This window comes from Streptomyces sp. NPDC042346 (assembly GCF_055581845.1).
Genome location: NZ_JBVJEH010000014.1, coordinates 219,316 through 276,587, shown reverse-complemented (window position 1 = coordinate 276,587; position 57,272 = coordinate 219,316). Strand labels below are relative to the sequence as shown.

Here is a 57,272-nt window from a genome sequence, read left to right as displayed (position 1 = left end):
CCGGGTAGGGGTGGCCGCAGCAGGTGTTCGACCAGACACCGGGGGAGTGGTACTTGCCCAGCGCCCGGCGCTGGAGCAGCAGCCGGCCGGACTCGTCGAAGAGGAAGACGGAGAAGGCGCGGTGCAGCTGGCCCGGCGCCTGGTGCGCGGCGAGCTTCTCCGCCGTGCCGATGGTCGTCCCGTCCTCGTCGACCAGTTCGAGCATGATCGGCGCCGGGGCTCCGGACGGCTGGACGCCGTTCGACGTGATCTCCGGCGAGATCTGAGCCACTGTGGCTGGTGTGGTCGGCATACCCGTCCTTCGCTTCGGTCCTCGGCCCGGTGGGGCCACCCCAGTCTGCCGTACAAAAGAGGCTTGTCCCCACTTCGTCGGCCGGACGTCGCCGCTCCCACCGCACCGGAGTACACCCGGCGCGGCGGGAGCGGAAGGGGCTCAGGCGGCCGTCAGACCCCGAAAGCCGCCGGATAGACGAGCGTGCCCGACGGGACGGACGCGGAACCGTCCAGGACGAGCGCCATCATGACCTCGTCCGGAACCTCGAAACCTGGCTTGATTCCATATGCGGACGCCCGTACGAACCCGAACCGCGGGTAGTACTCCGCATGCCCCAGGACGAGGACGAGCGGCTCGCCCCGGAGCCGGGCCGCGTCCAGCACCGCCCGGACGACGGCCTGCCCGGCCCCCGTCCGCTGGTGCTCCGGAGCCACCGAGACCGGCGCGAGCGCGGCCGCGGGGGCGCCGTCCACCCGGCAGCGGGTGATCAGGGCGTGCGCCGCGACCGTGCCGTCCGGGGCCTCCGCCACGTACGACAGGCCCGGCAGCCACGCGTCGGCGTCCCGCCGGAGGGCGTCGACCAGATCGGCCTCCGTCTCCGACGGGGTGTCCACCGACCCGAAGGCCGTCGACACGACCCGCCGGATCGCCGGGGCGTCCTCGGCGGTCTCCTCGCGGACGCGCCAGCGCGGATCGGCCGGCCGCAGGACGAAGCCGGCGTAGCCGTAGTCGGTGCCGTGCTCGCGCCGCAGCGCGATCTCGGCGCGCGCCCCGGCCACGGCCTCGGCCATGCCCGGCACGGTGGTGTCCGCCGCCTCGGCGTGCGCGGCGAGCGGGACGTAGTACTCGTCCCAGTCGCTCTCCGGCTGCGGGACGGTTCCGAGGACGTGGTAGCCGGCCCCGACCGCCGCCGCCGCGTTCCCGGCGACGGTACGGAGGGCGTAGTGCTCCTCCCAGAAGGCGCGGGCCTCGGGGCCCGGCTCCTCGGCGGTCCACACGCACTCGGTGAGCACGAGGGTGCCGCCCGGCGCGAGCAGCCTGCGCCACTCGGCCAGCGCCCGGTCGAAGCCGAGGACGAAGACCGAGCTCTCGGCCCAGACCAGGTCGAAGGAGCCGTCGGGGAACGGCAGTGCGCCCATGTCGGCGCGGAGGGTGCGGATCGAGCCGTCGAGCCCGCGCGCGGCGGCGGACTCCCGCAGCTCGGCGAGGAACGGCTCGTGGGTGTCGACGGCGGTCACCTCGGCGCCCGCCTCGGCGGCCAGGAGCAGCGCGGAGCGGCCCGGGCCGCAGCCCAGGTCGAGCACGCGCGGGCGCTCCGGAAGCCGCCCCCCACGCCCCTGGGGGGACCCCCACGCGAGCGCGAGGAGCCGACGGGTGGTGGTGTCGGAGCCGGGGCCCTGCCGCGGAAGACCGTGGTGCAGGGCGAAGAAGGAGTCGTGCAAAGCGTTGTCGGACAACGTGGGAAACCCTTGTGTGAGAGGGCCCCGGCCGACGACGTGACGTACCGGTGGGAGGACCGGGATCAGGTCAGCCGGTGACCCGGAAGCTGAAGCTGGACCGGGCGCTGCCGCACTGGGCAGCCTCCATCGCGACGGTCATCAACCTCAGCTCCTCTCTCCACGGGTGCGTTCGAAAAGGCTAACAGGCCGGGTCCCTCAGAGGCAGAGCTTGGCCTCGTGCTGTGCGTGGCCGGCCGGCTCCAGCTGGAAGGTGCAGTGCTCCACGTCGAAGTGGGAGCCCAGGCACCCCTGGAGGTCGTGCAGCATCTTCTCGTGTCCGACCGAGTCCAGCGCGCCCTGGTCGACCACCACGTGGGCGGAGAGCACCGGCATGCCGGAGGTGATCGTCCAGGCGTGCAGGTCGTGGACGTCCTCGACGCCGGGCAGCGCCAGTATGTGGGCCCGTACCTCGGCCATGTCGACGCCCTTGGGCGCCGCCTCCAGGAGCACGTCCAGGGTCTCGCGCAGCAGCTTGAGCGTCCGGGGCACGATCATCAGGCCGATCACGATCGAGGCGATCGGGTCGGCGTACTGCCAGCCCGTGGCCAGGATGATGCCGGCCGCGATGATCACCGTCACCGAGCCGAGCGCGTCCGCGAGCACCTCCAGATACGCCCCGCGCACGTTGAGGCTGTCCTTCTGTCCCCGTGCGAGCAGGGAGAGGGAGATCATGTTGGCCACGAGGCCGACGACGGCGAAGGCGATCGTCAGGCCGCCCTTGGTCTCGGCGGGCTGTACGAACCGCTGGATCGCCTCGTACAGCACGTAACCGCCGACGACGAGCAGCAGCAGACAGTTGGCGAGCGCCGCCAGGATCTCGGCCCGGGCGAATCCGAAGGTGCGGTTCCCGGACGGCGGCCGGTTGGCGAAGTGGATCGCGAGCAGCGCCATCGCGAGGCCGACGGCGTCCGTCGCCATGTGGGCCGCGTCGGCGATCAGCGCGAGCGAGTCGGCGACCACACCGCCGATGATCTCGATCACCATCACGGAGAGCGTGATGCCGAGCGCGATGCGCAACCGGCTCTTGTACGCGGCCCCCGCGGTGCCCGTGGGGGGCGCTCCGCCGTGGCTGTGCCCGTGGTCGTGTCCAGCCCCCATGAGATGGCCTCCCGATCGCGTCGTTCCGTCTGCCCCAGGTGGCAAGTGAACTACGGGTGGGGGGTATGTGCAACACGGTACTGAACACCGTTGTCATATGCTCTGACCTGCGACGATGCCATCAGGACCGGCCATGGCGGGAAACGCTCGGCAAGGGCTCTCCGGGTGGTCTCCGGCCGGGGGCCGCGGTGCGGGCGGCCGATCGCCCATGATGATCTTCACGGGGGACGGCGCACCCGTGAGGCCACGGGTGGGCCCGGGGGAGTCCTGCCCGCGAAGCCTCGGTGAACTCACGCTCCGTTCATCCGATAGCCTCAGCCGACGTGCCGCCGCCCGGCGCCGGGCCGCACCGCCGCGCCCCGGGCCGCCACGGCCCGCAGGCCCCTCGTCAGCTCCAAGGAGTGAGTTCGTCTGTCGACCGCCATCCTCACCGGCCCGCCGGCACCCGGATCCTCGCTCGACGCTGATCTGCGGTCGCTCGGCTTCGACGTCCGGATCGCCACCGGCGCCGAGGAGACCGGATCCCTGCTGGCAGCAGTCCCGGCGGGCGAGCGCGTCGCGCTCGTCGACCCCCGGTTCGTCGGCCACCTGCACGCCCTGCGCCTCGCGCTCACCGACCCCCGGTTCCCGGCCGCGGCCGCGCCCGGCGCGCTCACCGCGCAGGGCGAGGCCCGCCCCGCGCTCACCCGCGCGCTGACCACCGCGACCGCCGTGACCGTGCCCGCGGGGGCCGCCGGCGCCGACGGCCCCGCCGACGACCTCACCGGCACGGTCGCCGCCGCCCTCGACGCCGACGGCGTCGCCGTGCACCGGCCCCAGCTCGGCACCCTCGTCGCCACCGTGCCCGCCGACGCCGAGGCCCGCCACGAGGCGCGCGCCGCCGTCGCCGCCGTCGACGAGGAGGCCGTACGCCTCCGCTCGGCCGTCAAGGCCCAGGACGGCTTCTTCACCACCTTCTGCGTCAGCCCGTACTCCCGCTACCTCGCCCGCTGGTGCGCGCGCCGCGGCCTGACCCCCAACCAGGTCACCACCGCCTCGCTGCTCACCGCGCTGATCGCGGCCGGCTGCGCCGCCACCGGCGAGCGCGGCGGCTACATCGCCGCCGGCGTCCTCCTCCTCGTCTCCTTCGTCCTCGACTGCACCGACGGGCAGATCGCCCGCTACTCGCTGCAGTACTCGACGCTGGGCGCCTGGCTCGACGCGACCTTCGACCGCGCCAAGGAGTACGCCTTCTACGCGGGCCTCGCCCTCGGCTCCGCCCGCAACGGCGACGACGTCTGGGCCCTCGCCCTCGGCGCCATGGTCCTCATGACCTGCCGGCACATGGTGGACTTCGCGTTCTACGAGGCCACCCACGACGCCACGGCGGGCACGAGCCCCTCCGCCGCCCTCTCCGGCCGCCTCGACAGCGTCGGCTGGACCGTCTGGGTCCGCCGGATCATCATCCTGCCGATCGGCGAGCGCTGGGCGATGATCGCCGTCCTCACCGCCGTCACCACCCCCCGGATCGTCTTCTGGGCGCTGCTCGCCGGCTGCGCCTTCGCCGCCTGCTACACCACCGCGGGCCGCGTCCTGCGCTCCGTGACCCGCAAGGCGAAGCGGACCGACCGGGCCGCCCGGGCGCTCGACGACCTCGCGGACTCCGGCCCGCTGGCCCGGATCGCCGGCCGGATCTTCGGCGGCTTCGGACTCGGGCTGCTCCCCGGCTTCGTCCTCGCGCTGATCGCCACGGGCATCCTGCTCGCCGCGGTCCTCGGCCGCCCCTTCGGGGACCCGCAGACCGTCGTCGCCGCCGCCCTCTCCGTGGTGTTCGCCGGCGTGGCCGTCCGCCGCCCCCTCAAGGGCGCCCTGGACTGGCTCGTCCCCCCGCTCTTCCGCGTCGCCGAGTACACCACCGTCCTCGTCCTCGCCGCCCGCTCCGACGCGGCGCACGCCCTCCCGGCGGCGTTCGGGCTGGTCGCGGCGGTCGCCTACCATCACTACGACACGGTGTACCGCATTCGCGGTGGCACCGGCGCGCCGCCCACGTGGCTGGTGCGCGTCACCGGCGGACACGAGGGGCGCACGCTCCTGGTGGTCGCTCTCGCCGCCCTCCTGGCGGACCGCGGTGACGACTTCACCCTGGCACTGACCGCCCTCGCGGTCGCCGTCGCGCTCGTGGTGCTCGTGGAGTCCATCCGTTTCTGGGTCTCCTCCGGAGCACCCGCCGTTCACGACGAAGGAGAAACAGCATGATCGGCCTCGTACTGGCAGCCGGTGCCGGACGCCGTCTGCGCCCCTACACCGACACCCTGCCGAAGGCCCTCGTGCCTGTCGACGGCGAGACCACGATCCTCGACGGGACGCTGAAGAACTTCGCCGAGATCGGTCTCACCGAGGTCGCGATCGTCGTCGGCTACCGCAAGGAGGCCGTCTACGCCCGCAAGGAGGCCCTGGAGGCGAAGTACGGCCTCACCATCACCCTCGTCGACAACGACAAGGCCGAGGAGTGGAACAACGCCTACTCCCTGTGGTGCGCCCGTGAGGTCCTCAAGCGCGGTGTGATCCTCGCCAACGGCGACACCGTCCACCCGGTCTCCGTCGAGGAGACCCTCCTCGCCGCCCGCGGCAACGGCCAGAAGATCATCCTCGCCCTCGACGCGGTGAAGAGCCTCGCCGACGAGGAGATGAAGGTCATCACCGCCGAGGGCAAGGGCGTCCAGCGCATCACCAAGCTGATGGACCCGGCGACCGCCACCGGCGAGTACATCGGCGTCACGCTCATCGAGGCCGAGGCCGCCGAGGAGCTCGCCGACGCCCTCAAGGCCACCTTCGAGCGCGACCCCGACCTCTACTACGAGGACGGCTACCAGGAGCTCGTCAACCGCGGCTTCACCGTCGACGTGGCCCCCATCGGCGACGTCAAGTGGGTCGAGATCGACAACCACGACGACCTCGCGAAGGGCCGTGAGATCGCGTGCCAGTACTGACCCGGCTGATCCCGTCGCCGGTCGTCGTCGACATCCGCCGAGGAGCGCTGGACGACCTCTCCGCGCTCCTGGCGGACCAGCGGATCTCCAGCAACGGCAAGATCGCCGTCGCCATCAGCAGCGGCTCGGGCCTGAAGCTGCGTGACCAGTTCGTGTCCGAGCTTCCGGGCGCGGACTGGTACCCGGTCTCCGGCGGCACCATCGACGAGGCCGTGAAGCTCGCCGACGCCATGCGCGGCAAGCGGTACGACGCCGTGGTCGCCCTCGGCGGCGGCAAGATCATCGACGTGACGAAGTATGCGGCGGCCCGGGTCGGCCTGCCGCTGGTGGCCATCGCCACCAACCTGTCGCACGACGGGATCTGCTCGCCGGTGTCCACCCTGGACAACGACAACGGGCGCGGCTCCTACGGTGTGCCGACCCCGATCGCGCTGGTCATCGACCTCGACGTGATCCGGGACGCCCCGGTGCGCTTCGTCCGCTCCGGCATCGGCGACGCGATCTCGAACCTCTCCGCCATCGCCGACTGGGAGCTCTCCCACCAGGAGACGGGCGAGCCCGTCGACGGGCTCGCGGCCGCCATGGCCCGCAGCGCCGGCGAGGCCGTGCTCCGCCACCCCGGCGGGGTGGGCGACGACGACTTCCTCGTCACGCTCTCCGAGGGCCTGGTGATGTCCGGCATCGCCATGTCCATCAGCGGTGACACGCGCCCCTCCTCGGGTGCCTGCCACGAGATCAGCCACGCCTTCGACCTGCTCTTCCCGACGCGGGCCGCGAGCCACGGCGAGCAGTGCGGTCTCGGCGCGGCCTTCGCCATGCACCTGCGCGGCGCCCACGAGGGCTCCGCGCTGATGGTCGAGACCCTGCGCCGGCACGGGCTGCCCGTCCTGCCGGAGGAGATGGGCTTCAGCGTGGACGAGTTCGTCCAGGCGGTGTCCTTCGCCCCGCAGACCCGGCCGGGCCGGTTCACCATCCTGGAACACCTCGACCTGTCCGACGACGAGATCAGGGACGCGTACGCCGACTATGCAAAAGCCATCGGTAGCTGAGCTCCGACCGGTCGTCCACCCTCCGGGTGTGAAGGACCGGCGGAGCGGTGAGCACTGGGGCGGCCGCCTGTACATGCGGGAGATCTCCCTGCGGATCACGCGGCGGCTGGTGACCACGAAGGTCACGCCCAACCAGCTGACCTACCTGATGACCGTCTTCGGCGTGCTCGCCGCTCCGGCCCTCCTCGTGCCGGGCATCCCTGGCGCCGTCCTCGGCGTCGTGATGGTCCAGATGTACCTGCTGCTCGACTGCGTCGACGGCGAGGTGGCCCGCTGGAAGAAGCAGTTCTCGCTCAGCGGCGTCTGGCTGGACCGGGTCGGTGCGTACCTCTGCGACGCGGCGGTGCTCGTCGGCTTCGGCCTGCGCGCCGCCGATCCGTGGGGTACGGGCCGGATCGACTGGCTGTGGGCCTTCCTCGGCACCCTCGCCGCCCTCGGCGCGATCCTGATCAAGGCCGAGACCGACCTCGTCGGCGTCGCCCGGCACCAGGGCGGACTCCCGCCGGTCAAGGAGGCGGCCGCCGAGCCGCGTTCCTCCGGCATGGCGCTGGCCCGCAGGGCCGCCGCCGCGCTCAAGTTCCACCGCCTGATCCTGGGGATCGAGGCCTCCTTCCTGATCCTGGCCCTCGCCGTCGCGGACCAGATCAGGGGCGACCTCTTCTTCTCCCGGCTCGGCGTCGCCGTCCTCTGCGGCATCGCCCTGCTCCAGACCGTGCTGCACCTGGTGTCGATCCTGGTCTCCAGCAGGCTGAAGTGAGGCCGGCCGTGAGTTCTCCGCTCAAGGTGGGGGCCGTCGTCATCACGATGGGCAACCGCCCCGACGACCTGCGCGCGCTCATCGACTCGGTCGCCAAGCAGGAGGGCGACCCGGTCGAGGTCGTCGTCGTCGGGCAGGGCACCCCGGTCACCGGGGTGCCCGGCTGGGTCCGTACCGTCGACCTGCCGGAGAACCTCGGCATCCCCGCCGGCCGCAACGTCGGCATCGAGGCCTTCGGGCCCGGCGGCACCGACGTCGACGTCCTGCTCTTCCTCGACGACGACGGTCTGCTCGCCCACACGGACACCGCCGAACTGGTCCGCCAGGCCTTCACGGCGGACCCGCGGCTCGGCATCATCGGCTTCCGCATCGCCGACCCCGAGACCGGGGCCACCCAGCGCCGCCACGTGCCGCGCCTGCGCTCCGCCGACCCGATGCGCTCCTCGCGGGTGACGACCTTCCTCGGCGGCGCCAACGCCGTCCGCACCAAGGTCTTCGCCGAAGTGGGCACCCTCCCGGGGGAGTTCTTCTACGCGCACGAGGAGACCGATCTCGCCTGGCGCGCGCTCGACGCCGACTGGATGATCGACTACCGTTCCGACATGGTGCTGTTGCACCCCACTACAGCGCCTTCCCGCCACGCCTCGTACCACTTCAACGTGGCCCGTAACCGAGTGTGGTTGGCACGTCGCAATCTGCCCGCACCCCTGGTGCCGGTGTATCTCGGCGTCTGGCTGCTGCTCACCCTGGCACGTCGGCCCTCGCTCTCCGCGCTCAAGGCGTGGTTCGGCGGTTTCCGCGAGGGGTGGACGACTCCCTGCGGGCCGCGCCGCCCGATGAGGTGGCGTACGGTGTGGCGCCTGACCCGGCTGGGTCGCCCCCCGGTCGTCTGACATCGTGGTACCCGACGTGCCGCGCATCTTGAACACGAAAGTTTCGACTGTGAGTGACACACACCAGGGCGGGGCGGTCGCGACGAGCGCGCCCCCGTCCGTCGACGAGGGCCTGGCCCCGGCCGAGCTGGCCGCGAAGTACGGTCTCGCGGTCAGCGGCGCCCGGCCCGGGCTGTTCGAGTACGTACGCGAGCTGTGGAGCCGCCGCCACTTCATCCTGGCGTTCTCCTCGGCCAAGCTGACCGCCCAGTACAGCCAGGCCAAGCTGGGCCAGGTGTGGCAGGTGGCGACCCCGCTGCTCAACGCCCTGGTCTACTACCTGATCTTCGGGCTGATCCTGGGCGCCGGGCAGGGGATGTCCAAGGAGGTCTACATCCCCTTCCTGGTCACCGGCATCTTCGTGTTCACCTTCACCCAGAGCTCGGTCATGGCCGGCGTCCGGGCGATCTCGGGCAACCTCGGCCTCGTGCGGGCCCTGCACTTCCCGCGGGCCAGCCTCCCGATCTCCTTCTCGCTCCAGCAGCTCCAGCAGCTGCTGTTCTCGATGATCGTCCTCGTGGCGATCGTGCTGTCCTTCGGCAGCTACCCGACGCCCCGCTGGCTGCTGGTGGTCCCGGCGCTGTTCCTGCACTTCGTGTTCAACGTGGGACTCGCCATGATCGTGGCCAGGATGGGCTCCAAGACGCCCGACCTCGCCCAGCTGATGCCGTTCATCATGCGGACCTGGATGTACGCGTCCGGCGTCATGTTCTCGATCCCGGTGATGCTCGCCGACAAGCCGGCCTGGATCGCCGACATCCTCATGTACAACCCGGCGGCGGTCTACATGGACCTGATCCGCTTCGCCCTCATCGACGGCTACGGCGCGCAGAACCTGCCGGACCACGTCTGGGTGACCGCCCTCGCCTGGGCGGTCATCGTCGGCGCCGGCGGTTTCGTCTACTTCTGGAAGGCCGAGGAGAGGTACGGCCGTGGCTGACCCGAACCCGAGCAACGTCCCCACCGTCATCTGCGACGACGTCCACATCGTCTACCGGGTCAACACCGGTGGCGGAGGCAAGGGCAGCGCCACCGCGGCGCTCAGCCGGATCGTCGGCCGCGGCAAGGCCGAGGTCACCCGCGGCGTCCGCAAGGTCCACGCCGTCCGCGGCGTCACCTTCACCGCCTACCGGGGCGAGGCCATCGGCCTCATCGGCTCCAACGGCTCCGGCAAGTCCACGCTGCTGCGCGCCGTAGCCGGTCTGCTCCCCACCGAGAGCGGCAAGGTCTTCACCGACGGCCAGCCCTCGCTCCTCGGCGTCAACGCGGCCCTCATGAACGACCTGACGGGTGAGCGCAACGTCATCCTGGGCGGCCTCGCCATGGGCATGAGCCGCGAGGAGGTGCGTGAGCGCTACGACGGCATCGTCGACTTCTCCGGCATCAACGAGAAGGGCGACTTCATCAGCCTGCCCATGCGCACGTACTCCTCCGGCATGGGCGCCCGCCTCCGCTTCGCCATCGCGGCGGCCAAGAACCACGACGTCCTCCTCATCGACGAGGCGCTCGCGACGGGTGACCGCAAGTTCCAGATCCGCTCCGAGGAGCGCATCCGCGAGCTGCGCAAGGAGGCCGGCACGGTCTTCCTCGTCAGCCACAGCAACAAGTCCATCCGGGACACCTGCGACCGGGTGCTCTGGCTGGAGAAGGGGCAGCTCCTGATGGACGGCCCCACGGACGAGGTCCTCAAGGCGTACGAGCGGGAGACCGCCCGCTAGAGGCCGATCCGAGCTGTGCGGAACCCCTGCCGATGTCATCCGGTAGGGGTTCTTCCGCCCTCCCGTCGCCCGCCGCCACCCTTGCCGGACGGTGCTTCGCACCGGCCCCTTTCTTCCCCGCGCGTCGTGTTGCCACCTGGAATGTTCATGCGGTCAACATCGGGCAGGATGATCCCCATGGCAGCGATCTCGGGGGGAAAGACCTACCACCACGGCGATCTGCGGAACGCGCTGATCTGCGCCGCCGTCGACCTGGCCACCGGCGGAGGCCCCGAGAGGGTGGTGCTGCGCGAGGCCGCCCGCAGAGTCGGTGTCTCGCCCACCGCCGCCTACCGGCACTTCGACGGACGCGGCGAACTGCTCCGTACCGTCAAGGCCCACGCCCAGTGCCTGCTCGCCGACTCCATGGAGCGGGCCGCCGCCCGCGAGCCCGGCGCCGACGACCCCGCCCTGGCCGCCGAGCGCAGGCTCGTCGCCCTCTGCCGGGGGTACGTCGGCTTCGCCGTGGAGCAGCCCGGCCTCTACCGGGCCGCGTTCTGCGTCGCCCGACCCGCCGAGGCCGACGAGCCGGCCTCCGGGCGGCAGCCGGCCGAGCCCGAGATCCGCGCGTTCACCCTGCTCAGGGAAGCCCTGGAGGGGCTCGCCAAGGCCGGTGGGCCCCGGCCCGGCTTCCGGCCCGCCGCCGGTGCCGCCGCGTGGTCCGCCGTACACGGGCTGTCGCTCCTGCTGCTCGACGGCCCGCTGCGGCGCCTTCCCGCGCAGCGCAGGGACGACGTCGTCGAGTCCACGCTGGCCATGGTGGTCTCCGGCACGCGTGTCCTCTGATCCCGGACCGTCCTCGAACTCCCTTGCTGTGTACGAGGGTTGGCGACCCGTACGGATGAAGTCCCGGATCCCTGCCACCCCGGAACGTCGACGGCCCTCGTACAACGTAAGCTGGACCGGTCTGTTTCGAGGCAAGTAGGGCGATACCCCACGGCCATCGGGTCGCCGGGAGACGGCCCGGCGGGCAGGAGTAGGCGGCGTGTCCGAAATAGGATGGATTGGATCGGCAGTGTAGAACGGGAGTCGTGACGGCCATGACGCAGAATCTCCAGCTCCACGAGGGTGTCGCCGTCCCCCCGTCGGGCAGCGCCCAGTGACGGGAACCCGGCAGGTGCGCCCCGACGCCTCCACGCGCACCACACTCGGCAAGGCCGCGGACGAGAACTTCCCCGTGGCCCCCTTCTTCCTGCCCCGGGCCTGGCGCGACGACCTCATGGCCGTCTACGGGTACGCCCGCCTCGTCGACGACATCGGCGACGGCGACCTCGCCCCCGGCGGCGCCGACGCCCGGCACCTCGGCCTCACCCCCGAGGAGGCGGAGGACCGGATCGCCCTCCTCGACGCCTTCGAGGCCGACCTCCGGCGCGTCTTCGACGGCGCCCCCCGACACCCCCTGCTGCGCGCGCTCCAGCCGACCGTCCGGCGGTGCGGCCTCACCCCCGAGCCCTTCCTCGGGCTGATCGCGGCCAACCGCCAGGACCAGCTGGTCCGGCGCTACGAGACGTACGACGACCTCCTCGCGTACTGCGAGCTCTCCGCGAACCCCGTCGGCCGCCTCGTCCTCGCCATCACGGGCACCGACACCCCGGAGCGGATCCGGCGCTCCGACGAGATCTGCACCGCCCTGCAGATCGTCGAGCACCTCCAGGACGTCGCCGAGGACCTCGGCAACGACCGGATCTACCTGCCCGCCGAGGACCTCAAGCGGTTCCACGTCACCGAGGACGACCTCGCCCGGCCCACCGCGGGCGCCTCCGTGCGCGCCCTGATCGCCTTCGAGGCCGAGCGGGCCCGTGAACTCCTGCACGCGGGCACCCCGCTCGTCGGCAGCGTCCACGGCCGGCTCCGCCTCCTCCTCGCCGGATTCGCCGCCGGGGGCCTCGCGGCGCTCGACGCGGTCGCCGCCGCCGGATTCGACGTCCTGCCCGGTCCGCCGAGGCCCACCAAGCCGAGCCTGATGCGCCAGGCCGGAGCGGTTCTGCTCCAGGCGCGGAGAGAGGGGTGAGCGCCACCGTGGAGGGACAGCTCCAGCCGACCGCACCGGTCCAGGCCGCCTACAGCTACTGCGAGGCGGTCACCGGGCAGCAGGCCCGCAACTTCGCCTACGGGATCCGGCTGCTGCCGACCGAGAAGCGCCAGGCGATGTCCGCGCTGTACGCGTTCTCGCGGCGCGTCGACGACATCGGCGACGGCACGCTCGCGCCCGAGGCCAAGCGGGAGCGGCTCGAAGCCACCCGCGCGCTGCTCGACCGGGTCCGCGCGGGCGAGGTCGACGACGACGACACCGACCCCGTCGCGGTCGCCCTCGCCGACTCGGCCCGCCGCTTCCCGATCCCGCTCGGCGGTCTCGACGAGCTCATCGACGGCGTCCTCATGGACGTCCGAGGCGCGACCTACGAGAGCTGGGACGACCTCAAGGTCTACTGCCGCTGCGTCGCCGGAGCGATCGGCCGGCTCTCGCTCGGCGTCTTCGGCACCCAGCCCGGCGCCCAGGGAGCCGACCGCGCCCCCGAGTACGCCGACACCCTGGGGCTCGCGCTCCAACTGACCAACATCCTCAGGGACGTCCGCGAGGACGCCCTGAACGGGCGCACCTACCTGCCCGCCGACGACCTCGCCAAGTTCGGCTGCGGGGAAGGCTTCGGCAGCGAGACCCCGCCCCCCGGCGCCGACTTCGCCGGGCTCGTCCACTTCGAAGTCCGGCGCGCCCGCGCCCTGTTCGCCGAGGGCTACCGGCTCCTGCCGATGCTCGACCGGCGCAGCGGCGCGTGCGTCGCCGCCATGGCCGGCATCTACCGGCGGCTGCTCGACCGCATCGAGCGCGACCCCGAGGCCGTGCTCCGCGGCCGGGTCTCGCTGCCGGGCCGGGAGAAGGCGTACGTCGCCGTGCGCGGCCTCTCCGGGCTCGACACCCGGCACATCGCCCGACGTACGGTCAGGAGGCGTGCCTGATGCGCCCGTGCGCCCCCGTCCGCCGGGCAACCCGGAACGCCTCCCCGGCGTCCCTGCCTGCGGCACCCCTGCCGACCGACGCGACCCGAACGGAGGCCGTGTGACGACCGAAGGAACCGAGCGGCACCCCCGGCAGCCCCACGCCGTCGTCGTCGGCGGCGGGCTCGCCGGGATCACGGCCGCGCTCCAGCTCGCCGACGCCGGCGTCCGCGTCACCCTGCTCGAAGGCCGGCCCCGCCTCGGCGGCCTCGCCTTCTCCTTCCGCCGCGGCGACCTCACCGTCGACAACGGCCAGCACGTGTACCTGCGCTGCTGCACCGCCTACCGCTGGTTCCTCGACCGGATCGACGGCGCCCGCCTCGCCCCCCTCCAGGACCGCCTCGACGTCCCCGTCCTCGACGTCGCGCACCCCCGCGGCCCCCGGCTCGGCCGGATCCGCCGCGACAACCTCCCCGTACCGCTGCACCTCGCACGCAGCCTCGCCACGTATCCGCACCTCTCGCTCGCCGAGCGGGCCTCCGTCGGCCGGGCCGCGCTCGCCCTGAAGAAGCTCGACCCCGCCGACCCGGCGCTCGACGGCATCGACTTCGCCACCTGGCTCGGCCGCCACGGACAGTCCCCGCGCACCATCGAGGCGCTCTGGGACCTCGTCGGCATCCCGACCCTCAACGCCCCCGCCCCGCAGGCCTCCATGGGGCTCGCCGCGATGGTCTTCAAGACCGGCCTGCTCTCCGAGCCCGGCGCCGCCGACATCGGCTGGGCCCACGTCCCGCTCGGCGAACTCCACGACACCCGGCCCGCGAAGGAGCTCGACGCCCTCGGCGTCCGCACCCTGCTGCGCACCAAGGCCGAGCGGATCTCCCGTACCGACGACGGGCGTTGGGCCGTCGAGGTGCCGGGGGAGACGATCGACGCCGACACCGTCGTCCTCGCCGTACCGCAGCACGAGACGCACGGCCTGCTGCCCGAAGGCGCCCTCGACGATCCCGACCGGCTCCTCGACATCGACACCGCGCCCATCCTCAACCTGCACGTCGTCTACGACCGCAAGGTGCTGAAGCGGCCGTTCTTCACCGCGCTCGGCTCCCCGGTGCAGTGGGTCTTCGACCGCACCGACTCCTCGGGACTGCGGGGCGGCGGCCAGTACCTCGCCGTCTCCCAGTCCGCCGCCCAGGACGAGATCGACGAGCCCGTCGCCGCCCTGCGCGAGCGCTACCTTCCGGAGCTGGAGCGGCTGCTGCCCGCCGCCCGCGGCGCCGGGATCCGCGACTTCTTCGTCACCAGGGAGCGGACGGCCACGTTCGCCCCCTCCCCGGGCGTCGGCCGGCTCCGCCCCGGCGCCCGCACCAGGGTCCCCGGCCTCTACCTGGCCGGATCCTGGACCGCCACCGGCTGGCCCGCGACCATGGAGGGCGCCGTCCGCAGCGGTTTCAGCGCAGCGGGCGCCGCGCTCTCCACCCTCGGCCGCCGTCATGACCATCCGCTGCAGGAGGCGGCATGACTGTGAGTACCGGAACAAGAGGAGAGACCGTGCCGACTGTGCCGCCGGGTAATCCGGCCGTCGACACCGCGGACGTGTCCGCACTGCTGGAACGGGGGCGGACCCTGTCCACCCCCGTACTGCGGGCGGCCGTCGACCGCCTCGCAGCGCCCATGGACACCGTGGCCGCCTACCACTTCGGCTGGATCGACGCCCTCGGCAACCCTGCCGACGGCGACGGCGGCAAGGCGATCCGCCCCGCGCTCGCCCTGCTGTCGGCCGAGGCCGCGGGCGCCGCGCCCGAGGTAGGGATCCCCGGCGCCGTCGCCGTGGAGCTCGTCCACAACTTCTCGCTGCTCCACGACGACCTGATGGACGGCGACGAGCAGCGCCGCCACCGCGACACCGTGTGGAAGGTGCACGGGCCCGCCCAGGCCATCCTCGTCGGCGACGCCCTCTTCGCCCTCGCCAACGAGCTGCTGCTCGAACTCGGCACCGTCGAGGCCGGTCGGGCCACCCGCCGGCTGACCACGGCCACCCGCAAGCTCATCGACGGGCAGGCCCAGGACATCTCGTACGAGCACCGCGAGCGGGTCACCGTCGAGGAGTGCCTGGAGATGGAGGGCAACAAGACGGGCGCCCTGCTCGCCTGCGCCGTCTCCATCGGCGCCGTCCTCGGCGGGGCCGACGACCGCACCGCCGACAAGCTGGAGGAGTACGGCTACCACCTCGGCCTCGCCTTCCAGGCCGTCGACGACCTCCTCGGCATCTGGGGCGACCCGGAGGCCACCGGCAAGCAGACCTGGAGCGACCTGCGCCAGCGCAAGAAGTCGCTGCCGGTCGTCGCGGCCCTCGCCGCGGGCGGAACCGCCTCCGAGCGGCTCGGCGAGCTGCTCGCCGAGGACGCCAAGTCCAACGACTTCGACACCTTCTCCGAGGAGGAGTTCGCCTTCCGGGCCGCCCTCATCGAGGAGGCCGGAGGACGCGAGTGGACCTCCCAGGAGGCCCGCCGCCAGCACGCCGTCGCGATCGCGGCCCTGCACGAGGTGGACATGCCCGCCCGCGTGCGGGAGCAGCTCACCGCGCTGGCCGATTTCGTGGTCGTACGGAAGAGATGATCACCATCACCCTGATATGAGTTCGCGGTCGCCGGCCGGTGCCTTCCGGCGCCGGCCGACGGCAGACCCGTAGAAGCAGAAGTAACCGACTGCGCAAAGGGGAAGCCATGACAGCGACGACCGACGGAAGCGCCGGGGCCGTGGGCCCCCGGGCCGCCGCGGCCAGCACGACGCACGACACCGACGCCTCCGCGTCGGGCCTCGACGAGACCGCCGCACGGGCCGCGGAACGCGCCGTCGAGCACCTGCTCGCCCGCCAGGACCCGGCGGGCTGGTGGAAGGGCGACCTGGAGACCAACGTCACCATGGACGCCGAGGACCTGCTCCTCCGCCAGTTCCTGGGCATCCTCGACGCCGACACGCTCCGTGCCGCGGCCCTCCACATCCGCCGCGAACAGCGGGAGGACGGCGCCTGGGGCACCTTCTACGGCGGACCCGGCGAGGTCTCCGCCACCGTCGAGGCCTATGTGGCACTGCGGCTCGCCGGGGACCCGCCCGAGGCCCCGCACATGGCCCGCGCCTCCGCCTGGGTCCGCGCCCGGGGCGGCATCGCCGCCGCCCGGGTCTTCACCCGGATCTGGCTGGCCCTCTTCGGCTGGTGGCGCTGGGAGGACCTGCCCGAGCTGCCCCCCGAGCTGCTCTTCCTGCCGAAGTGGTTCCCGCTCAACATCTACGACTTCGGCTGCTGGGCCCGGCAGACGATCGTGCCGCTCACCGTGGTCTCCGCGAAGCGCCCGGTCCGCCCCGCGCCCTTTCCGCTCGACGAGCTGCACACCGATCCGGCGCGCCCGAACCCGCCCCGGCCCCTCGCCCCGGCCACCGGCTGGGACGGGATCTTCCAGCGGCTCGACAAGGCGCTGCACGTCTACCACCGGGTCGCCCCCCGCGCGCTGCGCGGGACCGCGATGAAGACGGCCGCGCGGTGGATCATCGAGCGCCAGGAGAACGACGGCTGCTGGGGCGGCATCCAGCCCCCCGCCGTCTACTCCGTCATCGCCCTGCACCTCCTCGGCTACGACCTCCAGCACCCGGTCATGCGCGCGGGCCTGGAGTCCCTCGACCGGTTCGCGGTCCGGCGCGAGGACGGCTCCCGCATGATCGAGGCCTGCCAGTCGCCGGTCTGGGACACCTGTCTCGCCACCATCGCGCTCGCCGACGCCGGGCTCCGTCCCGACCACCCGGCCCTGGTGAAGGCCGTCGACTGGATGCTGGACGAGGAGATCACCAAGGAGGGCGACTGGGCGGTGCGCCGCCCCGGACTCCCGCCGGGCGGTTGGGCGTTCGAGTTCCACAACGACAACTACCCCGACATCGACGACACCGCCGAGGTCGTCCTCGCCCTGCGCCGGGTCGACCACCCCGACCCCGCCCGGGTGGAGGCGGCCATCGCCCGGGGCGCGCGCTGGACGGTCGGGATGCAGTCGCGCAACGGCGCCTGGGGAGCCTTCGACGCCGACAACACCAGTGTGTTCCCCAACAAGCTGCCGTTCTGCGACTTCGGCGAGGTGATCGACCCGCCGTCCGCCGACGTCACCGCCCATGTGGTGGAGATGCTCGCCTACGAGGGGCAGGCCCGGCACCCCCGGACGCGCCGGGGAATCGAGTGGCTCCTCGCCGAACAGGAGCCGAACGGTGCCTGGTTCGGCCGCTGGGGCGTCAACCACGTCTACGGGACGGGGTCGGTGGTCCCGGCCCTCACCGCCGCGGGGCTGCCCGGCTCCCATCCGGCGATCCGCCGGGCCGTCGCCTGGCTGGGCTCCGTACAGAACGAGGACGGGGGCTGGGGCGAGGACCTCCGCTCGTACGAGGACGCGGAGTGGATCGGCCGCGGCGCCTCCACCGCCTCCCAGACCGCGTGGGCGCTCATCGCCCTCCTCGCGGCGGGGGAGCGCGACTCCGAGCCCGTCCGGCGGGGCGTCGCCTGGCTCACGGAGACGCAGCGCGAGGACGGCTCCTGGGACGAGCCGTACTTCACGGGCACCGGCTTCCCCTGGGACTTCTCCATCAACTACCACCTCTACCGGCTGGTCTTCCCGCTCACGGCGCTCGGCCGCTACGTGTACGGGGATCCCTCGCCGCAGTCGGCCCGCTCGCCCCGTTCCGCCCATCCGGCGCGCTCCTCCCGGCCGACCGCCGAGGAGGGCTGATGGCCCGCGAGCCGGGCCCGGGGCCGACCCCCCGCCCCGGCACCGCTCCGCCGCTGCTGATCGCCTGCGCGCTCGGCATCGAGAAGCTCGCCCTGCGCAGCGGGGACCGGGGCGGGGCCCCCGGACCGGTCACCGTGGTGCGTACGGGCATGGGGCCCGCCCACGCCCGCCGCGCCGTGTCCCGGGCGCTCGGCGAGGAGCGGTGGGCGGACGCCGCCGTCATCGCCTCCGGCTTCTGCGCGGGGCTCGCCCCGGGCATGCACCCGGGGGACCTGATCGTCGCCGAGGAGACCCGGGGCGCCGACGGCACGACCCCCTGCGTGGGCACCGAGCTCCTGGTGAAGGCGCTGGTCAAGGCCGTGCCCGGGCGGACCGTCCACACCGGCCCGCTGACCGGCTCCGACCACGTGGTGCGCGGGCCCGAGCGGGTCGCGCTGCGGGCCACCGGCGCGATCGCCGTCGACATGGAGTCCGCGGCGACCCTGCGGACCGCGCGGGAGGCCGGCCGGCTCGGGGCAGGGCCGGACGCCCGCCCGGTTGCGGCCGTCCGGGTGGTCGTGGACGCTCCAGAACATGAACTGGTCCGGATCGGCACGGTACGCGGGGGAATATCGGCCTTCCGTGTTCTCCGTGCCGTCCTTCCCGCATTCTTCGAATGGCACCGTTCTTTGCTGCTCCCCAGGAGGTGAGCGAGTTATGGCCATGCCGCTCCGTCAGTCCATCAGGGTCGGGACCTACCTCTTCGAACAGAAGCTCCGCAAGCGGGACAAGTTCCCGCTGATCGTCGAGCTGGAGCCGCTCTACGCCTGCAACCTCGCATGCGAGGGCTGCGGAAAGATCCAGCACCCGGCGGGTGTCCTCAAGCAGCGCATGCCGGTCGCACAGGCCGTCGGCGCGGTCCTGGAGTCCGGCGCCCCCATGGTGTCCATCGCGGGCGGCGAGCCCCTGATGCACCCTCAGATCGACGAGATCGTGCGCCAGTTGGTCGCCAAGAGGAAGTACGTCTTCCTCTGCACCAACGCGATGCTGCTCCGCAAGAAGCTGGAGAAGTTCACGCCCTCGCCGTACTTCGCCTTCGCCGTGCACATCGACGGCCTGCGCGAGCGACACGACGAATCCGTCGCCAAGGAGGGCGTGTTCGACGAAGCGGTGGCGGCCATCAAGGAGGCCAAGCGGCGCGGCTTCCGCGTCACCACCAATTCGACCTTCTTCAACACCGACACCCCGCAGACCATCATCGAGGTGCTCAATTACCTCAACGACGACCTCCAGGTCGACGAAATGATGATCTCGCCCGCCTACGCCTACGAGAAGGCCCCCGACCAGGAGCACTTCCTCGGCGTCGAGCAGACCCGCGAACTCTTCAAGAAGGCCTTCGCGGGCGGAAACCGGCGCCGCTGGCGTCTCAACCACTCGCCGCTCTTCCTGGACTTCCTGGAAGGAAAGGCCGATTTCCCGTGCACGGCCTGGGCCATTCCCAACTACTCGCTCTTCGGCTGGCAGCGCCCCTGCTATCTGATGAGCGACGGATACGTCCCCACGTACCGCGAACTCGTCGAGGAAACCGACTGGGACAAGTACGGCCGCGGTAAGGACCCGCGCTGCGCCAATTGCATGGCGCACTGCGGCTACGAGCCCACCGCCGTCCTCGCCACCATGGGGTCCCTCAAGGAGTCCCTGCGCGCGATCCGGGAGACCGTCTCCGGGAACAGCACGTGAGAGCGGGGGAGGTGGGCGGGCGATGAGCGAGGAGTTCGATCTGCGGGCCCTGCTCGCCGAGCGCGGCGGCGAGCGGTACGAACTGCACGCCAAGTACCTCAACCACCAGCTGCCGCGCATGCTCCACACCATCGGCTTCGACAAGGTGTACGAGCGGGCCGAGGGCGCCCACTTCTGGGACGCCGACGGTGTCGACCACCTCGACATGCTCGCCGGCTTCGGCGTGATGGGCCTCGGACGGCACCACCCCGTCGTCCGCAAGGCCCTCCACGACGTCCTGGACGCCCAGCTCGCCGACCTCACCCGCTTCGACTGCCAGCCGCTGCCGGGACTGCTCGCCGAACGGCTGCTCGCGCACAGCCCGCACCTCGACCGGGTCTTCTTCGGCAACAGCGGCACGGAAGCCGTGGAGACCGCCCTCAAGTTCGCCCGGTACGCCACCGGGCGGCCCAGGGTCCTCTACTGCTCCCACGCCTTCCACGGGCTCACCACCGGCTCGCTCTCCGTCAACGGCGAGCGCGGCTTCCGGGAGGGCTTCGACCCGCTCCTGCCGGACACCGCGATCGCCCTCGGCGACCTCGAAGCCCTGGAGCGGGAGCTGCGCCGGGGCGACGTGGCCGCCTTCGTCGTGGAGCCGATCCAGGGCAAGGGCGTCCACGAGGCGCCGCCCGGCTTCCTGCGTGCCGCGCAGGAGCTGCTGCACCGGCACGGCGCGCTGCTGATCGCGGACGAGGTGCAGACCGGCCTCGGCAGGACCGGGGACTTTTACGCCTACCAGCACGAGCCGGGGGTCGAACCGGACCTGGTCTGCGTCGCCAAGGCGCTGTCCGGCGGCTACGTGCCGGTCGGCGCCACCCTCGGCAAGGACTGGATCTTCAAGAAGGTCTACTCGTCGATGGACCGGGTCCTCGTCCACTCGGCGAGCTTCGGATCGAACGCGCAGGCCATGGCGGCCGGGCTCGCCGTCCTCTCGGTCATGGAGAGCGAGGACACCGTCGCCCACGTCCGGCGGATCGGTGACCTGCTGTCCGGGCGCCTCCAGGAGCTCGTACCCCGGTACGAGCTGCTGCACGAGGTGCGCGGACGCGGTCTGATGATCGGGATCGAGTTCGGCCGGCCGACGTCCCTGGGGCTGCGCGGCCGGTGGGCGATGCTCCAGGCGGCCCGCAAGGGCCTCTTCGCCCAGATGGTCGTCGTGCCCCTGCTCCAGCGGCACCGGATCCTCACCCAGGTCTCCGGGGACCACCTGGAGGTGATCAAACTGATTCCGCCGCTGGTCGTCGACGAGGCGGACGTGGACCGGTTCGTCACCGCCTTCACGGCGGTCATGGACGAGGCCCACGGCGGCGGCGGGCTGATGTGGGACTTCGGGAGGACCCTGGTGAAACAGGCCGTGGCCCAGCGCTGAGCCGGACGGATCCCCGATCTTTGCCTCTGAGGCAAGAAACTTGCCTCAGAGGCATGATCCTGGCGCAATGGACGCATGGACCACGTCCCCGGGGACACCTCCCCGGACCCCGCCACCCCCGACGTCCTGCCCGACGTCGCCCCGCAGCTGCGGGCCCTGCGCCGCCGCCGGGGACTCACCCTGGAGGCCGCCGCCCAGCGGGCCGGCCTCTCGCCGGCCCACCTCTCCCGCCTGGAGACGGGGAACCGGCAGCCTTCGCTGCCGATGCTGCTCGCCCTCGCCCGTATCTACGGTACGACGGTCTCCGAGCTCCTCGGCGAGACCCCGCCCGAGCGCGATCCCGTCGTCCGGGCCGGCCGCTCCGAGCCCGTCGAGGCCGACGGCTGGATCTACCGCCAGGCCGGCGGCGCCGGGCGAGCGCTCCAGTGCCTGCGCGTCCACGTGCCGTACGCCACCCGGGGCGACATCGTGCGCGTCCACCCCGGCGAGGAGTGGATCCACGTCCTGGAGGGACGGGTGCGGCTCGCGCTCGGCGACGCCGTCCACGTCCTCGATCCGGGGGACGGCGCGCACTTCGACTCGCTCACCCCGCACCGCATCGGCGCCGCCACGTCCGGCGGGGCCGAGCTGCTCTTCGTCCACACCCTGATGCAGAGTCCCGTCGCCGAGCTGTGTCTCGGCGACGGAACCCCGCACCGACGCTGACCCCACGTGCCCCTTCGTCAGAAAAGGACCGAGATGTCCGAGAAGTCACGACCTGTCACCGGCGAGGAGCGCGGGGAAGGCAAGTTCCCCAAGGGGCTGGTCCTCCGTCTCTTCGCGTACCTGATCGCCGGACACCTCTTCGCCGGTTTCCTCTACCTGCTCTTCGCGATGGGCGCGAAGAGCTAGGAGCGGTCCGCGCCTACGCCTCGACGAGGAAGCGCTCCCGCAGCCGCTCACGGGTCTCCGGGGCCAGCTTGAGCCCCTCGGTCAGGTAGGTCTCCACCGAGCCCCAGGTCGCGTCGATCGTCTCGAACGCGGCCCGCAGGTACTCCACCCGCGCGTCGAAGAGCGGGCTCAGCAGCTCCATCACCTCGGGCGACATCGCGTCCGCGGCGGTGGAGCTGCGGCGCACCTTGTAGCGGCGGTGCGGGTCGTTCGACTTCACGTAGTCGGCCTCGATCGCCTCGCGCTCGACGTCGAGGGCGAGCAGTGTGATCGCGATGGAGAGGCCGGCGCGGTCCTTGCCCGCGGCGCAGTGCATCAGGGCCGGGACGCTCTCCTCCGCCATGGAGTGCAGGATCCGGCTGTGCTCCGAGGTCCGCTCGACGATCATCTTGCGGTACGAGTCGGACATCCGGGCGGCCGCCTTGCCGTCGCCCAGGATCTCCCGCAGCTGGGCGATGTCGCCGTCGCGCACCAGCTTCCAGAACTCCTTGCCGTCGGCCGGGTCGTTGAGCGGTATGTTCACGTTCCGCACGCCGGGGAGCTCGACGTCCGCGCCCTCGACCTTGCGGTCGGCCTCGTTGCGGAAGTCGAAGACGGTGTGCAGGCCGAGCGAGGCGAGGAAGGCGGCGTCCGCCTCGGTGGCGTGGGCGAGGTGGCCGCTGCGGAAGAGGCGCCCGGGTCGCACGGCGCGCCCGTCCGTCGTCGGCAGGCCGCCCACGTCCCGGAAGTTGCGGACCTCGGCCAGCTCGGGTTCGTTCGCTTCGGTGGGCGGGACCTGCGGCAGCTGCTGCGTCACGGATGCTCCTGGGGGTCGACGTTCGGGGGCCCGATGCGAGATCGGTGCCTAGGACAATCATCCAGGTGGGAGGGGGTCTGCGCACCCCCTCGGACGGGAATGGGCGATCTGTCCGAAATGAGGGGTAAGGGAGAACGCGCCCTGTTTGCAGGTGAGATGGGCCGAGCCGCGTGAGCAGGGTCATAGAAGTGACGGATCGTGGCCGAAGGCCCCCGGCAATTGCCGTACGGAAAAAGGAAATCGAAGGACCGTCATCGACGGAGGGTGACCGGAATTCCGCCCGGAATGCGGCCCGTGTAATGCCGGGGGAAATCTGCGGCTTGTTCGCTCCGACCCCGCTCGTCTAGCGTCACCGTCAATCCGGTCGGACCGCCGAATCCTGCCACCGTCCGGAATCCGCACTCATCCCATGCGTGGCAGGAGCGGGGGACCCAGGAAGTACGCCGGTCCCGCGACACAGGACGGCTCGGGGTGAAGCCGCGTGAGAACGCGGCCGGGCATCTCCAGTCCGAACCCGACAGCTCACCTCGTAGGCGCCGGAGAGGAATTCGCCATGCCCGCGAAGGGTAAGCACCGCCGTACCAGGACCAACCCGCTCACGCGTGGACTCGTCGCCGCCGGTACCGGAGGCGCCGTCGTCGCGCTTCCGCTCCTCGGCGCCACCGGGGCCCACGCCGCCGAGCAGGCCGCCCCGGCCGCCGTCCCCGCCCAGGCCGTCAGCGCCGCCGCCCAGGTGAAGGCGCCCGCCGCCCTCCAGGCCGCGCCGACCGCCGCCGCGAAGGCCGCGCCGAAGACGTACTCCGTCGTCAGCGGCGACTACCTGTCGAAGATCGCCGGCGAGCACCACCTCGCGGGCGGCTGGCAGAAGCTGTACCAGGACAACCGCCAGGTCGTCGGCGAGAACCCCTCGCTGATCCTGCCCGGCATGAAGCTCACCCTCGGCGCCAAGAACACCGCGCACGCCGCCCCCAAGCACGTCGCCCCGAAGAGCGCCGCGCCCAAGGCCGCCGCCGAGAGCACGCAGAGCTCCGAGAAGAACGGCGACACCTCGCGCGCCTCGCGCAGCAGCCAGCGCTCCGCCGCCCCGGCCGCCGCCTCCGCCGAGTCGCAGAGCTCGCAGTCCTCGCAGACGTCTCAGTCGTCTCAGTCGTCTCAGTCGGCGGGTGCCGATACCTCCGCGTCCGGCTGGGTCACGCCCGTCGCCGGCGGCGGCTTCTCCACCCCGTACCGCGCCTCCGGCTCCATGTGGTCCTCCGGCTACCACACCGGTGTCGACTTCATCGCCTCCTCCGGCACCACCGTCCGCGCCGTCGGCGCCGGCACGGTCGTCTCCGCCGGCTGGAGCGGCGCCTACGGCAACGAGGTCGTCATCCAGCACGCCGACGGCAACTACTCGCAGTACGCCCACCTCTCCTCCCTCTCCGTCTCGTCCGGCCAGACCGTCAGCGGCGGCCAGCAGATCGGCCTCTCCGGCTCGACCGGCAACTCCACCGGCCCGCACCTGCACTTCGAGATCCGTACCTCCCCGAACTACGGCTCCGACGTCGACCCGCTGGCCTACCTGCGCCAGCACGGCGTCTCCGTCTGACACGCACGCTCCCCGGCGGCCCGGCACACCTGTGCCGGGCCGCCGGCGTATTCCGGCTTGGGAGAATCTTTATCGGTGGCATATGTCACCCGACGTCAACCCTTCCTTACGGTCGCGTAGGTCACATCCGAAAGGGAAGGATGTGCTCCCGTGGCAGACGATTCGAGATCAAGAGACAAGAACGCATTCGGGTCGTACGCGGCGATCGGTGACAGCTTCACCGAGGGTGTCGGAGACCCCGGACCCGACGGGACGTACGTCGGCTGGGCGGACCGCTTCGCGGTCCTGCTCGCCGACGAGCTGCCGGAGCACGACGACTTCCGCTACGCCAACCTGGCCGTACGCGGGCGACTGCTCGACCAGATCGTGGCGGAACAGGTCCCCCGGGCGAAGGAACTCGCCCCCGACCTGGTGACCTTCTGTGCCGGCGGCAACGACATCATCCGGCCCGGCACGGACCCCGACGACGTGGCCGAGCGCTTCGAGCGCGCCGTCGCGGACCTGACCTCCGCCGTCGGCACGGTCATGGTGACCACCGGCTTCGACACCCGCGACATCCCCGTGCTCCGGCATCTGCGCGGGAAGATCGCCACGTACACCGCCCACGTCCGGTCCATCGCGGACCGCTACGACTGCCCGGTCCTCGACCTGTGGTCCCTCAAGTCCGTGCAGGACCGGCGGGCCTGGGACGACGACCGGCTGCACCTCTCGCCCGACGGCCACACCCGCGTCGCCCTGCGCGCCGCCCAGGTCCTCGGCCTGCCGGTGCCCGCCGACCCGGACCAGGCGTGGCCGCCGCGCCCCCCGCGCGGCACGCTGGAGGTGCGCCGCGACGACATCCACTGGGCCAAGGAGTACCTCGTGCCCTGGATCGGGCGCAGGCTGCGCGGCGAGAGCTCGGGCGACCACGTCGAGGCCAAGCGCCCCGACCTCATGCCTCTCTGAGCAGCGACGGGCCGCCGGCCGGGATCCGCTCCAGGACCCCGCCGGCGAACACGTCGTACAGCGGCAGCGTCTCCAGGTGGACGTAGCCGATGTGACAGTCGCAGACGCCGAGGGGGCAGGCCCGGGGACGCAGGGCGGCGCGGTACGAACCGTCGTACAGGTTGCCCAGCTCCGCCTTGACGAAGTGGCAGCGCCGTACCGTCCCCTCGCCGTCCACCGAGATCACCGACTCGCCCGTACGGCACGGCAGCCCCGCCGAGCGGTGCGGCCGTCTGCTGTAAGGGAAGAGCGGATCGATCCCCGTCCACTCCTCGGCCTCCGCGTCCGTGTACGTGTGCCCCTCGGCCGCGTTCACCCAGAGGTAGACGTGCGGCGGCAGGTCGGCGCGCAGCCGGCGGGCGTCGTCCCGGTGCTCGGGCAGGCCGACCACACCGACGCTGAACCGGATGCCCCCGTCCGTCAGCTCGCGGCACTTGCCGAGGAAACGCTCGTACGGCGTCTGGCCCGGGTGGTACGTGCACCACAGGGCGACGCTCGCCGGGTCCGCCTCCGCCAGCCAGTCCGTCCGGCAGCTCAGATTCGTCTGGATCGCCACCCGCTCGACGTGCGGCAGTCGCGACAGGTCGACGAGCGCCCGCCGGTACCAGGAGCGCACGAGACCCTCGCCCCACGGGGTGAAGAGGATCCGCAGCCGGTCGCCGGTCTGCCCGGCGGCCCACCCGGTGAACCGGTCGAGCGCGGCCCGGTCCGCGCGCAGCTGCTCGCGGCTGTCCCGGCGCTTGGCGAAGGGACAGTAGGGGCAGTCGAAGTCGCAGGAGGCGAGCGGGCCGCGGTAGAGCAGCGTCAGATCCATGCCCGCCCCTACTTCGGCTCGTACGCGGCCATGGCGGCCCGCACGTCGGGCGAGAACAGCTCCGGGCCGAGCCCGTCCGAGTACGCGAGCCCCTCAGGCGAGAGCCGGAGCAGCCCCGCGGGGGCGTCCGCGTCGAGCCAGCCGAGGGCCTCGAACCGGGCCAGCTCCACGGGGAAGTCCGTGAACGGCGAGGAGCCGAACCGCTCCTCGTAGCCGGTGACCGGCATGCCCTCCGCCTGGAGCAGCGACTGGAGCAGATGGCGGCGGCGGGCCTCCTCCGCGTCGACCCACCGGCCCACCTCGACGCGCGAGAAGTCCTCGGTCTCCGTGTAGGCGTCGATGATCGAGCGGATCTCGCGCATGTCGACGGCGTAGTCGAAGGAGTAGTGCAGCGCCGACGTGTACGAGCGGGCGCCGCAGCCCAGACCGATCATCCCGTCTGTCTGGCAGGCGTAGTCGTCCGGGCCGAGGGGAGCGGCGTCCGTCCGCCGGAACATCCGCATCGACACCTGCTCGTACCCCTGCGCGCGGAGGTGGTCCCGGCCGTACCGGTAGAGGCGCAGCCGCCGCTCGTCCCACTCGCGGTCGGCGTCGGGGGAGATCCGGCCGAGGCCGGTGAGCGGGCGCACGTACAGCGGGTAGAGGTACAGCTCCTCGGGCTGCCAGGCGAGCGCCGCGTCGAGCGAGGAGCGCCAGGACTGCTCGGTCTGTCCGTCGATCCCGTAGATGAGGTCGATGTTGAGGACGGGCACGCCGGTGTCCCGGATCCGGCCGAGGGCGGCCTCGACGTCCGCGCGCCGCTGCGGCCGGACCGCCGCCCGGGCCTCCGCCTCCACGAAGCTCTGCACCCCGATGCTGAGACGGGTCGCGCCCCGCTCGGCGAGAACCGCGAGCCGGTCGGCGGTCGCGGTCGCGGGGGAGGTCTCGACGGAGAGCGGCACCGCCCGCAGGTCGACCCCCATCCGCTTCTCGGCGATGTCGCACAGCCGCTCCAGCTCGCCGGCGGTGAGGAAGGTGGGCGTGCCACCGCCGAACGCGGCCGTCGCGAACCGCACCGGAGCGCCGTCCCCCCGGGGGTCGCCGAGCGCCTCGCGGACCGCCGTGGCCTGGCGGTCGAGGGCGTCGAGATAGCGGGTGGTCAGCTCGTCGGGCGCGCCGATGCGGGTGAAGAGGTTGCAGAAACCGCAGCGGACCTCGCAGAACGGTATGTGCGCGTAGAGGGAGAGCGCGTCCTTCGGCTCCGCCTCCCAGAGGGCGCCGAGGGAGGGCCGGTCGGGGAGCGCGCGGTACGCCGTCTTGTGCGGATACGCGTAGACGTAGCTGCGGTACGGGCGGGGGATGGTGGTCTCGCTCATGCCGTCGCCTCCAGCGCGGGGCCGTCCAGGACGAACTGCGCGTACGGCACGGTCCACACGACCTCGTGGCCGAGCCGGTGGCCGGTGTGGCCGTCCTCCCCGTACGCGGTGCCGTGGTCCGAGCAGACGATCGCGAAGCAGGGGCGCCGGCTGCTCATCGCGGCGAACAGCCGTCCGATGTGCCGGTCGACGTATTCGAGGGCCGCCGCGTGGGTGGCCCGGGAGTCCCCGGCCTCGCGGGTCGCCCCCGGCAGATGGAACCAGTTGGGCTGGTGCAGCGCGGACACGTTGACGAAGAGGAAGAGCCGCCGTTCGCGGGGGAGCGCGGCGACGACCTCCTCGGCGCGGTCCACCTGGGACGCGAAGGACGTCGGGGACGCGACGCCGAAGGACGGCTCCCAGTGACTCTCCTGGAACAGGCCGGGGAGGACGGAACCGAGCGGCGGCTGCTTGTTGAAGAAGCCCACCCCCCCGACGCAGACCGTCCGGTAGCCCTCGCCCGCGAGCCCCGAGACGAGGTCCGGGGTGTCGTGGACGTACGTGCCGTCGGCGGTCGACTCGCTGCCCGCGAACCGGGCCGCGAAGAGGCGGGGATGCGGCCCGGGAGCGGCCGGGGTCGGCAGGAAGCCCGCGAAGATCGCCTGGTGGGAGGCGTACGTGAAGCTGCCGGGCGCGTGCCGCCGCTCCCAGACCCCGCCCGGCAGGTGCCGGGCCAGGTGCGGGATGCGACCCTCGGCCGCCAGCTCGGCCGCCACGTCGTACCGCAGCGTGTCGAGGGTGACCAGGAGCAGGTCGTGGCTGCCGACGATCGCGTTCATGTCGGGCTGATTCACGTGGTGCTCGTTCCTGTGGTGCGGGGGGTCGCGTGGGTGAGGCGGGGGTCGGCGTGGGTGTGGCGGGCGTCGGTGGTGTGGGGGAACTGAGCGGCGACCTGCGCCGCGTACGTGTCGAGGCCCTCGGCGCCGCTGCCCGGCAGTCCCGTGAGCCTCGGCAGCAGATCGCCGAAGGCGTTGACCTCGCCCACCGCGAAGCGGCGCCAGCCGGTGGTGGGCAGCAGGTCGACGCCCACGCACCGGGTGCCGGGGAAGGCGGCGGCGGCCCGCTCGCACACGCCCAGCGCGTCCTCCCACCGCCCGCCTGCCGCGGCGATCGCGGCCCGGGCCGCGGCCAGGTCGCCCCGGGCGCCGCCCAGATGCAGATTGGTCATGGGGGAGCGGCTGGTGCGGACGACGGCATGGGTGGCCCGGCCGTCGATCACCACCACTCGCAGGTCGGCGGCCCGCCCGTCCTGCGTGGCCTTCGGCAGCCAGCGCTCGACGTGCAGCCCGTCGGGGGCGAGGGCGTCCACGATCGCGGCGATCTCCCGCTCGCTTGTGTAGCGCCGGACCCGGAGGGAGTTGAAGAGGCGTCCGTCCGGGCCGCGCTCCACCGAGGTGGTCGCCTGGATCCTGCCCGCGCCGTTCGTCTCCACCGCGAGCACTCCCGAGGCGGACGAGCCGTGTGCGAGCTTCACGAATATCCGCCGCAGCCCGGCCGTGTCGAGCAGCGACCGGAGGTCCGTCCAGCCGCCCACGGCCGGTGCGTCGGGGCCGGAGGTCGGCGAATCGGGCACCGGCACACCGGCCGCCCGCAGCCGGCCGTGGCTCAGCCGCTTGTCGAACAGGACCGCGAGCTCGCCGGGGTCGTCGACCAGGGACGCACCCGCCTCCGCCACGGCCCCCGAGAGCTCGGAGACGGCGGCGGTGAACCGGGCGTACCAGCGACCGGAGCCCTCGACGCGGGCCGGGTCGTCGACCCCGCGCAGCAGCCGGTCGGCCTCCGGATCCTCACCGGGGGAGTCGATGCGTACGGTCTCGCCGGGGGCGAACCGCGCCCGGCCGCCCAGCACGTCAGGCCAGGACACCACCCGCGCCCCGGGGAGCCCGGCGGACCGCAGCGCGTCCTGGAAGAACGCGACGCGGCGGCCCGCCGGATCGCCGACCACGACGAGGCGCGGGGCGGTGGTCATTCGGCTACCGCGACGTACCGGTAGACCCTGTCGCCGTCGTCCTCCGCGTCCTGCGGGTCATCGAGGTCGACCGTGACGCCGTGCGGGGCGAGCGCGGCCCGGACCCGCTCACGCATGGCCTCCGACAGGTAGTGGTGGGAGAGGTCGAGGTGGGTGAGGTGGGTCAGCGGCTGCCCGTCGAGGAGGGCCGCCGCGCCCTCGTCGGTCAGGACGCCCATGGAGAGGGCGAGCCGCTCGATCCGGGCGACGACCGGGGCACCGGCCACGGCCGCGGCGACCTCGTCCTGGATGACGCTGTTGCACAGGCCCAGGCGCCGCAGGGCGGGGAAGCCCGTGCCGGCGAGCAGGGGAGCCAGGTCCTCGACGGTGCTGTCGCCGCCGTACTCGTCGGTGCCGAGCCAGAGTTCCAGGTTCTCCAGGGCGGGCAGCTCGCTGCCGGCGATCCCGCGCACGACCTCGGCGTGCAGGCCGCCCGTCTCGACGACCAGGGTCTCCAGGGCGTCGTGCCGGACCGAGGGGAAGGCCAGCGCCGTGCCCCCGCGCACCCCGAACTCCCGCAGGGCGGGGTAGGCGGCGAGCAGCGGCGTCACATCGGACTGGATGATCCACGAGATCTCGCAGTCCTCGCCCGTCATGTCGCCGAGGAACACCGCGCGCAGGCCGGTGAGCCGGTCGGCGGCGGCGACCAGCGCCGCGACGATGGGGGCGGACGAGTCCTCGTACGCCTCGTCCCAGCCGCCGACGACCAGCGCGCGCACCCGCGCGGGATCGACCGTCTTGAGGAACCGCTCGAACTGCGGCTCCCAGAGCTCGTCCTCGGGCTCGCTGTACGTCGGGGCGGAGATCCGCCAGGCGACGGCGGCCGCGTCGGGCAGCGCGGCGGGCGCGGTCCCGTCCGCGTCGGCACTCGGGAAGTCGAACACGGGAAGGCCGTGGAAAACCTGCTGGTATTTCCCGATGGTCATGGCGGTGCTCCAGACAACGGACGACGTTGATCGGCTGATGCCAAGAGTTCTACCAAGCGGCACCGACAACGCCGTTCGCCGGGGGCCGCTCCACCGGGCTCGGGGCGAGGATCCGACCGATTGTCAGACCCGGCCTCTAGCGTCGTTCTCGTGTTCGGGCGAAGCGCGCCGAACGGGGAGGGGAGAGCCATGTACCGGCAGGGAGACGTGCTGATCGCGCCCGTCGACGAGACGGCCGTACCGGCCCGCGCGAAGGCCGCGGCGGGGGAGCCGAGGGACGCCAGGGGCCGCCTGGTCCTCGCCCTCGGCGAGGTCACCGGGCACGCCCACGCGATTCCCGGACCCGGGCGGCTCGTGCGGGAGTCGGGGCCCATCGGCCCGCTGCTGCTCGAACTGCCCGAGGGCGGCCGGGTGGTGCACGAGGAGCACGCCCCGATAGCCCTGCCCAAGGGCTGGTACCGGGTCGTGCGGCAGCGGGAGTACGTGCCCGGCGCCTACCGGATCGTCGCGGACTGACGACCCGACGGGCGTGAAGGGACGTGAGGGGCTCGACATGGGCAAGGACGAGGACTCGGGGGACATCGGCATGAACATGAACCGCACCACCGCACAGGACACGTGGCGGGCCGTCGCCGCGGCCACCGGACCGGCCGATCGCGCCGCCGCCGAGGCCGGCATCCGGCTCGCCTACCGCACGGCGGGGCTCGCCGAGCCCGCGCGCGTGCTCTGGGCCGACTCGCCGCTCGCGGCGGCAGCGCTCGTCAGGGGGCTTGACGACCCGGGCCGTTCGGTACGGGACGAGGTGCGCACACGGCCCTGGGCCGATGAGCGGCGGCGCCTCCACGACGAGCTCGGCCCGGCCGGCTGGGCGGCGCACTGGCAGGCGACCGGCGCGGGGCTCTGGGACCTCACGCGGGAGCTCGCCGAGCGGATCCGGGCCGGGGTGACGGAGGCCGCGGCGGAAAGGGTCACCGACGGGACCGCGCGGGAGGCGACCGCCGTGCGGCTCGTGCTGTTCGACGCGGTGCTCGGCCAGCACGACGCCGCCTGGCTCGCCGCGTTCGACGGGCGGGGCGAGCGGCTCGCGGGGCTCGCCGCCGTCGCCCGGCACGCCGGCTGGTGGTGGCCCTACGAGAACGTCGCCGTGGTCTGCGAGCGCCCGGTGGAGCTCCACCGGGACGAGGCCGGGCGCCTGGACCGGGGCGACGGCCCGGCGCTCGCGTACCCCGACGGCTTCGCCCTCCACGCCTGGCGGGGCATGCCGGTGGACGCCGACTTCCTGGCCGATCTCGCCGACCTCACCCCCGAGCTGATACGCGAGGAGGAGAACGCCGAACTGCGGCGCGTGATGTTGGAGTACTACGGCTACGACCGCTACCTCGCGGAGTCGGGCGCCCGGCACGAGCACCGCGACGAGACGGGCGTCCTGTGGCGCGTCGCACTGGCCGACGACGAGGACGTGGTGATGGTCGAGGTGGTCAACTCCACCCCCGAGCCGGACGGCAGCCACCGCACCTACTGGCTGCGGGTGCCGCCCTCGACCCGGACCGCGCGGGAGGGCGTGGCCTGGACCTTCGGACTGGACTCCGCCGCGTACGAGCCGCTCGTCCAGACCTGAGCGGGGCCCGGGGCGGGGTCCCGGCTGGTACGGAGAGGTGAAGGGGGCCGCTGGTCAGGAGTGGCGTGCGGGAGGCGACGGCGCCGGGTGCTGGGATGTGCCCGCCGGGGCTCCGGCACCCACCCCTGAAGGGACCGCCTGTGACGACCCGCCAGCACCGGACCGCCCGTACCGCGACGACCACCCGCGCGCCCGTGACGCGCCGCACCGCTCGGCTGCTCGCCGCCACCGCCGTGCTCGGCGGGCTGCTGGCCGGCACGGCGGGCCCCGCCCTGGCCGCCGCGCCCGGGCCGGCCGCTCTCCGCACCGCGGCTCCGGCGGCCGCGCCCGCCACGGTCTCCGTCACCGGGACGGGCCGGGCGTCCGCCGCACCGGACCTGGCGATCCTGTCCGTCGGGGTCGAGGCCGCCCGTAAGACGGCCAAGGAGGCCATGGCGGCGCAGAGCGCCTCGGCCGAGGCGCTCCTCGGCGTGCTGCGCAAGCGGGGGATCGCCGACCGGGACATCCGGACCGACAGCCTCTCGCTCTCCCCGGTGTACACGCAGAGCACGGACGGGGAGAGCAAGGTGACCGGGTACCAGGCCGGACAGTCCTTCTCCGTGAAGATCCGCGACCTCGACAGCACCGGGCAGGTCATCGGCGCCGTCAACGACGCCATCGGGGACGCGGGCCGGATCAACGGCGTCGTCTTCGACGTCGCCGACCCGTCGGCGCTGCGGACGAAGGCGCGTGAGGCCGCCTTCCAGGACGCGTACGACAAGGCCTCGCAGCACGCGCGGCTCAGCGGACACCGGCTCGGCCGGCTGGTCTCGCTCAGCGAGGGCGACTCGGTGCGTCCCGGCTCCGGCGCGGTGCCCCCGATGGCAGCGGACGAGCCGGGCGTCCCGCTGGCCCCGGGCGAGATCGAGGAGCAGGTCACCGTCTCGGCGGTCTTCGAGCTGCTCTGACGCCGCCGAGGTCCGCTCCGGCGGCTACGGGCCGGGCGGCTCCTCCGGCCCGCCGTGATCCCGCGCCCGGTCCCCTTCCCGTGTCCCGTCCTCGTCCGGTGCGCCGCCCCGTGTCTCCTCGGGCAGGTCCAGTCCCAGTTCCCGGGCGAGGGCGGCGTCCGCCCACCGCAGCAGCGTGGCGCGCGAGAGGGAGCCGGCGTACGCCGTCGTCTGGACCGCGAGCCCGTCGAGGAACGCGGTGAGCCGCCAGGCCGCCGCGGTCGGATCCGCACAGCGGAACTCGCCGGCCGCGACCCCCTCCGCGATCACCCGGGCGAGCGCCGCCTTCCACTCCCGGTCCAGCGAGGCCGCGACCTCGCGCAGCTCGGGGTCGCGCAGCGAGGCGGCCCACCCCTCGATCCACAGCCGCCAGCCCTTGGCCTGGCCGGTCGGCGCGTACCAGCGCACGGCGGCGCGCAGCCGGCGGACCGCCGTCGAGCGCCGTCCGAGCAGCTGTCGCAGGCGGGCGAGGTCGCCCTCGGCGGCGTGCGAGAAGGCGGCGGCGACCAGCTGTTCCTTGGTCGAGAAGTGGTAGAGCACGAGGGCGTTGCTCACCCCGAGGGCCGAGGCCACGTCGGAGATCCGGACGGCTGTGACGCCCCGGGCCTCGATCTGTTCGACGGCGGCCCGCAACAGCTCCTCCCGCCGCTCCGCCACGCTCAACCGCACTCTCGCCACGTCGGGCAGCCTACACAGCACATGACGCGGGCATGATCGTCGCGGAGCCCGGCGCGCGGAGCCCGGAGCCCGGCGCGCGGCCTGGGAGCGGCTCGGGCCGGGTCGAACCGGATCGGCCCGGCTCCGACAGCCTCCGACCGGCTCGGACCGGGTCGGGACGGCTCAGTACCAGCCGTAACGCTCGGCGATCAGCGGCAACCGCTCCGCGACCAGCGCGTGCGCCGCGGCGCGCGGGCTCGTGCCGTCCGCCGCCGCCCGGTCGAGCATGCCGCCCACCAGCTCCCGCATGGACCGCCGGACCCGGTCGAAGGCCTGCCCGGCGTCGGCCTCGATGTCGCCGAAGAGCGTCCACCACCACCAGGCGTTGGTGCACGAGTTCACGACCACGTCGGGCAGCACGGTCACCCCGCGCGCGGCGAGGGCCTCCTCGGCCTCCGCCAGGACCGGCATGTTGGCCGCCTCCGCGATCCAGCGGGCCGTGATCCGTCCCTGGTTCCAGGCGTCGATCGCGTACGAGACGGCCGCCGGCACCAGGACCTCCGCGTCGACCGCGAGCCAGGCGTCCCGGGGCTCCTCCCGGTCGCCGGGCCGCAGGGCCGTGCGGTCGACCGCGCCGTGGGCGTCGCGGGCGGCGAGCAGCGCCTCGACGTCGAGGCCGTCGGGGTTCACGATCGTGCCCCGGACGTCGGCGACGGCCACCACCCGCAGCCCGGCCCTGGCCAGGAACCGGGCGGCCGCCCCGCCCATCGTGCCGAGCCCCTGCACCGACACCCGGGTCCCGGCATGCGCCCGCCCGGCCCGGTCGAGGGCGACGAGCACGGACTCGGCGACACCGAGCCCGCCGACCAGTTCGTCGAGCCCGATCCCGTCCACCTCGATCGCGAACGCGTCGGCGAGCCGCTTCCGGGCCGTCGCCTCGTCGTCGAGGAGCGGGTACACCGCCTGCACGGACGAGACCAGCCCGGCCTCGGCCGCGGCCCGGTCCACCAGGTCCTGGGTGAGCCCGAGGTCCTCCCCGGTGGTCCAGAACCGCTCGATGTACGGCCGCATGGCCCGCAGATAGCGCACGAGGACGCCGTACGCCTCGGGGGAGCGGGGATCGCAGTCGATGCCGCCCTTGGCGCCGCCCAGCGGGACGTAGCGGGCCTCGGGGTCGTAGTGCAGGGCCTCCTTCATGGTCATGCCGCGGGCGAGCCCGGTGACCTCGGCCACCGTGCACCCCTCGCGCATCCGCAGGCCGCCGCTGGCCACCCCGCGCACCAGCCGGTCGACGACCAGATGGCCCCGGCGGCCGGTCACGTGATCGGTCCAGTCGACGGACAGCAGGGGGGTGGGGCTCATCGCGGGTCTCCTCGGAGGGGCTGGTGCGGAACGAGGGTTTTACTGAACAGCGATTCAGTATGACCGGCCTTCCCGGCCGTCAGCGGCGCGGGCCGCCCATAATGGAACGACCCCCAGAGATCAGGAGGTCCTGTGACCGGTACCGGCTCCGACCGTTCCCCACGGGCTCGGCTGCGCGCGCTGCGCCCCGAGTCCTTCGGCGCGGACCCCGCGGGCGCGCGCCTCGCCCGCATCCGCCGCTCGCCGAACTTCGCGGACGGGATCTTCCAGAACCCCGAACCGGCCCGCCGCGGGCCCTCGGGCTCCACCCTGGAGTTCGCCAAGATCTACTTCGAGAAGGAAGGACGCGCGCGCCGAGCCCCCACCGGCACGATCCCCGTCCATCCCACCACCGTCGCCGACCTGGCCAAGGCGCCGGTCACCGGGCTGCGCCTCACCTGGATGGGGCACTCCGGCGTCCTCGCCGAGATCGACGGGCACCGGGTCCTCTTCGACCCGGTCTGGGGAGACCGCTGCTCCCCCTTCCCCTTCGCCGGCCCGAAGCGGCTCCACCCGGTGCCCGCGCCCCTCGCGGCGCTCGGCCCGGTCGACGTCGTCGTGATCTCGCACGACCACTACGACCACCTCGACCTGCCGACGATCAAGGCGCTCGCCACCACCGACACCGTCTTCGCGGTGCCGCTCGGCGTCGGGGCGCACCTGGAGCGCTGGGGCGTGGCCGCCTCCCGCCTCCACGAGCTGGACTGGAACGAGTCCACCGAGATCGGCGCGCTGCGGCTCACGGCCACCCCGGCCCGCCACTTCTGCGGCCGGGGCATCCGCAACCGGCAGCACACGCTCTGGGCCTCCTGGGTCGTCCAGGGCCCCGAGCACCGGATCTTCCACAGCGGGGACACCGGCTACTTCTCCGGCTTCAAGGACATCGGCGCCGCCCACGGCCCCTTCGACGCCACCATGATCCAGATCGGCGCGTACTCGGAGTTCTGGACCGACATCCACATGACTCCCGAGGAGGGCATGCGGGCCCATCTGGACCTCCAGGGCGGTGCGGCGTCCGGCGTCATGCTGCCGATCCACTGGGGCACGTTCAGCCTGGCATTCCATGCGTGGGCGGAGCCGGGGGAGTGGACGCGGGACGTGGCGGAGGAGGCTGGCCAGGCGGTGGCGTTCCCGCGGCCTGGTGAGCCTTTCGAGCCGGCGGGGAAGTTGCCGGGGGAGGCGTGGTGGCGGGCTGTGTCCCGTCCGATCGCGCGCCCGTGGCGCCGCCCCCGGGGTGCCGAGATCGAGGCCGAGAAGCGCAGCGACGATCTCGACCTTGCGGGCGAGCGGTGACATCGACCGGGGAAGACCGTGCCGAGGTCGTGCGGATGCTGGAGCGTCTTCCGGCTGAAGGGCGTGATCGTGTGCTGCGGGCCTTGGACGGGGCGCCCCGCGGAGTGCGTTCTGTCGTCGCTCAGCAGTTCAGGCCGTTGCCGACTGCGAGGGGATCGTCGCGAGTTGTGGTCCGAACGCGCATCGTGGACGGCTGAACCGCGGCCTTGAGTACGGGCTGATCGCGGTCTACGACTTACGGGACCTGGCTCACGAGGGCGGCTGTGCCGGTGTGAGCCAGGTCCCGTCCGCGATCGCGAGGTGACGGCGAAGTCCGTCGGTCACTCAGGATCGGCGTAGGACACGTACTTCGGCGACGGCGCGTATCCAGTCATGGTGAACGGCTTGAACTCCTCATCCGTCAACATGCGGTGGACGAATTCGGAGGTGCTCATCCGGTAGGTGTGCCATTCCTCCGTGTGGTCCGTTCGCGCGACGATCGGCCAGTTCTCCGGATCCGGGTCGTTCGCGAGCCAGAAGTACTCGTACCCCTCGGCTGCCGCCCCCGCCCACCTGATGAGCCCCTCTTTCCCGGGGGCGTAGATCCGGTAGGGGTCGTAGACACTCTCGGCCTCGGGAAAGCTATCGAGCGCACGATGGAGCCGCCGCAGGCTGTCGATCACCTCCAGGTGAGTACCGCCCTTCGACGTGTAGAGATACAGAAAGCCATTGAACTCACCCCGGCCGAACACCTCGCACAACTGCTTGAAATCCGCCGGAAGCGGCGTGCCCAGTTCCGACTCCACCGTCGGCCAGTCGACGTGTACGTCTTCCGACCGGCGGCCGACTGCTTCCAGGATCTGCTGGACCCATGACATCTGCACAACGCTCCGCTTCTTGTGGGGGAATCGAAGGTGGCTCCGTCCCCGAGCACGCACCGGTGCTCGGGGACGGAGCCCGTTCTCAGGTTACCGCGACGACCTCTTCCCTCTCATCGAGGTCATGGCACGTTCGGTATCGAAATGGCCTTTGACTGTCCGGTGGTCAGACTGGTCCATCTGATGGAGATGCTGGCCGGGATCGGACTGTCCCCGACGTAGTTGGCATCGGATTGGTAGTAGATCGTCTCACCGGCCTTGACTCGGGCGGCGACCTCGTTCTCGAAGCTCGACATGACCGGTGAGTTCGCCTCGTTGTACAGGGGCACCAGATTGCGCATGTCGGTGCCACTGCCACCGAGTTGCTTGCCGATCAGATGGCCGCGCTGAACGTAGTCGAGTCCCTGCCGGTCAGCATTCTGGCGGCTGTAATAGCCCTTGGGAATCTTCGACCAGTCGATCGGGAACTGGGTACGGGTACCGTAGATCTTCGACGTGACCCCCGGGAACGCGTCCGAACCGTCGTCCTTCTCGTAGTTGTAGTCCCCGGCCGTCAGGCAGGCGCGCCCGCCCTGTGCTCGACCCTGCCCGTCGAGAGGCAGGTAGTAGATCGCACTCTGGCCCTTGCTGCAGTTGTCCTGCCGCAGAGCCAGGTCGGCGTACGGCCGCCACTCGACGTCCTTGTCCGGAGTGGTGAGGCGTCCGAGGTTGTAGTTGTACTCCTCGCCGATCTCCGACTCACGGGACGCTGTCGACGACCCGTCGAGGTCGAAACCGAGCGTATCGAAGAAGACGTAGGCCGCCGTGCCGATTCCCGACGCCTTGCTGAGGAACCTCAGCGCGCCGGAACCCCCGGACGCCGCCTTGGTGGCGGCGTCGTCCACCTCGTTGGCCGCGCTCTTCAGCCAGTCGCTCGCGGTGTCGGCCACGGTGGAGCAGACGCCGCAGTCGAAGTGTCCGTCGATCTCGACGCTGCTGGCCGGGTTGCCGCCGCCGAAGGCGTACCGGTTTCCGGTGAACGGGTCGTTGCCGAGGTTCATGTCGGCGAGTGCCCCGTTGTACATGTCCCGGGTGGTGAAGCGGTTGAGCCCCGGGTTGTAGTTGCGGAAGCCCATGTCGTAGGTGCCGGACTGGGCGTCCCACCGCTTGGAGTTGAAGCGGTAGGGGTTGTAGGCCTCCTTCGTCGGGTCGGCGGTGTCGGGCTTGTCGATACCGGTGAAGTCGTCCTTGTCGTCCGAGCCGTAGGCGGTGTAGCCGTAGGTGGCCTTGGTGTCACCGTTCTTGTCGGTGAGCGTCTCGACGTCGGTGTGGCTGTTGTAGCCGTAGTAGCCGTCCTCCGTCGTGCCGTCGGTGTTGTGCTTGACCTGCGACAGGCGCTCGCCCCACGGGCTGTACTGGTACGACTTGGTGACCTTGCCGGCGACCTCCTCACCGAGCACCTCACCGGAGAGGCCCAGGTAGGTGAAATCGGTCGTCTTCCCGTCCGACGTCTTCGACGACGTGCGGTCCAGCGGGTCGAACGTGTACTTCGTCGACTTCAGTACGCCCGCGCCGTCCGCCTTCTGGGACTCCACGACGTGGTCGAAGCCGTCGTACACGCTCCGCTCGATGACCTTGCCGCCCGCGGTGACCGTCTCGAGACGGCCGAACGGGTCGTAGGTGTAGGTCGAGCTCTGGCCGCCCACGGCGGCACTCTGCAGCCGGTTGCGGTCGTAGTCGTACGTGGTCGTGGTGTTCTTGACCGTCTGGCTGATGACGTTGGCGTTGTCGTCGTGGACGTAGATGTCCGTCCCCGCGCCGTTGCCCGTCTTGACGGTCTTGGTGAGCCGGTCGACCGGGTCGTAGGTGTAGTCCGTCGTGGAGTCGAGGAACGCCGCGTGGTTGTCGGCGTTCATCTTCTTCGCGACGTCCTGCGCCTTGTTGCCGTTGGCGTCGTAGGCGTAGGTGTGGGAGGCGACCAGCGTGCCGTTGGGCTTCTTCTCCGTGGTCGTCTTCTCGGCTCCGTCGAGGAGGTACGTGTGGTCGACGGTGTTGCCGTTGGCCTTGGTCTCCTTCAGCTTCTGGCCGCGGGCCGTGTAGGTGTACGACGACACCTTGGGCGAGGTGTCCGTGGCCGACTTGCCCACGGAGACCGTCTTGACCAGCTCACGCAGGTCGTAGGTGTACTTGGCGAACTGGTCGGGGTGCGTGACGGTGTCGGTCTGGCCGTTGACGTCGTAGGTGAAGGACGTGACCTTCTTCTCCTGGCCCGCCAGCGCCTCGGTCACCTTCTGGACCTGGTTGAGGCCCGTGTACGCGACCGTGTAGGCGTCGACCTTCGTGCCGGAGGAGGTGTCGCCGATCGACGTCATGTTGCCGTTGACGTCGTAGGCGTACGTGAAGGAGTTCTTCTCCGTGTCCGTCTCACCGGTGGTGTCCCGGACGAGCTTCACACCGTCCGCGACGACCACGCCACCGCTGCTCTGGGCGAGCTTGAGCTTGGTGTCCTCGCCCTGCTTGAGGCTGTAGGAACCGAGCGACACCCACGTGCCGGCGGACGCGTTCTGGTCCTTCGTCGCCGACGGCTCGGTCGTCGTGCCGTGGGTCAGCGTGTACGTGGCGGCCGTCGCCGCGCCGGTCACCTTCGGGTACTTCACATACGCGGTGTACGTGCCGTCCTTCGGGATGTGCAGGGTCCAGGTGAACGCGTCCGTACCACTGCCCGTTGCGTGCGTGCGGTGGTCGTAGCCGTGCTGCCCGGTGAGGTCGCCCGTTGCCCACGTACCGGTGGAGGAGACGTTCTGGGCGTCCGAGTTGTCGACGAGGACCACGCTCTTGCCGACCGGCACACCGTCGTCCGACTTCGACTTCAGGCTGCCGTCGACGTAGTAGGTCCACGCCATGGTGCGGTCGGAGGATCCGCCCGCCGAGGTGAGCGTGCGCCGCACCTGCTGGCCCATGTCGTTGTAGTCGAACGTGGTGACGATGTCCCACGGGTCCGTGGCGGACTTGGTCCAGCCGTTGTCGAAGTAGGTGTACGTGGTGTCGTTGCGGACCGTCTCACCCTCCGACGGCGGCGAGGAGCTCTTCACCACGCGGCCCACCGCGTCGTAGGTGGTCTCGGTGTAGACGTCCGCCTTGTTGTGACGGGCGTCGTTCGGGTCGTACGGCTGGTACTTCCGCTTCGGACGGTTCAGCTCGTCGTACGTCGTGCGGACCGCGAAGTCGTCGGCGCCGGCCGTGGCCGTGCCGCGCGGGGTGATCACCCGGGTCGTGTTGCCGACCTGGTCGTACTCGAACTTCGTCGAACGCGTCGTGGTGCCCTCACGGGGGACCTTGACTTCGGTCTGCTTGCCGCGCTCGTCGTAGGTGATGGTGGTGGTGTTGTTCTCCTTGTCCGTCGTCGAGACGACGAGGCCGTCCTTGTCGTAGGACTGCTTGGTGAAGTTGCCGGCCGCGTCCGTGACCTGCACGGCCCGGTGGTTCAGGTCGTACAGCGACGAGGACGTGAAATCGTCCGGGTCGGCGGTGGCGTGCTTCTTCGGGTCGATGACCTTGTTGACGTTGCCCACGCTGTCGTAGGCGTAGGTGATCTTGTGGCCCTCGGCGTTCGCGACCGCCGTGAGCTGGTAGATCGCGTCATAGGTGTTCGAGGTCATGTGATCGGTGGCGTCCGACGTCGTCAGCGAGCCCCGGGGCTCGGTGGACGTCTTCAGGTTTCCGACCTTGTCGTAGGTGTACGTCGACGTGCGCGGATCGGTGGTGTTGTTGGCCGGCGCGGTCGCCGACACCACCTGGTCCGCCGCGTCGTAGACCGCCGTGGATACCGCGCCGTTGGGCGCGGTCGACTTGGTCACGTTGTCGTTGGCGTCGTAGACGGGAGCCGGCGAGGTGATCAGCACGCCGGTGGCCTGGTCCTTCGGCTGGCTGGAGACCAGCGGGCGTCCGAACGTGTCGTACGTCTGCGTGGTCTTCTTCCCCAGCGGGTCGACGACCTCGGTGACCTGGCCGCGCTCGTCGTACACGTACGACATCGAGTTGTTCAGCGCGTCCGTGATCTTCGCCGGGTAGCCATGGGGTCCGAAGCCACTGTTGACAGTCGGACGCCCGTTGGCGTCGGTCGCCTTGGTCAGCTGGCCGTAGGAGTCGTACTCGTACGAGGAGGTGTAGTCACCGGCCGTTGTGGTGGCGACGCCCTTGGGGTCGGTGACCGTCTTCAGGTTGCTGAACGAGTCGTACCCGAACTGCCACTTGCGGCCCTCCGGAGAGGTCTTGGTGACGAGGTCCGCCGCGTAGCCGTCCACCCGGGTCCGGTACTCGAATCTCGTCGAGTTCGCCGGGAACACGCCGGGCGCGCAGTCCGAGGACGGCGGGACACCGGCCTTGTTGTTCTCCGCGTCCCGTGACCACAGGGGGTAGCCGGTCTTCTGGTCGTAGCAGTACGCCGCCTTCGCGCCGTTGTTCTCCTCCAGGTAGGTGACGTTGTTGTCCGCGTCCCAGCCCATTTTGGTGACCTGGGAGTTGGCGTTCGTCGTCTGCACACCGCGGCCGAAGTCGTCGATGACGTACTTGGTCGCGTGCGACTCGGCGTCGGTGGCGGTGGTGTCGGTGAACTTGGTGTTGCCGGCGTTCGCGGCGTAGGTGAAGCCCGTGGCGCCCTGGAGACGGTCGGTGATCGTCTTGGTCCACCAGTGGTACTTCGGGTCGTCGCCGGTCTGCGGGTAGTTGTACGTCAGCTGGGTGGCGTTGCCGCGCGGGTCGGTGGCCTTGACCAGCTTGACGTTCTTGTTGCCCTGGGTGGCGTCGTACTCGAAGGCGAACACCTTCGGCTGGGTGGAGCCGGCACCGTTGGTGAACTTGGTGAGCAGGCCCTTGTCGGAGTACTCGAAGGTGGTCTTGCGGCCCCCGATGTCGGCCATCGACTTGATGTGGTCGATGATCTTCGGGTTGTTGCTGTCGGCCTTGGAGTAGTACTCGACCGTCAGCGACTGCCGTCCGGCGGGGTCGGTGATGTACTTGAGGAACTTGGTCGGCTTGTTGTTCGACTTGCGTTCCTCGTAGGTGTACGTCTGGGTGTTGCCGTTCTTGTCGACCAGCGACGTCATGTAGCCGTCGCAGCCGAACAGGAACCGGGTGCCGTCGGGACGGGTCATCGTCCAGGCGTCGGGGACCGGGTCCTTCAGCGGCGTGCAGTCCAGTCCGGCCTTCGCCGTCAGCTTGTAGTGGACGCCCGCCGGGGCCTTCCACGAGCCGTCCGACTGCTCACGGAAGACGTGGGTCGTGCCGTCGCCGTCGGGGAGACGGATCTCGGTCGGGTGCGGCTTCGGATGGAACTCCAGCGGCGCGCCCAGCCGGATCGGGCCGGAGGCCTGGAAGGACCAGCCGTGACCGGAGACGGTGTCGGAGGTGTCGAGGCTGTTGTACGCGAACCGGACGAAGGTGGTGATGCCACGGCCGGGGTTGGTGAACGCGTTGTACGACCAGACCGTATTGCCCGAGGCCAGGTTGTTCATGACGGTCGAGCCGGCGCCGGTGTTCTTGCCCGTGTAGGAGTAGAACTTCTCCAGGCCGAGGCTGTTGGAGGTGGGGTCCTCCACCGCCACGTTCTGCTTCAGGCCCGCAATGCCGGAGGTGCCCGACGTCCACGTGCCGGTCGTCTTGTTGTAGACGTCCCAGGTCAGGACGTAGTCGGTGCGCTTGTTGCCGTTGTCCGAGTTGATCGGGGTCTTCACCACGGCCTGGAGGTCGACGCTGTCACCGGGCGCGACGTTCGCCGGCAGCGCGGTCTGCACCTGGTTGCCGCCGTTGGTGACGTCGGTGCCGTCGGGCAGGGCCCACTTGTAGGTGAGGACGTGGTCGGCCGCGTTCCAGGAGGAAGCGGTGGTGTTGGTGAGGGTGAAGTCGACCGTGTAGTCGGTGTTCGGCGTCATGCGCGCGGGGGTCTGCGGCGCGTAGTACGTCGACTCCGTCGTCGAGTCGATGTACGTGACCACGATGCGCGGACGCAGGCGCTGCTCGGTGCCCTCGGAGGAGAGGAAGAGAGTGCGCTCCTGCGAGGCGGCCTCATCGGCCATCTTGATGACGACGCCCTGCTGCGAGGCGGGGGTGGTCACCCAGGACTGCGCCAGGGAGGCGACACTCCAGTCGTGGCGGGCCGGGTCGTTCGTCTTCGCGCCCGTGTCGCCCACCACGGCGCCGAAGTCGCCGCCCGGTGCGGTCCAGTTGGCCGTGGCGTTGGCCTTGACCCAGGTGGCGGTGGCCTCGTCGAAGTCACGCGTCAGCGGCCGGAGCTCGTAGACGGCGCCGGTGGTGTCCTGGGCGGTCTGGGTGGACCAGAGGCGGACGTTGGCGTCGAGGACCCGGGCCGTGGCGGGGATGCCGAGGGCCGGGAACTTCAGGACCGCCCGGGTGTCGCCGTAGGTGGCCGAGTTGTTGCCGACGCTGAGCCAGTTCTTCGGCCCGCCGTCGTCGATGGTGTCGTGCGTGAGCGTGGTCCGCAGGGAGGACAGGGTGGTGTCCTGCGTCGCGTCCAGCACCTTGGTCGTCCGGCCGGCCTTGGGCAGGCGGACGAGCTGGGTGGGCGCGGCGACGACCTGGCCGTCCTTCGTCTTGACCGCGACCATGTAGTAGTACGCGCGGCCGTACGGGTCGGGGTCGTTGCCCTTGGTCGGGACGGCCGAGGTGTCCGCGTACGACGTCGTGCCGGGTTCGACCGGGGCGACGAGGGTGGCGGCGGAGGGGGTGAAGGTCTGGCTGATCGAGCGGTGGACCTGGTACTCGACGAGGTCGTCACCGGTCCCGACCGGGTCCTTCTCCTGGTACGCGGACCAGTTCAGCTCGGCGCCGGTGTCGTGGATCGTGGTCGGGGCGGCGAGGTCGACGCCCTGACGGCCGAAGGTCAGGACGAGCCGGGGGTAGTTGGCGGTCTCGCCGCCGTACCCGAACTCGCTGCCCTCGTAGCGCGGACCGCCCTTGGGGCCGTTCGCGGACTCGTCACCGGCCTTGATCACGAAGCCGTTGTTGACGTTCGTGCCGTCGATCCAGGACTGGACGGTCTTGGTGACGGGGAAGGTGTGCCAGGTGTTGAGCTCACCGGGCTGCTTGGTGACGACACCACCCTTGGTGAACCGCACCGCGTCGGCGATCACCGAGGTCGTGGTGGAAGCGGGGCCGTCACCGAGAACGATCTTGCCGAGGGTTCCGGCCTTGAACGGGTGCGAGCCCAGCGTCTTCCACACACCGGCCGTACCGGCCTGCTGGTTGACCGTGTAGGCCTTCGTCCCGCCGTCGTAGGTGACGGTGAACGGCGCGTTCGTCGCACGGTCCGAGGCCGGGACGTTGTGCGTCTCGACCTGGTACGTGCCGTCCTCGGGAAGGCTCGGCTGCCAGGTGTACGAGTCACCCGCGACCGAATCCTTGTTGTACATGTACGTCTGGTTCACCGCGTACTGCGTGTACGCCGTGTTGCCCGACGCCGGCCAGGAACCCACCGCCGCCGTGCGGCCGGCCTCACCGTTGTCCACGAGGACCGAGGTGCCCGACAGCTCACCCGTGATCGCGTTCGCGTTGTTCCAGGTGGCCCCGGACTCGGTCCACGCCTGGGTGGCGCGGTGCGCCTCCAGCTGGACCTCGGTGTCACCCGTGGTGTGGGTCTGGTCGAAGTACAGCCTCAGATCGGCCGAGTCCAGCTTGGTGCCCGCCGGGATGCTGCTGACCGGGAACCGGATCAGCGCACGCGAGGCGCCCGTGGAGGTGTTGCCGACGGACAGACGCCAGTTGTCGTCGTAGTTGGTCGTCGGACCGTCCGAGGAGATCATCACGTCCTGCGCCGTGGTCGGCGTCGGGGCGATCGAGATCGTCGGGTCGATGGTGACCGGGTACTGCCGCTCCGAGGCGGCCAGCCACTTCGCGTCGGGAGTGACCGTGAGGTTCCAGCCGTGACCGGCCTTCGTCAGCTTCTGGGTGACGTTCCCGCTGTACGCGGAACCGTACGGAGCCTTGACGTCCTTCTTCGCGTCCGTCATGAACGCGGCGGGGATGACGAGGACCGGATCCGCGCCCTCCTCGTAGAAGGAGACCGAGCCGTCCTTGTTCTGCTTCGGCGTCAGCCCGCCCGCGTCCAAGGTGAATGTGAAGGACACCGGACCGGACGGCTTCGCGTCCAGGACGATGTTCTCCTTCACACTCCCCGGACCGACCACGTACGACAGATCCGCACCGGACACCACGTCCTCGTACGTCACCGTGTCGCCCTTGGCCACCGGCGCGAGCTTCCCCGCGCCCTTCAGACCCAGGGTCACCGCATGTCCGGCTCCGGCCTCGAAGCGGAGCAGCCTGCCGGCGTCCGATCCGAACCAGCTGCGCGCGGCATTGGTCGTGTTGGCGAAGGCGAAACCCTCGGCGGCGGACGGGACGACCGTCGGATCGACGTCCTTCCACGACTTCCCCGCCCGGTAGCCGGTCGGAACCGCCGACACCTCGGCCTGCACGCGCCCGTCGGACAGCATCCAGTACCGCGCGTTCGCCGTCCGCTTCCCCGTCAGCTCGGCGACCCGCTTCGCCTTCGGCGCGGCCTTGCCCTTCGGCAGCCTCTCCCGGCTGGGTATCTCCGGCCGTCCGTCCGGCGCCGGCCTCACGTCCTGCTGTTCATCGTCCGAGAACCAGCCCAGAGCCGTTTCGAAGACACCCTTGCCGTCGTCCTGACCGGGCGGCCCGGGGGGCGGCGACGCATACGCGACCTGCGGCAGTAGCGTTCCCGCCACCGCCGACACCACCAGACAGGAGACATATCTCCTGTAGGAGCTTCGCACCTTGATGCCTTTCCGTGCGGCGGACCGGATCCCGGGCACGCGGAAGGTGCTCCGCACACGGGAAAACGGCACGCCGAATGAGCCCGCCGGATTTTTCCGACGTGCTTGGAGCAGTGCCGCAGCCGTAGGCCCGTACACACGTGAGTCCAAGCTCACGACTACGGCGCACGGATCTTGATCAGTCAGGTAATGGCCTGTCAATTCCCCAGACATATAGGGTCATTGGGTCCCCATGGGTAGGTACTTCGCCTCCATGGGGCGATTTCTTGACTCCGACGGAAATGGTGTTGGGGATTTGTGCTGGAGCACCTCGGGGCGGAGGAGGGCTTGTTGATCGTGGGTGAGGCCGGGTTCGTCAAGAAGGGCGTCCGTTCGACCGGGGTGCAGTGGCAGTGCACCGGCACCTCCGGGAAGATCGGTCGTGAGGAGGGGCGGGAGACACGCTCGAAGTAGCATCTCTGCAAGCTTCTCCGGTCGGCACTTCGCAACCTCCGTCGTGGAGCAGTCGGACAGAGGCATCCATGCAGAGGGGGCAGAGTGCGATGAGTGCGGCTGAGAGTTGGTCCCGCGTGATGACTCTTCTTCGGGAGCACGCGCCGGCCGATCACGCGGACCTGCCAGGACCGGCTACTGAGCAGACGCTCGCGGCCGCCGAGGAACGGATGGGGATCTCGCTCCCTGAGGATCTGCGGACGTGGCTGCTGCAGAACAGCCTGGATCTTCCCGAGGAAGACGTCGACGTGATGTGTTGCGGCTTCGACGGGTTCCCGGACGAGGGAAGCTTCTTTCTGGGCATCCGGGCGATGGAGAAGCTCTACACGAACCGGTCCATGCCCGGTGGATTCGACCCTCCGGACCAGCCGGACAACCCGTTCTGGCGTAATGAGTGGATCCCGTTCCTGTCGGACCAGGACGGCTGGAGGGGAAAGTTCATCGATGCGCGGGACGGGCGTGTCGGCCGCTGGTTCGTGGGTGACCCCACGGTCACGGGCGAGTACGAATCACTGGCCCATTATTTCGACTCCGTAGCGGACATGTTGACGAAGATCGCCGATGGAAACAATCCGATCTGCAAGGTCGCCGATGGGCGCCTCGTTTGGTCGTGAGGCGCTTCCCCACCGCATGACGGCCAGCGCTGATCCGTCCCCACCCTGGAACGGCAATGACCTTCGTCAGCGTTGCCGTTCCAGGGTGAGGACGGCCGTGACGATGACGCTCATGCGATGGGGGCTGCAGCGGGCTTTGCGGAGGATCCGCCAGGACTTGAGTCGCGCGATGCTGCGTTCGACCGGTGCTCGTGCCGCTGACAGGGCCCGGTTGATCGTTCGCTGGGTCGTGGTGAGGTCCCGGTTCGGGAGCCATCTGATCGGTGTGGTCACCCAAGGGCCGGCGCCGATATAAGCGCGGTCGGTGAGGATCGGAACACCCTGGCGTTCGCAGATCCGGATGATGCGGTGGATGCGGGCCGCGGTCAGGTGTCGCCGACAACCACTCTCGGTTTGGCTGGCTGGAGTAGCAGATCGCGGGTCGCCGACTGGGTTTGTGCGAGCTTGATCCGTGACCGAAGCCCTGACACCTGATAGTGCTTCATATGGACCGACATCCATATGACTCCCGAGGAGGGCATGCGGGCCCATCCGGACCTCCAGGGCGGTGCGGCGTCCGGCGTCATGCTGCCGATCCACTGGGGCACGTTCAACCTCGCCCCGCACCCGTGGGCGGAGCCGGGTGAGGGCACCGTCGAGGCCGCCGCCGGGGCAGGGCAGCGGATCGCCCTGCCCTGCCCGGGCGAGCCCTTCGAGCCGGGCGCCGAGCGGCTGCCCGACACCCCCTGGTGGCGGGCGGTCGCCCAGGCCCCCGCGGGTGGCTGGGGAGGTTCCGCTCTCACCGACGGTCACGGGCAGTGCGTACCCGAGTCCGGCGTGAACGCGCATCCGGGTACCGGGCGGACGCCCGGGGGGCCGGGCACGGACACCGGTCGAGGCGCACCGGAGGCCGCGCACACGACGTGACGCGGGCGCGGGCCGGGCGGTCCGCATCTCCTCCGGGGCATTCCGGTGGGGAACGATTTCCGCAGAGGGCGGAGGCGTACGAGCGCCTCCGCCCTCTTCCGTTCCCGCCGCTCCACGGCCCGCGGAGGTCGAGGCGTCGACTTTCGGCCACGTGGTTCTCGGCCTGTCGTGCGAGGGGCGATACCAGACCGGGCCGCTCTACGGGTAAGTTTGCCAACTGCGCACCGCACATGAACGGTTGACGACTACAGTGTGTGGTTGGTGATCATCGGTAGGCTCATCGCACCCCGCAGTACCCGCTGCACGACACCCCCCGCTCGACACCCCAGAACGACCGACTGAAGCACCCCCGTAGTCCACCCCCTGTACCCCGCAGTACGCCGATTCCTGGGCACGTACCAAGGACACTCATGTCTCAACTTCGCGCACCCGCCTCGCGGTCCGATCGACGCGAGGGCGGGCGGCACGGCCGGTCGGGCGCCCGCTCCGCCTCCGGCACCCCCAGCACCCCCCCGGCGCAGACGTCCGCGCCGCTCCCGACGGAAGCCCGCATACGCCCCCAACTCCTGCGCACCTCCGTGCTCCCCGCCGTCGCGGTGGCACTGGGCGGCGCGGCGGCCGTGCTCTTCACCATCCGTTCCACGGGGGCCAGCCCCACGCCCGGCCTCTGGGCCGCGCTGACCGGCGCGGCCGCCCTCACCGTCGCCTCCGTGACCGCCGCGGCGCTCGGCGCCGACCGGGCGGCCAAGGCGGTCCTGGACCGCTGTAACGCCCTGCGCCGCTCCAGCGCCCGCGGCCAGAGCGAACTGCGTGCGGTCGTCGAACAGTTGCGCAGGGGAGAGGGGCTCCCGCCCCGCCCCGCGGTGCCGACAGGACCCGCGACAGGTGACGAATTCGACCTGCTGTCGCAGGAGTTGAACCGCTCGCACGAGGCCGCCGTGGCAGCCGTCGTCCAGGCGTCCCGACTCTCCAGCAGCGTCGGCAACGAACAGAAGGTCGAGGTCTTCGTCAACCTCGCCCGGCGCCTGCAGTCCCTCGTCCACCGCGAGATCCAGCTCCTCGACGAGCTGGAGAACGAGGTCGAGGACCCGGAGCTGCTCAAGGGCCTGTTCCACGTCGACCACCTGGCGACCCGCATCCGCCGGCACGCCGAGAACCTCGCCGTGCTCGGCGGCGCCATCTCGCGCCGCCAGTGGTCGAACCCGGTCACCATGACCGAGGTGCTCCGCTCCTCGATCGCCGAGGTCGAGCAGTACCCGCGCGTCAAGCTCGTACCGCCGATCGACGGTACGCTCCGGGGCCATGCCGTGGCCGACGTCATCCACCTCCTCGCCGAACTCGTCGAGAACGCGACGCTGTTCTCCGCCCCGCACACCACGGTGCTGCTGCGCGCCCAGTACGTCACGGCCGGCCTCGCGATCGAGGTCGAGGACCGCGGCCTGGGCATGCCCGTCACCGAGCAGAACAAGATGAACGCCCTGCTCTCCGATCCCGATCAGGTCAACGTCGCGCATCTGCTCCAGGACGGCCGCATCGGCCTCTTCGTCGTCTCGGCGCTCGCCCGCCGGCACGGCATCGCCGTACGGCTCCAGTCGAACATCTACGGCGGCGTCCAGGCCGTCCTCGTGCTGCCGCAGGGTCTCCTCGGCGCCGACCCCGAGGGCCTGGCACAGCACGAGCGCCAGGCCGCCGCGGCCGTCGGTTCCCCGGCGATCCCTCCGGGGCAGGTGCAGATGCAGCCCCAGGCACAGGCGCCGGAGCCGGTCCACGCCCCCGAGCCGGTCCACGCTCCGACCCCGGGCCACGCTCCGGCTCACGCTCCGACCCCGGTCCACGCCCCGTCACCGGTCCAGGTCCCGGCTCACGCCGAGGCCCCGGCCCACTCCGACGTCCGGCACTCCGACCGGCACGAAGGGCACTACGAGGGCTCCCACTCGGTCCCGGCCGCGGGCCGGATGCCGGCGCACGCCCAGGCCTCCGCGCCGATGGCCGCGCCCTCCGCGGAGCGGGCCGCCGCCCGCCACGAGGAGACGCTGTCGTCCGACCCGCTCGCGTACTCCCCTACGAGCACGCACGGCACGCACCTGAACGGCCACGTCAACGGCCACGCGGACGCCGGCTCCACCCCCTCGATACCCGCGCAGTCGGTCGGCTCCGAGCACCGGGCCCCGCTCCTGCCCCCGGCGCCCGAGGGACCCCGTGCCGAACCCTCCGGCCGGCCCCTCCTCCCGAAGCGGCGCGCCCAGGAACACCTGGTCCCGCAGCTGCGCGACGAGCCGGCGGCCCGCAGGCCCGAGGAGCACGCCCTGCACGACCCCGGCCTGATGGCCGCATTCCAGCGCGGAATCGGCCTCGCCGAATCCCAGCCCGCCCCCCACGAACCGCTGCGTCCAGGCGACGCGCACAAGGAGTAGATCACCATGGCGAGCAATGTGCCGAACGGCCATTCCTCGGATCTCGACTGGCTGCTGAGCGGCCTGGTTCAGCGGGTCCCGTACACCCGCAATGCCGTTCTGCTCTCCTCCGACGGCCTCGTGAAATCCGTCCACGGCCTCGACCCCGACGCCGCCGACCACATGGCGGCCCTGGCCTCCGGCCTCTACTCGCTCGGCCGGAGCGCGGGCGCCCGGTTCGGCGACGGCGGCGAGGTCCGCCAGGTGGTCGTGGAGCTCGACTCCACGCTCCTGTTCGTCTCCACCGCGGGCTCCGGCACCTGCCTCGCCGTCCTCGCCGGGCGCGAGGCGGACGCCGCCGTGCTCGGCTACGAGATGGCGATGCTCGTCAAGAGCGTCCGGCCGTATCTGGTCACGCCGGCCCGGCAGGCGGCCGGCGCGGCGGGTGGCCGCGGGCAGTGAACGTGACGTCCCATCAGGAAGGGCCCTGGCTCGACGACGCGGCCGGCCGGCTGATCCGGCCGTACACCGTGAGCGGCGGCCGGACCAAGCCCAGCACCGCGCTGGACCTGCTCTCGATGGTGATGGCGACCGGCTCGATCCCGCAGCCCCACATGGGCCCCGAGCACAGCCTGGCCCTCGGGCTGTGCGACGGGCCCACCTCGGTGGCCGAGATCGCGGCGCACTTACGGTTGCCGGCCGTCGTCACCAAGGTCCTGCTCTCCGACCTCGTGGACTGTGGGGCTCTCACCGCCAGAGCCCCCCGGTTCCACACCAACCACACCGACCGTTCCTTGCTGGAGGCAGTGCTCGATGGCCTACGACAACGGCTCTGAGCGCCACGAGAGTTTCGCGACCGACCCGTTCCCCACCGCGCTCAAGATCCTGGTGGCGGGCGGGTTCGGCGTGGGCAAGACGACCTTGGTGGGCGCGGTCAGCGAGATCGAACCGCTCAGCACCGAGGAGCTGCTGACCTCGGTCAGCGCGGCCACCGACAGCCTGGAGGGCGTGGAGTCCAAGACCACGACCACCGTGGCCATGGACTTCGGGCGCATGACGCTCGACGACCGCCATGTGCTCTACCTGTTCGGCACCCCCGGACAGGAGCGCTTCTGGTTCATGTGGGACGAGCTCTCCGAGGGAGCGCTCGGCGCGGTCGTCCTCGCCGACACCCGCAGGCTCCAGGAGTGTTTCTCCGCCGTGGACTTCTTCGAGCGGCGCGGCATCCAGTTCGTCGTGGCGGTCAACGAGTTCGACGGCGCCTACCGCTACGAGCCGGACGAGGTGCGGGCCGCGCTCGACCTCAAGCCGGAGGTGCCGGTCGTCGTGTGCGACGCCCGGATCTCCAGCTCCGGCATCCGTACCCTGCTGACCCTCGTCCAGCATCTGCTCACCACCATTCCGGCCGCCGTGCCGAGCTTCGGAGCCACGCCATGACCTACGACCCGACCGGTCATCTCCTCCTGACCCCCATCGACAAGGACGCTCCCGCGCGGGTGCAGCGGCTCCGTGAACTCGGGCTCGGGGAGCGACCGGACCCGGCGTTCGACGAGTTCGCGCACCGCCTCGCGGACGTGACCGGAGCCCCGTTCTCGATGGTCAACTTCATCGACGAGAACCGGCAGTTCTTCGCGGGGCTGCACACCCCCGAGGGCACCCACTCGGGCAGCGACCTCGGCGCGGCCGCGGCGAGCACCGGTGGCGTCGGCCGCTACATGGCCCGCGACCACGGCTACTGCCCGCACGTGGTGGTACGCCGCAAGGCGCTCGTCCTGGAGGACGTCTGCGACTACCCGCGCTTCGCGGGGAACCCGGTCGTGGACGAGATCGGGATCCGCTCCTACATGGGCGCGCCGCTGATCGACCGTACCGGTGTCGCGCTGGGCACGATCTGCGTGGTCGACACCGACGTCCGCCCGTGGGGGCGCGCCGGCCTGGAGACGATCAAGGCGATGGCGGCCGAGCTGGTGGAGCAGATCCACCGCCGCGAGGACGGCATGTTCTGACCGGCACCGCCGGAGAACACGGCCGGGGCCCCGGTACGGCGAGTGTCGCCGTACCGGGGCCCCGGCCGTATTCGTGCCCGTGCCCGTGCCTTTGCTCGCTTCCGTGGCCGCTCAGGCGTGCGCCGGTTCGAGCTCCGGGGTCCGGACCAGGTCGGAGAGCCGCTCCGACCAACTGCCCTTGTCCTGGCCGAGGGCGACCTCGGCCAGCCGCAGGAGCTGGATGTCGGAGGTGCCGGCCGGGGCGAAGATGTGGTGCGCGTCCCGGAGGTACCGCTCGATGGCCCGGTCCGTGAAGAGGCCGGCGGCGGCGTGGATCTCCATGGCGTTGCGGCCGGAGTCGATCGCCGACTCGACGTTGACGAGCTTCGCGTTCATCAGCTCGGCGTCGCAGGACAGTCCCTGGTCGAGCAGGTGCACCGCGTGGTACGCGGAGAGCCGGGCCGTCATGAGCCGGGACTGCATCTGACCGAGCTTCAGCTTCACCGTGGGCAGGTCGTGGAGCGGCTTGCCGTAGCGGATGCGCTCGGAGGCGAACCGGGTGGTCTCCTCCAGGATCGCCTGGTGGATGCCGAGCGAGACGGCGGTGAGGTTGGCCCGCCCGTACAGGACGCTGGAGGAGTACGCGACGGAGAGGCCGTCGCCCTCGTCGCCGAGGCGGTTGGACGCCGGGACACGGCAGTTCTCGAAGATGAGCTCGCCGAAGCTGAAGCCGTGGAGTCCCATGGCGGGCTGCTGCGGACCGGTCCTGAACCCCGGGCGATCGGATTCGACCAGGAAGGCGGTGAGTCCCTTCGAGCCGGGACCGGTCCTGACCACAACGCCGTGCAGATCGCCCACGTGGCTGTTGCCGACGAAGACCTTGCTGCCGTTGAGGATGTAGTCGTCGCCGTCCCGGACCGCGCTGGCGCTCATCCCGAGGACGTGACCGCCGGACTCGGGCTCGGTCACCGCGATGGTCGGCAGGCACTCACCGGCCGCGACGGCGGGGAGCCAGGTCTTGCGCTGCTCGTCGCTGCCGAAGTGGACGATCTTGGCGGTGCCCAGCTGCGAGGCCTGGACCATGGCGCCCATGGCGCCGCTGACCCGGGAGAGCTCCTCGATGATGATGGTTTTGGCCAGGTGGCCGGCGCCCATGCCGCCGTACTCCTGGCTGATTGTCGCTCCCAGCCAGCCCTGCTCGGCGATGAGCCGGGAGAGCTCGTGGTGGACTGTCCGGGATGCTTCCATCTCGGCTATCCGTGGCCGAACCTCACGCTCTGCGAAGTCCCGGACCGTCTCCCTGAGCTGATGATGCAGTCGACTGCTGAAGTAGCCGTCCATTCGAGTCCTCCCCTGCGAAACGCCTGTCGGCCTGGTCGACCGGGCAGGTGGTGCATCGGCAGTGGTCCCGTCCCGAACAGGCCGACCTCTTCATGGTGTTGATCTTTCCGGGACGGAGCAATATCGCCACGACTTTTGTCCGAAACAGGAGCTGTTGACGATTGAATCTGACTGTGTTTCGTGTGGTGTTGGCCCCCTACCACCGGTTCGGTGTCCATTCCCCGTGGGCATCTTTCTGCCACATGCCAACGGCAACGGATCCGGCGGCATATGGCCATGAGGCCCCCGAGGTCGTCCCATCCGCCCCTTCATCACCATAGGGGCGGCATTCCGGAATCCTCCCGACCGCGCCCCCGCCCCGAGAACACGGGCCTCGCCCCCGCCCTCCCCACTCCTGGGGCCCTCGCCACGGGCGCGCGGGCGCACTGAGGGGCGTGCGGAAGCATCACGGAGAGTGAGCGCCACGCCCCCGGCGCGCACCCCTCGCCCGGGCGCCGGAAAGGGTTCGTGACCACCACGGAAAGTGCGGTATTGTTCTGATGCGCGTTCGGCCAGGGGAAACCCCAGGTCAGACGGGTGATCGGGACGTGGCGCAGCTTGGTAGCGCACTTGACTGGGGGTCAAGGGGTCGCAGGTTCAAATCCTGTCGTCCCGACTCGAAAGAGTCGTAGATCAGGGGCCGTTTCAGAGCAATCTGAAACGGCCCCTGACTCGTTCTCGGGGATCGGTCGGGGATCAGTTGGGGACCGGTTGGGATGTGACGCGGCTCACGGGAACCCCGGGGCGGGACGGTCCAGTGCAGATCATGAACGTCTCCTCGAAGCACTCTCCCTCGTCCGTCCCGTCCGTCCCCGCCCTGGCGGCGACGCGCCGGTCCGTGCTGCGCGGGCTCGGCGTCGCGACGGCCGCGGGCACCGCCGCGATCTGCCTCCCGGCCGCCACGGCCCACGCCGCGCCCGCCGGGCGGCCGACGCGCGGCGCCTCCGGCACGTACGCGCTGACCCTCGTCCACCTGGGCCGCGACGGCGCGCCGACCACCGACTACCGCACCCTGCTGACCGCGCTGTCCGGGCCCGACGCCGGCAGCGGCCGGGAGCTGAAGGAATCGCCCAGCACCGTCACCGTCCAGGTGCCCGCCGGGCGGTACCTGCTCGACTCCACCCTCTCCACCAGGCCGGTGGGGGAGGGGAACTGGGGGAACGACTGGCTCGTGCAGCCCCGGCTGGACGTCGACCGCGACATGACCCTCGTGCTCGACGCGCGGGTCGCGCGTCCCGTGGACATCCGGCCGCCGGTCGCCGACGCCAGGTTCGAGCAGGCCGGGGCGTTCGCCAAGGTGACGTACGAGGGGGTCACCGGGTTCGTGAACCTGATGACGAGGTCTCTGGACCTGCGTACGGCGCACCTGGGGCTGGCCGCCGAGCGCGGGGCCGTACAGACCTGGGTGGACTCGTACTGGAGCCGGCCGGGCGGCGTCTGCGCCCTCGGCTACGCCTTCCGGGGCGAGCGGGCGCTGACCGGTCTGGTCCGGCACCCGGTGCCCGGCGACCTGGCCACGCTGGTGGTGCGCGCGGGGGTGCCCGCGTCCGGAGGGGGAACGGCCCTCGTCGAGTTCTCGCCGTCGGCGGGCCCCTCCCCGGCGCTGGGGCTGCCCGTGCCGTCGGGGGGCACCGGGACGTTCCTCTTCACGCCCGAGCGCGGCACCTGGGACCTCGTGTACGGTGCGCAGCCCGAACAGGAGGGGCCCGCCAACAACTACTTCGTCCTCGGGCGCTCGTTCACGCCCGGATCCACCACGGTGCACACCTTCGACATCCCGGTCTTCGGCCCGGCCATGGACTCCTCGCCCGGCGCCCGGCCCGTCGCGCAGCGCACCGGCGACACCCTGGACCTGACGGTGCCGCTGCTCGCCGACGGCGAGGGCCACGTGCCGTCCTCGCCCCTGTTCACCGCGTCGACCGTCACGCTGCACCGCGACGGCACGCCGGTCGCGACCCGCCGCGGCGAGAAGCCGGGGCACGCCTCGTTCACGGTGCCGGCGGGGCGGGCCGCCTACCGGCTGACGGCGAGCGCGACGCGGCCGCGCGGGAGCGTCACCGCGGCGTGGACGTTCACCTCCGCCGCGACGGCCACCGCCACCGACCTCCCGTTGAGCGCCGTGCGCTTCGGCCCCGACCTCGCGCTCGACGGCACCGCCCCGGCGCACACCACGAGCCGGGTGGCGGTGACGGTGGAGGGCGCGGCCCGGCGGTCGGGGGTGCGGTCGTTGACCGTGTCCGTGTCGACGGACCGGGGCGCCACCTGGACGCAGGCGGCGGTGACCGGCGGACGGATCACGGTGACGACGCCGGGGCCCGGCAAGGCGGTGTCGCTGCGTGCGGAGCTGACGGACGTGCACGGCAACACCCTCACCCAGACCCACATCGACGCGTACGTCACGCGGTCCGCCACCGGGGCGCGCTGACGCCGGGCTCCTCCCGCCGGTCCTCCGGCCGCCGGACGAGGCCGAGGGTGCCGACGGCCAGGGCCCAGAGCAGGAGCGGGAACGCGGCGACCCGCTCCATGCCGCCCATGCCCAGGCCGAGGTAGTGGCCGGAGAGGAACAGCCCGAGAGCCGCGATCGCCGTGATCCCCAGCAGGGCGGTGGCCCGTCGCAGCGGGGGCCGGACGCGGCCCGCCAGGCCGGAACCCGCCAGGACGAGGCCGATGTTGCCCCCGGCCATGATGAGGAGGGCGCCCAGGACGTGCTGGTTCTCGTCGACGTCCGCGGGAGCCAGGCCGGCCAGGACGAACCCCGCGCCGGCGCCGGCCAGGAGCAGCCGGGCGAGGGCGGCGGCCGGCCCCTTGCGCCACAGGGCGTCGCCGGTCAGGGCGGCACCGACGACGAGCAGCACCCCCAGGGCGATGAACGAGCCGTTCATCAGGCCGTGTTCCGGGGAGCAGACGTACCGCGGTTCGGGGGTGGCCTGCAGTGCGCAAAGGGCGTTCCCCAGATCGCTGATGTTGTTCTGTGCCCAGCTGTACGGTCTCGACCAGGCCGACTCGGTGATCCCGTGGATCACGAAGAACTGCACCACTCCGACGATCCATGCCGCGTACCCGATCCGGAACTTCATCCGTCCGTCCTCCCCATGTGAACCCGTACGGGAAGTCGATCACGCGGCGCCCGACCGGGGCACTCCGACGAACCCCCTGGCGCGGGGGGGGGGGGGGCCCCCCCCCCCCCCCCGGGGGGGGCGGGGGGGGGGGGGGGGGGGTGTGGGGGGCGGGCCCGCCCCGGGCGGGCCCCCGGCCGCGGGGGGGGGGGCCCGGGGGCGGACGGGCGGGGGCCCGCG

The 57,272-nt window shown here is 71.4% G+C and carries 47 protein-coding genes, 1 tRNA gene, 2 pseudogenes and 1 riboswitch (1 of these 51 running past the window's edge); of the genes and pseudogenes, 34 read left to right on the top strand and 16 right to left on the bottom strand.

The annotated features are described in order from the left end of the window. The 3 genes from idi to ACZ6K0_RS39940 form a co-directional block, all read right to left on the bottom strand. On the bottom strand, positions 1-292 hold the 5' end (the start) of the coding sequence (gene idi / locus ACZ6K0_RS39950; protein WP_469236041.1) for an isopentenyl-diphosphate Delta-isomerase. Its footprint begins 329 nt before the window's first position; only the first 292 of its 621 coding nucleotides appear in the window; it begins with the start codon at positions 290-292; its stop codon lies beyond the left edge, outside the window. 152 nt (positions 293-444) lie between these two features. After that, the gene (locus ACZ6K0_RS39945; protein ID WP_376408221.1) at positions 445-1,731 is read right to left on the bottom strand and encodes a GNAT family N-acetyltransferase; all 1,287 of its coding nucleotides are present in this window, start codon (positions 1,729-1,731) and stop codon (positions 445-447) included. Between the two features lie 198 nt (positions 1,732-1,929). After that, complete coding sequence (locus ACZ6K0_RS39940; protein ID WP_469236042.1) at positions 1,930-2,871, bottom strand: cation diffusion facilitator family transporter; 942 nt, start codon at positions 2,869-2,871, stop codon at positions 1,930-1,932. Between the two features lie 411 nt (positions 2,872-3,282). Here ACZ6K0_RS39940 and ACZ6K0_RS39935 point away from each other — a divergent pair, with 411 nt between their 5' ends. The 18 genes from ACZ6K0_RS39935 to ACZ6K0_RS39850 all read left to right on the top strand — a co-directional run bounded on the left by ACZ6K0_RS39935 (position 3,283) and on the right by ACZ6K0_RS39850 (position 22,056). Beyond that, positions 3,283-5,106, top strand: coding sequence for a DUF5941 domain-containing protein (locus tag ACZ6K0_RS39935; protein WP_469236061.1), 1,824 nt, complete (start codon positions 3,283-3,285; stop codon positions 5,104-5,106). Continuing rightward, positions 5,103-5,840 (top strand): phosphocholine cytidylyltransferase family protein, encoded by a 738-nt coding sequence (locus tag ACZ6K0_RS39930; protein ID WP_376408225.1) that lies wholly within the window; start codon positions 5,103-5,105, stop codon positions 5,838-5,840. Before ACZ6K0_RS39935 ends, ACZ6K0_RS39930 begins: the two co-directional genes overlap by 4 nt. Further along, the gene (locus ACZ6K0_RS39925; protein WP_469236043.1) at positions 5,828-6,889 is read left to right on the top strand and encodes an iron-containing alcohol dehydrogenase family protein; all 1,062 of its coding nucleotides are present in this window, start codon (positions 5,828-5,830) and stop codon (positions 6,887-6,889) included. The genes ACZ6K0_RS39930 and ACZ6K0_RS39925 overlap by 13 nt, the downstream gene beginning before the upstream one ends. Beyond that, complete coding sequence (locus ACZ6K0_RS39920; protein WP_469236044.1) at positions 6,867-7,646, top strand: CDP-alcohol phosphatidyltransferase family protein; 780 nt, start codon at positions 6,867-6,869, stop codon at positions 7,644-7,646. The genes ACZ6K0_RS39925 and ACZ6K0_RS39920 overlap by 23 nt, the downstream gene beginning before the upstream one ends. A gap of 47 nt (positions 7,647-7,693) precedes the next feature. After that, positions 7,694-8,539: a glycosyltransferase family 2 protein gene (locus tag ACZ6K0_RS39915; protein ID WP_469236062.1), complete on the top strand. Its 846-nt coding sequence runs from the start codon at positions 7,694-7,696 to the stop codon at positions 8,537-8,539. A gap of 49 nt (positions 8,540-8,588) precedes the next feature. Further along, entirely contained in the window at positions 8,589-9,518 is a 930-nt protein-coding gene (locus tag ACZ6K0_RS39910; protein WP_376408232.1) for an ABC transporter permease, read from the top strand. Beyond that, positions 9,511-10,296 carry an ABC transporter ATP-binding protein gene (locus ACZ6K0_RS39905; RefSeq protein WP_024757946.1) on the top strand — a complete coding sequence of 262 codons (786 nt, stop codon included), beginning with the start codon at positions 9,511-9,513 and terminating at the stop codon, positions 10,294-10,296. The genes ACZ6K0_RS39910 and ACZ6K0_RS39905 overlap by 8 nt, the downstream gene beginning before the upstream one ends. Positions 10,297-10,473: 177 nt before the next feature. Next, positions 10,474-11,121, top strand: a complete 648-nt coding sequence (locus ACZ6K0_RS39900) for a TetR/AcrR family transcriptional regulator (protein ID WP_376408234.1) — start codon at positions 10,474-10,476, stop codon at positions 11,119-11,121. Positions 11,122-11,434: 313 nt separating this feature from the next. Continuing rightward, positions 11,435-12,346 (top strand): squalene synthase HpnC, encoded by a 912-nt coding sequence (hpnC, locus tag ACZ6K0_RS39895; protein WP_469236045.1) that lies wholly within the window; start codon positions 11,435-11,437, stop codon positions 12,344-12,346. Continuing rightward, positions 12,343-13,293 carry a presqualene diphosphate synthase HpnD gene (gene hpnD, locus ACZ6K0_RS39890; protein WP_376408239.1) on the top strand — a complete coding sequence of 317 codons (951 nt, stop codon included), beginning with the start codon at positions 12,343-12,345 and terminating at the stop codon, positions 13,291-13,293. The genes hpnC and hpnD overlap by 4 nt, the downstream gene beginning before the upstream one ends. A gap of 100 nt (positions 13,294-13,393) precedes the next feature. Further along, positions 13,394-14,794 carry a hydroxysqualene dehydroxylase HpnE gene (hpnE, locus tag ACZ6K0_RS39885; RefSeq protein WP_376408242.1) on the top strand — a complete coding sequence of 467 codons (1,401 nt, stop codon included), beginning with the start codon at positions 13,394-13,396 and terminating at the stop codon, positions 14,792-14,794. Beyond that, positions 14,791-15,891 (top strand): polyprenyl synthetase family protein, encoded by a 1,101-nt coding sequence (locus ACZ6K0_RS39880; protein WP_376408244.1) that lies wholly within the window; start codon positions 14,791-14,793, stop codon positions 15,889-15,891. Before hpnE ends, ACZ6K0_RS39880 begins: the two co-directional genes overlap by 4 nt. Before the next feature lie 107 nt (positions 15,892-15,998). After that, a complete protein-coding gene (gene shc, locus ACZ6K0_RS39875) occupies positions 15,999-18,038 on the top strand; it encodes a squalene--hopene cyclase (RefSeq protein WP_469236046.1) in 2,040 nt (679 codons plus the stop codon). Further along, positions 18,038-18,727, top strand: coding sequence for a phosphorylase family protein (locus tag ACZ6K0_RS39870; RefSeq protein ID WP_469236047.1), 690 nt, complete (start codon positions 18,038-18,040; stop codon positions 18,725-18,727). The genes shc and ACZ6K0_RS39870 overlap by 1 nt, the downstream gene beginning before the upstream one ends. Before the next feature lie 7 nt (positions 18,728-18,734). Further along, positions 18,735-19,757, top strand: coding sequence for an adenosyl-hopene transferase HpnH (gene hpnH, locus ACZ6K0_RS39865; RefSeq protein ID WP_376408250.1), 1,023 nt, complete (start codon positions 18,735-18,737; stop codon positions 19,755-19,757). A 22-nt stretch (positions 19,758-19,779) separates the two neighbouring features. Further along, positions 19,780-21,165, top strand: a complete 1,386-nt coding sequence (locus tag ACZ6K0_RS39860) for an aspartate aminotransferase family protein (RefSeq protein ID WP_376408252.1) — start codon at positions 19,780-19,782, stop codon at positions 21,163-21,165. Between the two features lie 75 nt (positions 21,166-21,240). Continuing rightward, positions 21,241-21,870 (top strand): helix-turn-helix domain-containing protein, encoded by a 630-nt coding sequence (locus tag ACZ6K0_RS39855; RefSeq protein WP_469236048.1) that lies wholly within the window; start codon positions 21,241-21,243, stop codon positions 21,868-21,870. A gap of 33 nt (positions 21,871-21,903) precedes the next feature. After that, positions 21,904-22,056, top strand: a complete 153-nt coding sequence (locus ACZ6K0_RS39850; protein WP_376408258.1) for a DUF6126 family protein — start codon at positions 21,904-21,906, stop codon at positions 22,054-22,056. A 13-nt stretch (positions 22,057-22,069) separates the two neighbouring features. Here ACZ6K0_RS39850 and ACZ6K0_RS39845 read toward each other — a convergent pair whose 3' ends face one another. Continuing rightward, positions 22,070-22,891, bottom strand: coding sequence for a tyrosine-protein phosphatase (locus tag ACZ6K0_RS39845; RefSeq protein ID WP_376408261.1), 822 nt, complete (start codon positions 22,889-22,891; stop codon positions 22,070-22,072). A gap of 387 nt (positions 22,892-23,278) precedes the next feature. Beyond that, a riboswitch (cyclic di-AMP (ydaO/yuaA leader) is annotated at positions 23,279-23,440 on the top strand. A gap of 4 nt (positions 23,441-23,444) precedes the next feature. Here ACZ6K0_RS39845 and ACZ6K0_RS39840 point away from each other — a divergent pair. Further along, positions 23,445-24,479, top strand: a complete 1,035-nt coding sequence (locus ACZ6K0_RS39840) for a M23 family metallopeptidase (protein ID WP_469236049.1) — start codon at positions 23,445-23,447, stop codon at positions 24,477-24,479. 150 nt (positions 24,480-24,629) lie between these two features. Further along, on the top strand, positions 24,630-25,424 hold the full coding sequence (locus ACZ6K0_RS39835) for an SGNH/GDSL hydrolase family protein (protein WP_376408267.1): 795 nt from the start codon (positions 24,630-24,632) through the stop codon (positions 25,422-25,424). Here the strand turns inward: ACZ6K0_RS39835 and ACZ6K0_RS39830 are convergent. From ACZ6K0_RS39830 to ACZ6K0_RS39810, 5 genes are read right to left on the bottom strand one after another with little or no spacing between them, the layout of a single operon-like run. Further along, positions 25,411-26,277, bottom strand: coding sequence for an STM4011 family radical SAM protein (locus tag ACZ6K0_RS39830; protein WP_376408269.1), 867 nt, complete (start codon positions 26,275-26,277; stop codon positions 25,411-25,413). The two genes, ACZ6K0_RS39835 and ACZ6K0_RS39830, sit on opposite strands and share 14 nt — an antisense overlap. 8 nt (positions 26,278-26,285) lie before the next feature. Continuing rightward, positions 26,286-27,632, bottom strand: coding sequence for an STM4012 family radical SAM protein (locus ACZ6K0_RS39825; protein ID WP_469236050.1), 1,347 nt, complete (start codon positions 27,630-27,632; stop codon positions 26,286-26,288). Beyond that, entirely contained in the window at positions 27,629-28,450 is an 822-nt protein-coding gene (locus tag ACZ6K0_RS39820; protein ID WP_376408551.1) for an STM4013/SEN3800 family hydrolase, read from the bottom strand. Before ACZ6K0_RS39820 ends, ACZ6K0_RS39825 begins: the two co-directional genes overlap by 4 nt. An 11-nt stretch (positions 28,451-28,461) precedes the next feature. Beyond that, positions 28,462-29,640 (bottom strand): STM4014 family protein, encoded by a 1,179-nt coding sequence (locus ACZ6K0_RS39815; protein WP_469236051.1) that lies wholly within the window; start codon positions 29,638-29,640, stop codon positions 28,462-28,464. Further along, on the bottom strand, positions 29,637-30,605 hold the full coding sequence (locus tag ACZ6K0_RS39810) for an STM4015 family protein (RefSeq protein ID WP_376408277.1): 969 nt from the start codon (positions 30,603-30,605) through the stop codon (positions 29,637-29,639). The genes ACZ6K0_RS39815 and ACZ6K0_RS39810 overlap by 4 nt, the downstream gene beginning before the upstream one ends. 189 nt (positions 30,606-30,794) lie before the next feature. Between ACZ6K0_RS39810 and ACZ6K0_RS39805 the strand changes: the two genes are divergently transcribed. The 3 genes from ACZ6K0_RS39805 (at position 30,795) to ACZ6K0_RS39795 (ending at position 33,170) form a co-directional block, all read left to right on the top strand. Then, positions 30,795-31,121, top strand: coding sequence for a hypothetical protein (locus ACZ6K0_RS39805; protein ID WP_376408280.1), 327 nt, complete (start codon positions 30,795-30,797; stop codon positions 31,119-31,121). Positions 31,122-31,197: 76 nt separating this feature from the next. After that, positions 31,198-32,223 carry a DUF6745 domain-containing protein gene (locus ACZ6K0_RS39800; RefSeq protein ID WP_469236063.1) on the top strand — a complete coding sequence of 342 codons (1,026 nt, stop codon included), beginning with the start codon at positions 31,198-31,200 and terminating at the stop codon, positions 32,221-32,223. A gap of 140 nt (positions 32,224-32,363) precedes the next feature. Then, positions 32,364-33,170, top strand: coding sequence for an SIMPL domain-containing protein (locus tag ACZ6K0_RS39795; RefSeq protein WP_469236052.1), 807 nt, complete (start codon positions 32,364-32,366; stop codon positions 33,168-33,170). A 24-nt stretch (positions 33,171-33,194) separates the two neighbouring features. On the opposite strand, the gene ACZ6K0_RS39790 is transcribed toward ACZ6K0_RS39795, so the two are convergent. Then, on the bottom strand, positions 33,195-33,887 hold the full coding sequence (locus ACZ6K0_RS39790) for a TetR/AcrR family transcriptional regulator (protein WP_469236053.1): 693 nt from the start codon (positions 33,885-33,887) through the stop codon (positions 33,195-33,197). A 162-nt stretch (positions 33,888-34,049) separates the two neighbouring features. Beyond that, complete coding sequence (locus tag ACZ6K0_RS39785; RefSeq protein WP_376408288.1) at positions 34,050-35,228, bottom strand: Glu/Leu/Phe/Val dehydrogenase dimerization domain-containing protein; 1,179 nt, start codon at positions 35,226-35,228, stop codon at positions 34,050-34,052. A 132-nt stretch (positions 35,229-35,360) separates the two neighbouring features. On the opposite strand from ACZ6K0_RS39785, the gene ACZ6K0_RS39780 reads away from it, so the two are divergent. Beyond that, a complete protein-coding gene (locus ACZ6K0_RS39780) occupies positions 35,361-36,560 on the top strand; it encodes an MBL fold metallo-hydrolase (RefSeq protein ID WP_376408290.1) in 1,200 nt (399 codons plus the stop codon). Positions 36,561-36,880: 320 nt separating this feature from the next. Here the strand turns inward: ACZ6K0_RS39780 and ACZ6K0_RS39775 are convergent, their stop codons facing one another. Beyond that, a complete protein-coding gene (locus tag ACZ6K0_RS39775; RefSeq protein WP_469236054.1) occupies positions 36,881-37,417 on the bottom strand; it encodes an SMI1/KNR4 family protein in 537 nt (178 codons plus the stop codon). Positions 37,418-37,539: 122 nt separating this feature from the next. After that, a complete protein-coding gene (locus tag ACZ6K0_RS39770; RefSeq protein WP_469236064.1) occupies positions 37,540-45,213 on the bottom strand; it encodes a golvesin C-terminal-like domain-containing protein in 7,674 nt (2,557 codons plus the stop codon). 1,290 nt (positions 45,214-46,503) lie between these two features. Here ACZ6K0_RS39770 and ACZ6K0_RS39765 point away from each other — a divergent pair. After that, positions 46,504-46,659: a hypothetical protein gene (locus ACZ6K0_RS39765; protein ID WP_469578509.1), complete on the top strand. Its 156-nt coding sequence runs from the start codon at positions 46,504-46,506 to the stop codon at positions 46,657-46,659. Positions 46,660-46,778: 119 nt separating this feature from the next. Beyond that, the gene (locus ACZ6K0_RS39760; protein WP_469578561.1) at positions 46,779-47,312 is read left to right on the top strand and encodes an SMI1/KNR4 family protein; all 534 of its coding nucleotides are present in this window, start codon (positions 46,779-46,781) and stop codon (positions 47,310-47,312) included. Positions 47,313-47,378: 66 nt separating this feature from the next. On the opposite strand, the pseudogene ACZ6K0_RS39755 reads toward ACZ6K0_RS39760, so the two are convergent. Continuing rightward, positions 47,379-47,777, bottom strand: a pseudogene (locus ACZ6K0_RS39755) (transposase family protein); the annotation flags it as partial. A gap of 21 nt (positions 47,778-47,798) precedes the next feature. Between ACZ6K0_RS39755 and ACZ6K0_RS39750 the strand changes: the two are divergent. The 6 genes and pseudogenes from ACZ6K0_RS39750 to ACZ6K0_RS39725 all read left to right on the top strand — a co-directional run. After that, positions 47,799-48,218: pseudogene (locus ACZ6K0_RS39750) on the top strand (MBL fold metallo-hydrolase); the annotation flags it as partial. A gap of 410 nt (positions 48,219-48,628) precedes the next feature. After that, the gene (locus tag ACZ6K0_RS39745) at positions 48,629-50,632 is read left to right on the top strand and encodes a sensor histidine kinase (protein ID WP_469236056.1); all 2,004 of its coding nucleotides are present in this window, start codon (positions 48,629-48,631) and stop codon (positions 50,630-50,632) included. Positions 50,633-50,638: 6 nt separating this feature from the next. Then, positions 50,639-51,073 (top strand): roadblock/LC7 domain-containing protein, encoded by a 435-nt coding sequence (locus tag ACZ6K0_RS39740; RefSeq protein WP_376408300.1) that lies wholly within the window; start codon positions 50,639-50,641, stop codon positions 51,071-51,073. Beyond that, complete coding sequence (locus ACZ6K0_RS39735) at positions 51,070-51,447, top strand: DUF742 domain-containing protein (protein ID WP_376408303.1); 378 nt, start codon at positions 51,070-51,072, stop codon at positions 51,445-51,447. Before ACZ6K0_RS39740 ends, ACZ6K0_RS39735 begins: the two co-directional genes overlap by 4 nt. Then, positions 51,425-52,048, top strand: a complete 624-nt coding sequence (locus ACZ6K0_RS39730) for a GTP-binding protein (protein WP_376408306.1) — start codon at positions 51,425-51,427, stop codon at positions 52,046-52,048. Before ACZ6K0_RS39735 ends, ACZ6K0_RS39730 begins: the two co-directional genes overlap by 23 nt. Further along, a complete protein-coding gene (locus ACZ6K0_RS39725) occupies positions 52,045-52,617 on the top strand; it encodes a GAF domain-containing protein (protein ID WP_376408309.1) in 573 nt (190 codons plus the stop codon). Before ACZ6K0_RS39730 ends, ACZ6K0_RS39725 begins: the two co-directional genes overlap by 4 nt. Positions 52,618-52,728: 111 nt before the next feature. Here ACZ6K0_RS39725 and ACZ6K0_RS39720 read toward each other — a convergent pair whose 3' ends face one another. Further along, positions 52,729-53,937: an acyl-CoA dehydrogenase family protein gene (locus ACZ6K0_RS39720; RefSeq protein WP_376408312.1), complete on the bottom strand. Its 1,209-nt coding sequence runs from the start codon at positions 53,935-53,937 to the stop codon at positions 52,729-52,731. 581 nt (positions 53,938-54,518) lie between these two features. Between ACZ6K0_RS39720 and ACZ6K0_RS39715 the strand changes: the two genes are divergently transcribed. Both ACZ6K0_RS39715 and ACZ6K0_RS39710 read left to right on the top strand, forming a co-directional pair. Then, positions 54,519-54,592 (top strand) — tRNA-Pro (locus ACZ6K0_RS39715). Positions 54,593-54,742: 150 nt separating this feature from the next. Continuing rightward, entirely contained in the window at positions 54,743-56,401 is a 1,659-nt protein-coding gene (locus ACZ6K0_RS39710; RefSeq protein ID WP_469236057.1) for a serine protease, read from the top strand. On the opposite strand, the gene ACZ6K0_RS39705 is transcribed toward ACZ6K0_RS39710, so the two are convergent. Then, on the bottom strand, positions 56,373-57,053 hold the full coding sequence (locus tag ACZ6K0_RS39705) for a DUF998 domain-containing protein (protein WP_469236058.1): 681 nt from the start codon (positions 57,051-57,053) through the stop codon (positions 56,373-56,375). The two genes, ACZ6K0_RS39710 and ACZ6K0_RS39705, sit on opposite strands and share 29 nt — an antisense overlap. Positions 57,054-57,272 lie beyond the last annotated feature (219 nt).

Excerpts from the sequence above, each read along its gene's own strand:
- ACZ6K0_RS39940 (WP_469236042.1), bottom strand. The coding sequence starts at position 2,871 with ATGGGGGCTGGACACGACCACGGGCACAGCCACGGCGGAGCGCCCCCC.
- ACZ6K0_RS39930 (WP_376408225.1), top strand. The coding sequence starts at position 5,103 with ATGATCGGCCTCGTACTGGCAGCCGGTGCCGGACGCCGTCTGCGCCCC.
- ACZ6K0_RS39920 (WP_469236044.1), top strand. The coding sequence starts at position 6,867 with ATGCAAAAGCCATCGGTAGCTGAGCTCCGACCGGTCGTCCACCCTCCG.
- ACZ6K0_RS39915 (WP_469236062.1), top strand. The coding sequence starts at position 7,694 with ATGGGCAACCGCCCCGACGACCTGCGCGCGCTCATCGACTCGGTCGCC.
- ACZ6K0_RS39900 (WP_376408234.1), top strand. The coding sequence starts at position 10,474 with ATGGCAGCGATCTCGGGGGGAAAGACCTACCACCACGGCGATCTGCGG.
- ACZ6K0_RS39880 (WP_376408244.1), top strand. The coding sequence starts at position 14,791 with ATGACTGTGAGTACCGGAACAAGAGGAGAGACCGTGCCGACTGTGCCG.
- shc (WP_469236046.1), top strand. The coding sequence starts at position 15,999 with ATGACAGCGACGACCGACGGAAGCGCCGGGGCCGTGGGCCCCCGGGCC.
- ACZ6K0_RS39870 (WP_469236047.1), top strand. The coding sequence starts at position 18,038 with ATGGCCCGCGAGCCGGGCCCGGGGCCGACCCCCCGCCCCGGCACCGCT.
- hpnH (WP_376408250.1), top strand. The coding sequence starts at position 18,735 with ATGGCCATGCCGCTCCGTCAGTCCATCAGGGTCGGGACCTACCTCTTC.
- ACZ6K0_RS39860 (WP_376408252.1), top strand. The coding sequence starts at position 19,780 with ATGAGCGAGGAGTTCGATCTGCGGGCCCTGCTCGCCGAGCGCGGCGGC.
- ACZ6K0_RS39855 (WP_469236048.1), top strand. The coding sequence starts at position 21,241 with ATGGACCACGTCCCCGGGGACACCTCCCCGGACCCCGCCACCCCCGAC.
- ACZ6K0_RS39850 (WP_376408258.1), top strand. The coding sequence starts at position 21,904 with ATGTCCGAGAAGTCACGACCTGTCACCGGCGAGGAGCGCGGGGAAGGC.
- ACZ6K0_RS39840 (WP_469236049.1), top strand. The coding sequence starts at position 23,445 with ATGCCCGCGAAGGGTAAGCACCGCCGTACCAGGACCAACCCGCTCACG.
- ACZ6K0_RS39830 (WP_376408269.1), bottom strand. The coding sequence starts at position 26,277 with ATGGATCTGACGCTGCTCTACCGCGGCCCGCTCGCCTCCTGCGACTTC.
- ACZ6K0_RS39825 (WP_469236050.1), bottom strand. The coding sequence starts at position 27,632 with ATGAGCGAGACCACCATCCCCCGCCCGTACCGCAGCTACGTCTACGCG.
- ACZ6K0_RS39820 (WP_376408551.1), bottom strand. The coding sequence starts at position 28,450 with ATGAACGCGATCGTCGGCAGCCACGACCTGCTCCTGGTCACCCTCGAC.
- ACZ6K0_RS39815 (WP_469236051.1), bottom strand. The coding sequence starts at position 29,640 with ATGACCACCGCCCCGCGCCTCGTCGTGGTCGGCGATCCGGCGGGCCGC.
- ACZ6K0_RS39810 (WP_376408277.1), bottom strand. The coding sequence starts at position 30,605 with ATGACCATCGGGAAATACCAGCAGGTTTTCCACGGCCTTCCCGTGTTC.
- ACZ6K0_RS39805 (WP_376408280.1), top strand. The coding sequence starts at position 30,795 with ATGTACCGGCAGGGAGACGTGCTGATCGCGCCCGTCGACGAGACGGCC.
- ACZ6K0_RS39800 (WP_469236063.1), top strand. The coding sequence starts at position 31,198 with ATGAACCGCACCACCGCACAGGACACGTGGCGGGCCGTCGCCGCGGCC.
- ACZ6K0_RS39785 (WP_376408288.1), bottom strand. The coding sequence starts at position 35,228 with ATGAGCCCCACCCCCCTGCTGTCCGTCGACTGGACCGATCACGTGACC.
- ACZ6K0_RS39775 (WP_469236054.1), bottom strand. The coding sequence starts at position 37,417 with ATGTCATGGGTCCAGCAGATCCTGGAAGCAGTCGGCCGCCGGTCGGAA.
- ACZ6K0_RS39770 (WP_469236064.1), bottom strand. The coding sequence starts at position 45,213 with ATGATCTCCTCGGACGGTCCGACGACCAACTACGACGACAACTGGCGT.
- ACZ6K0_RS39760 (WP_469578561.1), top strand. The coding sequence starts at position 46,779 with ATGACTCTTCTTCGGGAGCACGCGCCGGCCGATCACGCGGACCTGCCA.
- ACZ6K0_RS39745 (WP_469236056.1), top strand. The coding sequence starts at position 48,629 with ATGTCTCAACTTCGCGCACCCGCCTCGCGGTCCGATCGACGCGAGGGC.
- ACZ6K0_RS39740 (WP_376408300.1), top strand. The coding sequence starts at position 50,639 with ATGGCGAGCAATGTGCCGAACGGCCATTCCTCGGATCTCGACTGGCTG.
- ACZ6K0_RS39730 (WP_376408306.1), top strand. The coding sequence starts at position 51,425 with ATGGCCTACGACAACGGCTCTGAGCGCCACGAGAGTTTCGCGACCGAC.
- ACZ6K0_RS39725 (WP_376408309.1), top strand. The coding sequence starts at position 52,045 with ATGACCTACGACCCGACCGGTCATCTCCTCCTGACCCCCATCGACAAG.
- ACZ6K0_RS39720 (WP_376408312.1), bottom strand. The coding sequence starts at position 53,937 with ATGGACGGCTACTTCAGCAGTCGACTGCATCATCAGCTCAGGGAGACG.
- ACZ6K0_RS39710 (WP_469236057.1), top strand. The coding sequence starts at position 54,743 with ATGAACGTCTCCTCGAAGCACTCTCCCTCGTCCGTCCCGTCCGTCCCC.
- ACZ6K0_RS39705 (WP_469236058.1), bottom strand. The coding sequence starts at position 57,053 with ATGAAGTTCCGGATCGGGTACGCGGCATGGATCGTCGGAGTGGTGCAG.